This is a genomic window from Lujinxingia vulgaris (assembly GCF_007997005.1).
Classification (GTDB): Bacteria; Myxococcota_A; Bradymonadia; order Bradymonadales; family Bradymonadaceae; genus Lujinxingia.
In genome coordinates, this window is the sequence record NZ_VOSL01000039.1 from 1 (window position 1) to 53,558 (window position 53,558).

A 53,558-nucleotide genomic window follows, 5' to 3' on the forward strand; every position below is an offset into this window, starting at 1 on the left:
CGTCCAGCTGCCCTCCTGGTCAAGCTCCGCAAGCGTCAGCACGATCGACTCGCCACACCCCTCCAACTCCCACGGCTCGCCGCCCTCCAGGGTCAGGGTGCAGGCGCTGATCTCGCAGCCTGCCGGCGCGCAGCTGGCGGTGAACGCCGCGCTGCCCTCGGACTCGCCAAGCACGAAAGGCCCCTCGCCGCCCGTGAGCTCCAGGGTGAGCTCGGGCGGGGCGGTGTCGGTGTCTGGGCCGACGTCGTCGGTGTCACCTGCGTCCGGATCGCCGGTGTCGGTGTCGGTCGGCGAGGCGACATCTTCGGGACCACATCCCCAGGTTGCTAGCAAAAATACAGCAATAAATATCCGAACATACAGCATGGTATTGCCCTCCCGTTACCACGTTGGGTGAGTGTAAATGGTCAGTGTCTGTAAGATTTTCAAGTCAGGTTGGTGCGCCGGCTCTCGGGACGGGCACAAGACCCGCCCCTACGGATTGGAAAAACGCGAAAGGCCAGATTTTAGCGCGCAAACGCCCAGTCCACCTCGGCGGGTGTGGCGCCGCCCAACCCGCTGCGGCCGAGCTGGCCGACGAGATTGTATCCCCAGCAGTAGAGCGTGCCGCCGGCGATGCCGCAGGTGTGCTCATTGCCGGCAGAGATGGCGGTCCAGTCGGTATGGCCGCCGCTTACCGCGTTGGGGACGGTATTGGCTTCGTTGTGACCGAGCTTGCCGCGGTTGTCATCGCCCCAACAATACGCCACCCCATCGGCCACCGCGCAGGTGTGGTTGGTACCGGCGGAGATGTGCTGGGCGTCGGGGAGGTTGGAGACAGCGGCCACAAATGTTGAATCGGTATGGCCCAGCTGACCGGAGGTGCTGTTGCCCCAGCAGTAGGGTTTCATATCGCCGGAGACCTCGACGGTGGCGCAGGAGTGGGAGCCGCCAGCGGTGATGAGCAACGTCTCATAAATCGAAGTTGAAACGGGGTTGCCAACTTCAGACACACCACTTCCGCTTGCAGGAATACCATCCAACCGCCCATTGGCCGCATTGCCCCAACACCACCCATTGGCGTTTTCTTGAGTCACCGCACAGGTATGCGCCGCGCCGGCGTCCACGGCCACGAAAGCGTCGATGCCCCCATCCAGCGTGACCTGCACGCGCCCCTCGGAGGTGGGGCCGGGGCCGAGTTGGTCGGTCTCATCACGCCCCCAACAATCGAGCCCAAAAGCACTATCAATTGCGCAAGAGTGGGCGTCGCCTGCAGCGACCTGCGTCCAGTTGGCCTCATTGCCCACACGCTCGGGTGCCATAAACGAGCCCGAGCCGCTTATCTGCGGGGCGACCTGACCGGCGCCGTTGCTTCCCCAACACCACAAACTCCCATCCACCTGCACCCCGCAGGTATGCTGCCCGCCGGCGGCGACCCTCTGCCAGAGCGCGTCACCCACCCGCGTCGGCACGTTTCGCTGGTTGCTATCCCCCACGCCCAGCTCGCCGCTGCTATTATTTCCCCAGCACCACAACGAACCGTCGTCCAGAATCCCGCAGCTATGGTTCGCCCCGGCGCTCACCTCGACCCAGGTGGGAGGCTCATAGATAAAGGTGTAGCGCTGCTCTTCGAGGCAATGCTCCACGTTGGTGTCGGTGGCACATGCGCTCAACACGATCGTGACCTCGGCGGCGTCATCGGGAAGCTCCAGCTCGGTGCAATCCAACGCCGCACCCTCCTCATCTTCGCAGCGGTGCGTGACCTCACACGACTCGTCGCGCGAGCAAAAGCTCTGAAGCTCCGGCGGGTAGCTATACGCGACCGTCTCGCCAGCCTCGTAGCCCTGAAGCCCGGCCTCAAAGGCAAAAAGCACCTCAAAGGTGGCCGACGTGCTCTCCTGCTGATCGCCCAAAACGGCGTCGACGCTCAGCGTCCAGCTTCCCTCCCGATCCAGGACGTCGGTCCCCAGCACCATCGACTCGCCGCAATCATCGAGCGCTTGCGCTGCCTCGTCCTCAAACGCCAACGCACAGGTGAGCTCGCAGCCCTCGGGCGCGCATGACGCATCGAAGCTCAGCGTGTCGGTGGCCTCGTCGATGACAAAAGATTCCTCGCCGCCCGTGAGTTCCAGGGTGAGCTCGGGCGGGGTGGTGTCGGTGTCTGGGCCGACGTCGTCGGTGTCACCTACGTCCGGATCGCCGGTGTCGGTGTCGGTGTCGGGGAGGTCAGTGTCGCCCGCATCATCGCCTTCGACATCCGGCACACACTCTTCACAATAGGAGGTATCGACGGCAAAGATACAACCGCTCAAGTTGGCAGAAAAAAGCGCAAGAATTGCGACAAAACGTCGAGTCATGGCAGGGCCCTCCCGCGTACCACTTCAGGTTGATGTGAAGGCTCAATGATTAGCCGAGGAGGGCGCGGAATGCAACGCGCTAGATGTTGGGGGTTGTTGCGGGGGACCGCACGAGCCCGACTGCGGCGCCGTCCTAAAAGAGCGCCACCGGTTGGGCGAGGTCCCGAAGTCGTTGGACGTTTCACCTGAGAACTGGAGGTAAGGGGGCTGAGTTGGGGGACTCGGGCGCCGAGAGCGGCAGCTAAGGGGGCTGAGCCGCGGCTCTGGGTATCGAGAACGCCGGCTAAGGGGGCTGAGCTACGGGACTCGGGTGTCGAGATCGAGAGCTAAGCGCGCCGAGTTGTGGATCTGGGTGTCGAGAACGCCAGCTAAGGAGGCTGAGTGGTGGGTCTTGGGTGTCGAGAACGCCAGCTAAGGGGACTGAGCTGTGGGACTCGGGTGTCGAGAACGCCAGCTAAGGGTGCTGAGTTGCGGATCTGGGTGTCGAGATCGGCAGCTAAGGGGGCTGAGTTGCGGATCTGGGCGTCGAGATTGTGAGCGAAGGGCGCGGCGAGCTAAGGTCGGGCGTCCGTGGCGTCGCGGAGGTTCGCGGCGTTGACGCGAGCGTGACACGGCACGTTTCGATTCTTCGACGAGGTGACACCATGAGCGATCATTCGCCAGCCGAGCTTATTTTCTACGAGACGGCTGAAGGCAAGGTGCGCGTTGAGGTTTATCATGAGGATGAGACCTTCTGGCTCAGCATCAACCAGATGGCGGCTCTGTTCGGGGTCGATAAGTCCGGGATAAGCCGCCACTTAAAGAACATTTTTGAGGGCGGTGAGCTGACAAAAGAGGCAGTTGTTGCAAAATTTGCAACAACTGCCGACGACGGCAAAACCTACCAGGTAGATTACTACAACCTCGACGCGATCATCTCCGTCGGCTACCGCGTCAACAGCTCCCAGGCGACCCGTTTCCGTATCTGGGCGACGAACACGCTGCGGGAGTTTATCGTCAAGGGCTTTGTGCTCGATGATGAGCGTCTCAAGCTCAACCGGCGCTTTGGCAAGGACTACTTCGACGAGCTTCTGGAGCGGATTCGGGAGATCCGGGCCAGTGAGCGGCGTTTTTATCTAAAAATCACCGACATCTACGAGCAGTGCAGCGTCGACTACGATAAGAACGCGGCGATGACGAAGACCTTTTTCAAAACGGTGCAGAACAAGCTGCACTGGGCGGTCACCGGCAAGACAGCCGCCGAGATCATCGCTGAGCGCGCCGACGCCGACAAACCCTCGGTGGGGCTTACCACCTGGAAGAACGCGCCGGACGGGAAGGTCATCAAACGCGATGTGAGCGTCGCAAAAAACTACCTGATCGAGACCGAGATCAAAGAGCTGGAGCGCATCGTCTCCATGTACCTCGATTACGCCGAGAACCAGGCCGCTCGCCAGCGGCCGATGAAGATGGCCGACTGGATCAAAAAGCTCGACGCGTTTCTGGAGTTCAACGAGTACGAGGTTTTGACGAATGCCGGGAAGGTCTCTGCGAAAGTGGCAAAGGCGCTGGCCGAGGAGGAGTATTCGAAGTTCCGGGTTCGGCAGGATCGGGAGTTTGAGAGTGATTTTGAGCGGGAGGTGAAGCGGGTGCGGGGGAAGGGGGATTGAGTCGTGTGGCGAGGATGTAAAAGGGCTCGCTCATTCGACGGACCGCAGCGCTTCGAGGAGCTCCTCCTCACTTTCATCGCCCGGCCAGGTGCCAAAAAACGCGGACACGCCCGAGGACGCATCTTGCGGTGTCATCTGCATGACGGGCGCGTTTCGCAGCGCTACCGGTGTGGCTTCGAAGACGCTGTCACTGTCGCTCGCTGCAGTGATGAACTCGTCTTTCGCGCCGCCCATCAACCTCAGGTTGTGTTTGATCATAAATACCTCCTTGCCTGGCCGCCGCCTGCGTCACGCGTGCTCTGGCACGAACCCTTCGCCGGTCAACTAGAAACGCGCCTGGCGAGGTGACTATGCCACGGGATGGGGGCTGGCTGCACCTCGGCGAAGAACTCTCGCCAATGCTCGGTTGGGCTTCGGTGTTGTCCGGAATCGGACCGTTGCCCCATCGGGGCAACGCGTGCCTTTGAGACAACACGCCATTTACATTACACCGGTGAACACCACACCCTCTCCGCTATTTCTTCACCCCCTCTCTCTGTGCCTTCATACGTATTACCTGCACGCAGGCCTTTTGCGCTGAAGCACGTGCGGTGGTGTGTGTTGACGGGATAGAGGCGGGAAGTACCTTAGAGTGGTATCGGTTATACCAATACCTCAGGAGGACCGCCGTGTTGCCTCGCCCCACCATCGAAGCCTTTGATATCTGGCTTGCCGATCGTTCGCTGCGACTCGATGCGATTGTGATCGGTGGCTCTGCGTTGGCATTGCTGGGCGTAACGAACCGGCAGACGCGAGATTTTGATATTCTGCATCCGGAACTCCCGGAGGCGATCAACTCGGCTGCGCGTGAATTCGCGTCGCATCTTCGCCGCGAGGATGTGGAACTCTCCGATGACTGGCTCAATAACGGGCCGATGCAGCTCGCCGAAGTCTTACCAAATGGCTGGCGATAGCGTGTGCAGGTTGCATTCGAGGGAGAAGCACTCACCCTGACAACGCTCGGCCGTGCGGACCTTCTCAAAACCAAACTCTTCGAGCTGTGTGACCGTGGTACCGATCTGGCGGATTGCATCGCGCTGGCCCCGACCGCCGAGGAGTTGGATGAAGCGCAGCCCTGGCTCGAAGAGCAAGACGCCCATCCGCAGTGGTCTGACCACGTCCGTGCAACACTCCACGATCTTCGAGCGAGGCTCGACCATGGCATTTAGTCGAAGCACGATGCTCAGCGAACGTCCCGACGACGCTTCGCTGACCCGCGATATGGTGGGGATCGGCATGAACTTCGCCGGCGACGCCAACCCCGATGCGCCGATCGAAGAGACACTCGTGTTCGCCACCGAGGTCGGTATGGAAAACCACGACTTTCGCGTGCTGGCCGTGCTCACGACCTGGATTAATGTCCACCAGAAACACATCAACGTCGACCGCCTCGCGCGCTGCGTTGACGAACATCCCTCCCAGCGCGTGCTCGCCTACTGGGCGGCGGTCGCAATGTGGCTCAAAAAGGATCGGCGCTTTGCGCGATTTGCAAAACTCTATGAGGGCCCTGCGCTGGATCTCATGCCCGTTGGAACCGACTTCCAGATCGAACGCCGCGGAGAAGACGCGCGTTTTGAAAGTTCACCTTTACGCGTCCCTGCTGGAACCCTGCGCGACCGTGCCGCCGATGTGCTCTCCCCCGAGGCGCTGGTTCGTCAGCACGCCGGCTATCGAAACCGCGTGCGGATGGGCCCCTCCTGGCGCGCCGACGTGTGGACGGTGCTGGAGCACGACCCCGAGCTGAACGCCGCCGAGGCAGCGCGACGCGCGGGATGCTCCTTTGCGACGGCGTGGCGGGTGGTGGAGGATTTTCGGGTGTTGCAGAGTGGCGAGGTGAGGTTGGGGTAGGTGCGGTGGCGCGGAACGCGAGTGGTGACATAAACGAGAGCCCCATTCCCCCAAACAACCTGTTGATGCAAACGAGCGCTCGTGTGTTGTCCGATCGTGCCCTGTTGCACGACCGGGGCAACATGCCCCTTTGAGGCAACACGCCCACCCAATCCCCACCGCCCCCCAACTTCCCCACTGGGCAGCCTACCGCGTCTCTGGTAAAGAGTTGTATCTAAGTTCGGCGTTGTAGCCACCACACCATGCATGCCTGGGGAGTCGTCGTGCGGCGCCCCACGCGCTGCTGCCGCAACCTCGCGTGCCTTTCCGGGCGCGGCGAGTGGGTCTTGTGAGCGCGGGTGAGGGTTGACCGGAGGGATCATGACCAAACGCATTGAAGGCCGCGCCCGCACCGTCCGCGAGCTGCTCGACGGGGCGCGCTACACGATCGACTTCTACCAGCGCGAGTACGCCTGGCAGGAGCGTCAGGTGCGTGAACTTATCGACGACCTCAGCGGCAAGTTTCTGGACTTCTATCAGCCAGAACACGCTCGCCGCGCGGTGGCCGACTACGGGCATTATTTTCTGGGGTCGATCGTCATCAGCCATAAGCGCGGGCAGCGCTTTATTGTGGACGGGCAGCAGCGCCTGACCACGCTCTCGTTGTTGCTGATCTTTTTGAACCATCAGCAGCGCGGCATCGAGGGCGCGGTCGATGTCACGAAGCTCATTTATTCGGAGCGTTTTGGCACCAAAGACTTCAACCTGGCGGTGCCCGAGCGTGAAGGCGTGATGCAAACGCTGCTGGAGGGCGGCTCGCCCAACCTCCACGACGCGAGCGAGTCGGTGGTGACGATCGCGCGGCGCTACGAGAACATCGGCGACCATTTTCCCGAAGAGATCTCTGGCGAGGTGCTGCCCTATTTTGTGGACTGGCTCCTGGAGAACGTGCACCTCGTGGAGATCGAGGCGTACAAGGACGAAGACGCCTACACGATCTTTGAGACGATGAACGACCGCGGCCTCTCGCTAAGCCTTGCCGAGATGCTCAAGGGCTACGTGCTCGCCAATATCACCCATGAGGAGGACCAGCGGGCGGTCAACACCACCTGGAAGGCCCATATGCAGGCCTTTAAAGAGTTCGGTGACGACGAGGACATCGACTTCTTTAAAAACTGGCTGCGCGCCCGCTACGCCGAGACGATTCGCCCGGGCAAAAAGGGCGCCGAGAACAAAGACTATGAGCGCATCGGCTCGGAGTTTCATCGTTGGGTGCGCGACCAGCGGGAGCGCATGGGCCTGAAAGGCTCGGAGAGTTTTGTGCGCTTTGTGCAGCGTGACCTGAACTTCTACGGCAAATACGCGCTCGCCATCCGCAAGGCATCGACCACGGTCACCAAGGGCTGGGAGTCCATCTACTACAACGAAGACCGCGGCTTCACACTCCAACACCAGGCCCTACTCGCCGCACTTCACCCGAGCGATTCCGACGCGGTGGTACGCCAGAAGGTGCGCCTGGTCGCGGACTTCCTCGACATCTGGCTTGCGCGCCGCGTGTGGAACTTCCGCACAATTGCCTACTCCTCGGTCAAATACACGCTCTTCATGCTCACCCGCGAGCTGCGCCACCGAAACGTGCAGGAGCTCTCCGCCTTCTTACGCGAGCAGCTCGACGCCCAGGCCGAAACCTTCGTCACCCAGCCGCGCCTGCGCCTGCATAATCAAAACTACCGCCAGATCCGCCACATCCTCGCGCGCCTTACCCACTGGGTCGACGCCCAATGCGGCCTTGCCTGCCACTTCGAAGACCTCGTCTCCCAGGGCCGCGCGCGCCCCTTCGAAATCGAACATATCTGGGCCGACGATTACGACCGCTTCGCCGACGACTTTGCCCACCCCGCCGACTTCGACGTCGAGCGCAACCGCCTGGGCGGCCTGCTCCTCCTCCAACGCGGCCTCAACCAGAGCCTCGGCGACGCCACCTTTGAGGCCAAACGCGACGCCTACGTCACCCAGGGCGAGTCGATGCTGGCGAGGAGCCTGCACCCGGCGGCGTATGCGAAAAGCCCGGGTTTCCGCGCGCTGCGCGAGCACACCGGTCTGGCGTTTAAGCCCTACGAGAGCTTCGGCCCCGAGGCCCAGGCCGAGCGGCAGGAGTTGTATATAAGGATTGCGGAGTGGGTGTGGAATCCGAGTCGGTTGGAGGTGGATGGGGTGGAGAGGGCTCCGGTGCATGGGGAGATTGTCGACCTGGAGGCCAAAGGACGGGCATCGGACGCGGGCAGCCGTCCGGATAGCCCAAATGTGCGCTATAAGTTCTGGGAGGTGCTTCTGCCGGTTGCAAAGGCGCGGCACGACCTGCACCAGAACATCTCGCCTGGCCAGAATCACTGGCTCGGCGCGCGCCGCCACGGCCAGTGGTGGAACTACGTCGTGCTCACCGACGAAACACGCACGGAGCTTTACATCGACAGCCTGGACGCCGCCGACAACAAGGCGGTTTTCGACGCACTCTATGCCGAGCGCGAGGCGATCGAAGCGGCGTTTGGCGACAGCCTGTTATGGCAGCGTCTCGACGACAAACGCGCGTCGCGCATCAGCTACACCGTCCCTGGCGGATGGGCGGACGAAGCTCGGTGGGGCGAGGTGGCTGGGAGGGCGGTAGGGGCGATGGAGCGGTTGTATGGGGAGAGGGTTGGGGCGTTGGAGGGGCTGTGACGTAGGTTGTATATAAAGGTGAGCGGTTTGTATAGAATGATCGTTGTTCGAAAGTAGCACGTTCATGTTTTGAAGGGGAGTTCAGACAGTGTTGACTTTTCGACGTGTGTTCGTAGACTAGGGTATGTCTGTAAGTCAACGCTCAATCGAGAGGAAGAGTTGTGAAAGAAGCAAGGTTTAAGGCCGGAGATATTGTAGTTTTGAAGTCTGGTGGCCCAAAGATGACGATTCAAGAGGATTCTAATCGCCCACCTCACAGATACGAGTGTAAATGGTTTTCCGGAAGTAAAGTTCAAAGAGACTGGTTTGCTGAAGAGTCCCTTGCGTACCCTGGCGACGAGAAGCCTAAATGAAAATATGCGATGGAGATGTTGCGGCATGGATGGTCGAAAAACTTGCAGCGGACTCTGTATTGCACCAAGATGAAGCTGCTACGATAATAAAAGTTCGTTTTGGTGACGGTTTTGTATATATAAATGAAAATGGGAATTTAGGGATTTCAAAGTCTGTCCTTCGGGTGTTTCGCCGGCTGACCATGCCCGACGTAGTTTGGGATCGGGGAGAGCGTTATTGGCGTTATAAGCATGACTATGAAAAAAATAGCAATCGGTCGATGAAGTGAGTAAAGATGGGTGAGTTATATTAAAGTGTAGGGGAGGGTGAAGTTGCGTTTCAATTCTGTTGAGCGGTTGATTTTAACGTTTGTTAGATTGGTGGGATATTGATTTTTGTTGAGCGCGTTAAACTCTAAAAAACAAAGGGTATATTAAATTATGCCCGGGAGGAGTAATGGCTATAGGTCAAGTAGGTGCGCGAGTAGAAGGAGATGTTTATCAGGGATTGTTTTTTTGGAAACAGGCTGCTGATCTTTTGCGTCCAAATTCTTTGGTCGAGCGAGTTGTGCTTGAGCATGATGAAGCAGCTGGAGTTGATGATGTAGCAGTGTTTTTCCGCGATCCGGGCGTGAACGCTGGCGGTGTAATGATACGCGCCGACTATTATCAACTGAAATATCATGTCGATAATCGCAATTCGTATAGCTCCGACGTCCTCATAGAACCGGTGTCTGCTAAGGCCAAATCTTCATTGCTTCAGCGTTTTTATAAGGCCTATTCTGATTTAATTTCACATAATGCAAATTTTCGACTTCATCTCGCGTCAAATTGGAGTTGGAAGAATGATGACAAACTAGCCTGCCGACTTCGGGAAGATGGAGCATTACCCCAAAAGTTTTTTGACGACGGACCACGCGGGGATTTTGGAAAGATTCGGGAGAAGTGGCGGGCCCACCTTGAAATAGATGACGAGTCTTTTAGGTCCTTTGCCAAGACACTGCGATTTCAATTAAACCATTTTGGTCGCCGAGAATTTAAATCTTACGTTTATGCCACTCTCGAGGCGGCCGGCCTAAAAGTACCGAGCGCTGATCGAGCTGCTTGCCCTTACGAGAGTTTAATCCAACAGTTCCTGATGGACGGCCCTAATTCTTTCGATAGGTCGACTTTTAGAACTTTGTGCAAGCGTGAGGGCTTGTTGGTTGATGAGTCAAGTCACAAACCAACACTATATACGATCGGAGTCCGTAGTTTTGTGCGCTTTGCCGAGAGGCTTGAATCCGAGGTCAACGAGTTTGTATGTGTTTCGCATAACTTCGACGGCCGACTTTTGGCGTCCGACGGTACTTGGAGCGCCGGCGCATCAAGCATATCGACGTTTTTGGCTGACGCCGATCGCCGTGTGAGGCTTCGCGGCGTCCCATCGGTGATTTCTTTGGAGTGCCACGGGTCTTTTGCTTTGTTTTCTGGGTGGGAGCTGAGCCGGAACTCCGGTGTCGACATCGCACCGATCCAGAAGCCAAGTCTAGAGATCTGGCGATCCACCACAAACGTTATGCACGATGATTCATGGACAGTCGAGATCATCGAATGCGAGGATGATTACGCCGACGTCGCTGTCTGCCTTTCTGTTACTCACGATATAAGTTGCGCTGTTAAGGAGTTTTTGTTGACGGCAGAGGGGCCTGATGTAAATCGCATTGCATTTGTTAGCCCTCATAGCGGTCCGTCCCCACAGAGCATTGAAGGGGCTGGTCATGCTTATTGGTTGGCTAGTCAAATCCCGGCTATTCTCACTCGAATTCGTCCAACCCGAACAACTCGTGTTCACCTTTTCTTCGCGTGTCCCAATGCGTTAATGTTCTTTATCGGACAGCACCGCGATGCCCTGGGCCCGTTGGCATTATATGAGTTCGATTTCGGTATCGAACGAGATGGCACTTACCAATTCTCGTTCGCGCTACCATTAGCCTAAAGAGTTAATGTAAACTTCAGAGAGGGTTATGATGATTTTGAAGACTGATTTTGAAGCTTTCTTGAAAGACATTCGCCCGACTGCTTCGATGCGTGAAGACTTGATTAAAGGGCACAAGACATTCCGCGAACGGCTGAAGGGGGACGAAAGCCTCAAGCCAATACTCGTCAGTGACTTCCTACAGGGAAGCTACCGAAGGTATACCGCGGTGCGGCCTAAAGGCGACAAGCGTTCGGACGTAGACATTATCGTCGTAACGAATCTTGACGAAAATGAGTATACACCGAAGAAGGCGTTGGATCTCTTTGAGCCGTTCCTCGACAAGCACTACAAAGGAAAGTGGCGCCCGCAGGGAAGGTCGTTCGGTATCGAGCTTAGTTATGTGGAACTTGACATCGTGCTGACGTCCGCTCCAGCCGAGCAAGAGTACGGAATTCTGCAATCCGACTCAGTTATTTATAGCGGAGATATCTTAGAGCCTCGGGAGCTGCAAGAGTGGCGGCTGCACCGCGCTTGGCCGGCGCCTGAAAGGAGGTTTGTTTTGGGCAGACAGCTGACTGAGTTGCGTCTTAATCAGGCGGCTAGCGACAACGAGTGGCAGGCGCAACCCCTCCGTATCCCAGACCGCGATGCGAACGAGTGGGATGATACCCATCCTCTCGAGCAGATCCGATGGACGCGCGATAAAAATTCAAAATGCGACGGACACTTCGTCAACGTGGTGAAATGTATTAAGTGGTGGCGTCTCGAGAATTATACCGAGCCGAATCACCCCAAAGGCTTTCCATTAGAGCGCCTAATCGGTGAGCACTGCCCAAACGGCATCGTGTCGGTTGCCGAAGGTGTCGTGACAACACTGGAGGGGATCGTTGATAGCTACGCGGCTTTAGTACAAACAAAAAATAAGCCGCAACTTTCCGATTATGGTGTTCCGGCACACGACGTGTTCCATCGTATTTCTAGCGAGGATTTCGCGGCCTTTTACAACCAAGTGAAGAAAGGCGCGAATCTCGCACGTCAGGCTTTCGATTCTGAGGACCGGACGGAGAGCGGGAGCCTCTGGCGCGAGCTTTTCGGCTCAAAGTTTCCGAAACCGCCGAATAATGGGTCGGCGAAGACGGGGGGGTTTACACCACCCAGCAAACCTGCAACCCCCGGCTCGGGCCGCTTCGCGTGACGGAGGATGGTCAGTGAAAAAATTGCCAGAGCCGATTCAACGCGGTTTAAATCGCCTCGCGGGCGTGTCGGGAGCGACGGTTGTGTCTCTTCCTGAGTTCATGCCGACTGAAGGCGCGTGGGCGATCAAGTTATGTTTAAGTCAGACTTATTCGTCCGACTTCGTGCCGAAAGAGACGCTCTGGGTTCTTTTGGTTGATGACGTCTACCCACTTGGCCAGATCCACCTATATCCGGGGCTAAATAATAGTATCGTTCATACCTTTCCTCACCAGGATCGAAACATTAAACCGCATCGAGACGATAAAAAATGGCGAACCGGCAAGCCTTGTCTCGATAGCCCATCACAACGGCTTGGACGTATCGCAGGAGGCTCCGAGCCGACAAATGATTCAGAGGAGCGCCTACGGTGGCATGTGGAGCGCTGCTTGGCATGGCTGGATATGGCAGCAACTAAGCAATTGATGTTGGACTCCGAGCCCTTTGAGGTGCCTCAGTGCCCTTCGGAGCTTCTCAATAGCGGCATCAAGGTTGTCCATGATGAGGGGCCCGACACGTTTGACGTCTGGACTGAACGCATCGGTCGATTCGGAGAGGTTTCCTGGAACAAACTCCCTGGGTTCGAGAAGACGATCGTCGCTGAGGCATTTTTTGATACAAAAGGTGATGTGATTCGTACATGTCGGCGGGAGCTTGTAAAAACTAAAAAACGCTGGGTTGGATATTGGTGGTTATGGCCTGAGCCTGTGGTCATTCCCCCGTGGCACTCGCCGGGAACTTGGGCTGACCTCCGAAGAATTGGCGCGCGCCTCAATCTTAATGTTGATAAGTTCACTCGTTGGCTTGCGCGACGGTCCGTTGGAGAGAATACAATCATCCTCTTGATTGGATATCCCATCCCAACATCCTGGAATGGAACGGTGACTGAGATTCATTGGCAGTCAATTTTGCCACCGCCAATTCCTCAAAATGGTAAGATGCCGAAGAGAAGCCGAGGTAATTATCGGGGGCGAAGCGCGCGGATTCAGCGAAACATCTTTATTGGTAGTAGGCATCTCTCCTATCTTAATACTGAAAATTGGCACCCGGACCGATTGCAGGCGCGAGGGAAGTTGCCGAGAACGCTCCGAAAACTTCCGATCGCTATTATAGGCGCCGGTGCACTCGGATCAGCTGTTGCGGAGCTTCTGATTCGTGCGGGGAGTCTCGACATATTAATAGTTGATCATGATTCTCTTGAGGTTGGGAATCTTGTTCGGCATACACTCACCGGCGCGGAATTAAGACAAAATAAGGCCGCTGCGGTGGCCGCGAGACTGCGTGGGGCGGCTCCAATGGCTAACGTCTCATCTTTCGCGAAACAACTTCCCTCCCAGGGCACACTAAAAGACCTTCTCGATCGGTTTGATGTCATTATCGACTGTACTGGCGAGGACGAGGTTGTAAGTCGCTTAGGAGGAACGTGGTGGGGCGTGCCACGGCTCTTTCTTTCCGCCTCATTGGGATTCGCCGCCCGCCGACTCTTTCTTTACGAAGCCTGGGGGTGCTCCTTTCCGGAGGAACACTTCTTTGAGGAAATAGGCCCTTGGCTGGAAGGTGAGCGAGCCAGCTGGTCTGCAGTGGGCGAGACACTCGAAGGTGCTGGTTGTTGGTCCCCGTTGTTTCCTGCGCGAAGCGACGACGTCTGGCTCGCTGCGGTTGCAACCGTGAAACATCTGGAGCGAGCTACGAACGGTGAGTCGAAGTGTGGGCTCGATGTCCTTGAGCAATATGATGAGGGCGGCGTCGGATTTCGGCATATTGTGCAGGAGGAAGCTTGATTGTCCGCCAGCTGATCTTCGAGGATGCAGCGCAGGTGTTTCGGGTCGTGCTCGCTCAAGAAGTTATGGAAAGCATGTTCCGACTGTTCGACACCAACCCCTCACAGGAGACGGGCGGTATTTTGATTGGATCCTACTCACCTGATTATACAACTGCGACGATCGTCGAGGCGACTCCTCCTCCGACGGACTCCACGTTCGGCCGCGATTGGTTTCACCGAGGAACCGATGGGCTTGAGGAGATTCTTTTGGCGAGGTGGGATAGTGTGCCGCAAACCCATTATCTCGGCGAGTGGCACGTGCACACCGCCAACGTGCCATGGCCCTCGCCACAAGACAAAAACCAAATGAAGAGGATGGCCCGAGATCGCCGTTATCAATGCGCTCAGCCGCTGTTAATCATCTTATATCCAAAACCTGAAGGGAAATGGGGCGTCTCCTGCAGCATTTTTTCAAACGGGAAGTCTCCAGCAGATCTTCAAATTGTTGATGATGCTGAGTTTGAAGTGACTGAGTTTAGCGATGCAAAACGTTCTGGAGAAGAATAGCGAGTAACTTAATCTCAGAGTGTGGCGCTGTCTTTTGCCTCCCCACCCCACACGCCCTCTCGCCACTCCCCTTGCCACCCCCACCTCCCCCGTGGCACAACCATCTCATTCACAAACACCACGTCTCCCCCGGGGGGAGACACCGCTGCTGGTAATCCAGAACGCATCACCTGATCGCCTGTAATGGTACGGGCGAGGGCAGTCGTTCTGGGGGATGGGCGGGCACTTCCGAAAAAGGAGTGTTCTGATGTCTGAGGCCAAGTTTGATGTGACGTTGAAGGCGTGGATGGAGCGTAGCGCGGACCGGCTCAAGACGGTGGCGCCGAAGACCGAGGATCCGCATGGTCGGCGCGCGTTGGAGCTGGCGGTGGATCTGCTGGAGGGTCGTCTGGTGCCCTACAGCCAGGCGGTGCGTGAGGCGCTGGCGGAGGGCGAGGAGGCGGTTCGGGCGAGTGAGGACGTGGCGCGGGCGGAGGTGGAGGTGGAGGTGGCGTATGAGCGCCTCTACGCCACGGCGCAGGCCACGTACTACCTGGCGGTGGCGGATGCGTCGGTGGACGCGGAGCTTTTGAAGGAGCGCCTGGACCGGGGGATGCCGCTGCCGCCCTCGGCTTTTCGGGCGTTGGGAGTCGACCGGACGGGGTCGGTGATGGGCACCGCGCTGGGCTATGCCGAAGAGGCGTTGGGCGCGGAGCACCCCGTCGTGGTCGAGGCTCAGGGCGCGCAGGAGGCGTTCTCCCAGGCGCTGAAAGTCGCCGATGCCGAGAACGCCGATGCCGTCAAAGCCATGCAGAAGCTCTTTGCCGCGCGCGCCCAGGCTCGCCGCGCCTATGTGGCGGCGCGTCAGTTCGTCGATGCGGCGCTCTCGCTCGATGCCGATGCGAGCATTCGCCAGCTCATGCCGGCCATCACCACCATGTACGATTCTCGTACCGCGGCCGACCCGGTACTCGCCGACCCCACGGCGCCCGTGGCGGGTGATGTGGTGGTGAACGACGGGCCTTCGGCCGACCCGGTGCCGGTGGTGGAGCCTGTCGATGCGTGATGGGTGAGTGGTGAGAACGCGTAAGCAGGTGTGAGCGAGAAAACCCTCCGGTGAGGCCGGAGGGTTTTTTTGTGGGTGGGTTGGGCTGCTAAGCGCGCCTGGTCGGGGCGCTCGGTGTCGACGTGGAGGCGTTAAGCCTGCTTAGTCGCGGGACGTGTGACCCGAGAAGGGCCGGTAAGGACGCTAAGTTGCGGGACTGGGGACCCAGAAGCGGAGGTAAGGGTGCTGAGTCGCGGATCTGGGTGTCCAGGTCGGGGAGTTGAGCGGGCTGAGTTGGGGATCTGGGTGTCGAGGTCCGGCGCTAAGGAGGCTGAGTTGGGGATCTGGGTAGCGAGAACCGGAGCTAAGGGGGCTGAGTTGGGGGACTCGGGTGCTGAGTGGGGCGGGTAAGGGGGCGGGTAAGGGGGCGGGTGTCGAGCGTGGGAGGTAAGGGGGCGGGGTTGGGAATCCGGTTTTGTGAGTGGATGAGGCGCAGTTCCAACGCGCGGATGGTGATCCTGGGGAGGTGTTCTTCAGGCGATCGCGCTTCAGTTCCTGGCGTGTTTGTAGAGAAACCAGAGAAAGGTGGTGATTCACGATTTTACGTGTGAGAAGATGCGCTCCCTGCAAAACGAACCCTCGTCCAGGTCAAGTCTGCTTGAATGTATGAACATTATGGAGATGCAATGATTTTTGCTTATAAAAGGACCAAAGCTTTCTGTTTATTAGTGGCGTGCATGGGCTTGTCTCTATCCCACGCCGCGGGCTGCGGATCGGTTGATTCGTCCTCCAACTACGACATTTGCGATGGCAGCTCGGATCTTCGCCTTGTTTATAGAAGTATAGGCTCTGGTCTATTGTCGTCCGAAGGGCGACTGATGAGTGAACATGGTCATGATTTTTTAATGATTGATGGTGAGTGTAATTACTGGAGCTATGAGGCGTCCGGGTATATGGCGCCTGTTGTTTCTGGCTCGTTGACTGCGGAGCAGGCCGCGGCGATTTCGGCAGATCTATCGGTTGGTGACTGGGACGATTATGATGATGGCCATTACCAACAGCCGGAACATACCCATGCGTCGCGAAGTTCGTTCTGGAGCCCCGATTCCTCATTCTCCTGCAGCGGCGATTGCACGCGTCGGTTTGGCAATCAGGACGCCACCGAGATTCGCGAGAACGCTCGACATTGGATGCAGGAGTTAAATGAGAATGGCGAGTCGAATCCGCAGGCTTTTCGACTCATAGTCATCGAAGCAATTCGTGACTTCCATATTGACGTGCCACCAGCTCCTGCAGGTTTTGATCCGCAGTTGTATCTGTTTGGCGAAGACGAGTACGCGCGGTACTGTGAAGGGGACTCTCGTTATGTAACTGGCGAGGCCGTGGTGGAGCTTGCTCGTCTTCGCGAGGACTTCATGAATGGCGTGTACGGCTCCGGATTCCCCGGGATGGCGCTGGAAGGGGAGGATGGAAAGATTTTCGAGGTGTTTCTGCGTGATGCGTTGCCGCAGGAGGGAGAGGACGGATTGATTCGGGCTTTGAATGAGGATGATGACCATTGTCCGTAGTGAGGGGGTAAGGCGAAGTGCGAGGGGAGTAAGCGCGCCGAGTTTGAGCATTGAGTGGTGGGAACGCGAGGTCGGCCGCAGGTGTCGCCAAAGCGTCAAACGCCTCACCCCAATCGCAACAAACTCAACTCATCCTTCTCCACCCCGATCCCGTGCTCCACGAGCAGCTTCACAAGCTGCGTCCCGTCCATCAGACCGACCGGCGTGGCGTCGGGGCGTTCGGCCTGTTGGCGGCAGCCGTCAATGCGGTGTGATTCCGAGCTTTACGGAACACGCTCACATCCACGCTACGAACGCCTCATGATGGTTGATGGTCAACTCTCTTCCCCAAGTTCGGTCCCCGCCCGCAACCGGTCGAGATATGCCTGGTACGCATAGACCCGATCGCGCTTCTTGCCGGTGGTTTCGACAAGCACCCCGGCGGCCTCCAACACCTCAATGGCGCGCGCCGCGGTGGGATGGCTGGTGGAGAGTGCGTCCACGACCCAGGGGGCGGTGATGATCGGGTGACCCGGGAGACGCTCGAAGATCTGGACGGCCAGCAGGTTGACGCTCTCATAATGGATAAGGCGCTGGCGGTCGGCCGTGACCATGTTGAAAAGTTCGCGGGAGGTTGCGACGGCTTCGTCAGCGATGGTCGCGATCCCGTCGAGAAAGAAGTCCAGCCAGCCTTCCCAGTCGCCGTCGCTTCGCACGGCGTTGAGTCGACGGTAGTACTCCTGGCGGTGGCGTTTAAAAAAGAGGCTCAAGTAAAGCAAGGGGCGGGTGAGCAGGCCATCATGTTCGAGCAAGAGTGTGACGAGCAGGCGGCCGATGCGCCCGTTGCCATCGAGGTAGGGATGGATGGTTTCGAACTGAACGTGAAGGAGGCCTGCGCGAATCAGGGGCGGCAGCCCGTTGTCGGCGTGAATGTAGTGTTCGAAGGCCGAGAGAACCTCCGGCAACGCGTTGGGAGGCGGCGGGATATAGACCGCGTTCCCGGGCCTGCTGCCGCCAATCCAGTTCTGGCTGCGCCTCACGCTTCCGGGTTCTTTGGTCTTGCCGCGACTCCCTCGAAGCAGCAGCCGATGCGTCTCGTTGAGCAGACGCATCGAGAGCGGCAGGCCAGAAGGGTCGGCGAGTTGGCTGCGGGCGAAGGTCAACGCATCGAGGTAGTTGCAGACCTCCTCGACGTCAGCATTCGGAGGGGGGGCGTCGCTCATCGCCTCGAAATTGAGCAGGTCCAACAGCGTCGCCTGCGTGCCTTCGATCTGGGATGAGAGCACCGCCTCTTTGCGCACGAACGCATAAATAAACCAGTCCAGGGAAGGCACCATCTCGCCGGCCAATTCAAGCCTTATAAGGGCCTGTTCCGCAGCCTGCAGGCGTTCGGCAAGGTCGCCTTCGACCTGAAGAGGAGGGGCGACCGGTGGCAAAGGGTGGGGGATGAAGGCCTGCACCTGTTCGCCACCTGCGGAGGTGCTTTCGTATCGGCCCGTTTCGCGCTTCGTCATGGTCGTGCCGCTATTAAAGGATTCGTTTTTAGTGCGGAGAGCTATTAACGAATGCTTTAATAGTGGCCGGGGCTAGTCAAGGAAACGTTAATAGCGATGCGATGGTGAAGTCGTCTTCGGCAAAGCCCTCAGGGGCACATTCATCGCCCTACGCAGCCCTCCCTTGTTGTTCAGGTGCCCACCGGAGGATGTCCGGCTCAAGCGTGTTGGCGATGTCGACAAGTTCTTCGATCGTCCCCGGATGCGCCCCCTCCGTCAGACGCAGCGCCTCGGAGATGCGAGCCATCTGGCGCCACTCTTCCCGATCGAAGCTCGCGGATCCGATGACCATGGGCATCGCGCCGCCGCTATCGCGCAGGTTCCACTTCGCCCGGTCGCGCTCAAGCCCGGTCCCTCGAAGCAGCATCAGCGGAAAAACCTTAATGACCGGCACATGGCGCTCCAGGCACCACTCTACGCTCTCCATAAATGACGCGAGCGTCTGCTCAGGCAGCCCGAAGATCAGCGAGACCTCGAAGTCGATGCCTCGCTGCAGCGTCTGCGCGAACGCCTCGTCAACTTTGGGCATATGGTTGTTGCGGCGGATCGCCGTCATCTCGGCGCTGTGAATAGTCTGCAGGCCGAACTCCAGGCGCACGTCGAGCTCCGACGCCGCATCGATGAAGTTCTCATCCATCAACTCCGCGCGGCATTGCAGGGAGAGGCGGCCGGTGTAACTCAGGGCCTTGAAGCGCTGCAGGATAGCGGTGGCGTGCGGCGAGGCGTTGAAGATGGGGTCGAGCACGGCGATGTCGCGAACATCGGACTTGCAGAAAAGCTCAATCTCGGCCTCAATACGGGGCAAGTCTAACTCACGTCGTTTCAAACGCGCGCCGGCCTCTCGGTGCTGACAGAAGGCGCAGCGAAACTGGCACCCGCGCTGCGTTTCCCAGCGAATAAACTTTTGATCTTTCAGGGGGATGGTTCCCGTAAGCCAGGGCGATGGAAGCGACCCCAGGTCGATGTTGGCCTGCTGCACAAGGTCCAGGGGCCCGGCCCAATGCACCCCCGTGATCGCCCGCCGCTCGGAGGTACGCGCAAGCTGCACCATCGCCTCTTCGCCATACCCTCGCACGAAGGCGTCGGCGTGCGGGTAGATCGCCTCCAGACCGCCCTGACTGTACGAAATCTGCGGGCCACCCAGGATGATGCGCCCCTCAAACCCCGCCGCACGCACACGGCGCAGCACTTCCTGCAGTAGCTCCTCGCCCCACACGTACGCCCCGAACGCCAGATCAACATCCGAGGGGGGGATCCCCTGAACCGCATCGAGGATCGATTGAACCACCTGCCCCACATCGAGCTGGCCGTCGTTCACCGCCACGACGATGGAGCGCACGTCGAGGTTTTGTGTGCGCATCGCCGTGAGGATCGATGCGTGCCCCAGGGGGATGCGGGGGTCTTTGTCGCGGGTCCAGTAGAAGTCGACAAGAAGGGTTGTGCGGCTCATGGGGGCTCCTCGGTTTGGGTGGTCACTACCCATGAGACGAACCCGAGGGGGCGATGCGGACCGACAAAATTGAAAAAACACCGCGCAAAAAGTCTGTCCGCATTGGCTGGCGGCGCGCGTCGTAGAATCAACCCACTTGCTTAAGGAGCAGTTATGGAAACCTTTGAAGATCTTTTGGCGCGACTCGATGAAACCGATGCCAGCGGCTGGGAAGATGAGTATGCGCGTGTTCCCGTGGAGATGAATCGGGACCAGGCCGGCGACGTTGTGATGTCTGATCGAGTGTACGCGGAGTGGTTCTTGTTTCGATTCGACGCGGGGCCTCCCGGTGTCGCGCTTCCGACTTTCGAGGATGCATATGAGGCCGTCCTTGCACGAGGCGACGGCTCACCCCTTGACGCATATCGTATCATTTTCGAGTCCAACCCTGTCCTTGATTACAAAGAGGCTAGTGGCCGACTGGATCTCTTGCGCAATTCGGCAGGGTGCGCCCTGAGGGGGGGGACCACGTGGTTTGCGATGTGGTTGGCAGCTCGGGCCGGGGTGGCAGCCATCGCGTTTGATGAGCCGGAGCTTGCATGGGCGTTTCTTGATGGCTTGGCGGTAGACGGCATCAGGCATCCGCATATGAGGCAGCTCGAGATTTTTGAGCCCTTGCGAAAAAGTGAGAAGGCTCTGCGCAGTCCGTGGGTAAAGACAGTCATCGGCTGGATGTGGTCGAATCTGGGCGTGCCTGTGATGCCTGTATTGCCGATGTCCAGACCGTCAGAGGATGGCGCGAGTCTCCATGAAATTCGAGAGGAGTTGACCCGCATTGGCGCGACGAAGGTGCTAGCGCTTCTTGACGCATATTTGCAGGAGGACGACCGCTCGCTTGTCCATGAGCACGAGGCGCATCCGCTGGTGCGCGAGCTTCGCACTCGCATGATGTCCGACGACCTGACGGTGCCAGCTGTCGACGACTTGCCGGACTGGTTTGGCGATTGGGCGCGGGCACTTCTACGCTCTGGCGAGTTTGTGCTGGCTCGGCTTGCAGGCCTTGTTTTGTATCAGCAGGGAGAACGCCAGCTAGCAGCGGTGCTAGCGCTTCCGGCTGCTCATGCGTCCGATCTGGAGGTATTGACCGGGGCGATGGATGAGCCCGCATGGCAGACGCTCTGTGCGGAGTTGCTGGCTGCACGCGAAGTTCTGACGGAGGAGGCTGCAAACGCATTGGTGGCGCTGGCGTTGCCTCATCACATCTATCGTAATGATGCTGTCATTGGTCTCGCGACCAACATGCATTTTTTGGAGGGGTTGCAATTTGATCCGAAGGGCGTGGTCGCGCAGGTGGTCGCAACGTTGCAGGCTGTGAACGAGGAGATGATGAGCACCCGCGCGACGATTCAGCCACAGGTCGATGCGATGCTACGCGACGTGAGGCGACAAGCCGGTCAGTTGGAATCGCGCGGTCTACAACTCACCAGGCATGACATTGTAAGGGGGGCCGAGAACGTTTCAGTTCCTGATGTCTCAACAGCGTTGCTGGACCTCGCCAGCGAAGCCGTCGCCGCTCGGTCGCCGCTCGAGCGGTTGTTGATGGCGACGGCGTTGATGAACGCCGTGGATGCGACCGAGCACGGTGAACGATGGAAGGGGATGCTGGCGCCAATGGCGGCGGATGCGCTCTACGAACTTGATGAACGGGAGCTCTTTCCGTGGCGTCTTCGTCTTCTGAATGACGCGATTAAGGGCGCTGAGAGCCTGGAGTCGCGCGCCGATCTTCTCTTCAAGCGGGCCAACACGCGGCGCGCCATTTGTCGCGAAAAACTGGACGAGCTTGAGCTGGTTCTTCAGGACCTGAAAAGCAGCATGAGTGACGCGCGGAGGGCAGGTTGGGCGAGCTTATATGCGGCTGCCACAGCGCAATGGGTGAAAGTGAGCGTGCGGGTCGCACTCACGCGGGGCGAACTGAGCGATGAATGTGTTGAGCAGTGCGACGCGGCCATCAAGGACGCGCTTGAGTTCGCGCAGGAACCTCTAGACCGGGCCATTTTGCATCAGGCCCGCGCGCATCTGCTGCGTGCCATGCGCTCGCCGGATGCGGTGAAGGCGTTTGAGGAGGCGTTGTCGCTCCTGAGCCCCGATGTCCGTCTTTGGGTTGAGGTCGCCGCGGAGTTGGTCGCGGAGTTGGGGCGCGTTGGCCGCGTGGACGACGCGTTGCAATGTGGTCGCGACTTCCTACAACAGACCCCCGCGAACGCTCCGCCGATCGAACAGGGGATGCTGAACCTCACCCTGGGCGAAGCTTTCATGAAAGCGCAGCAAGGGGACGAGGCACGCCGGCATCTTGAAACAGGACTGAGCCTTGTGCGTGGCCGCGACATCTTTACGGAGATGTTGGCGCGGATGAGCCTCGCACGCCTCGGCCTCGCTACCGATGACAGCAGCCTCTGGGAAGAACATCTTCGAGTATTACGCGACCATCGCGATGAACTGGATGATATGACCCGTCGCGATCTTGATCAGGTGGAGGCGGTGGTCGCGGAGAAACATGGTAGCTCGGACGAGCATCGAGCGAAGTTGGTTGAGGCGCTCGCAGCGGCGAATCTGCCGCACGAAATAGCCGGGTTGCGCCTTGAGCTCGCACGGCTGGATTTGGCTGCCGGGAGCGATGTCGAGGACCTGGATGGTGTCTTGACCGCGGCAATCAACGCGGACGTTGACGCCTATTACAGCGACATTCTGGTCGACGTGCTCTGCAATTATGGAGTGGCCTGGAGCGAGGCGACGCGCCAGGTGGTGATGCGTTGGGCTCGCGATAAGCGGCGGTCAAATGAGCATGAGCGCAAACACCATCATCGGGGTGCCCAAATTGAACAGTCCGTATCTCAAGTATCAACCAGTGAGGTTGAGAGCATAGTGGGGATGCTCTTCCACCCCGCAGGCCGTGCTTTTATGGAAGTCCGCAAACGTTTGGTCTCGACCTCCGAATTCGACACGGCTGCGTTTGGGATCTTGGAGCAGTTCGGCCCGAGCATGAAGAACGCCATGCAGGCGGATATGGAAGAGCATTCTCTCATCGGGAAACCCAATGAGGTCGAGGCGCTTCTTGCCTCTCTAAACCCGGCTCACGATGACGAAGCGCGGCCCGGAATCCTCGCCGCGCGAGTTCTTGCACTTGCGTATCTGGCACGGAACGGGCGATGCGAGGTGAGCGAAGTCCGTGAGGCCACCGACGCGGCGATGGCATCGCTCGGTGATGTGGATGAACGTTTTGTCCGCGCGACGCTGCTCAGAGCGCTGGCAGAGATATGGTCTCCCAACGATCATGTCGACGACCCGGTCTGCGATTTCGCCTATGCGGCGGACCTGTTGCAACGCTGCGTTGAACTGGAAGGCGGTGAGTCTGAGGCTACGACCGATACTCTGGGGTTACTCGCCCGCGCGCGGCGATATTCACCCGCAGGCGACCAGAACGAGAACCTCCGAGAAACGCGGCGCTTGTATGAGTTGTTGCTCGACCGAGGCGAAAACGCGAATTGGCCCGACGTGCATGCCAACATTCGGCGCAACCTTGCAGAAGTGAAAAGTCAGCTAGGGATGGGGAGTCGTCTTGGGCGCTATTATGCATCCGAGGCAGAACTCAAAGAGGCGCTCTCGAAGGCGCAATCTTCACGGCAGAAGGCTGAACTCAGGGCCCAGCTGGCGTGGGAGCAGACCCAGATTGGAACGATGCTAGGAGGGGCAGATGGTCGCCGCTACCTTGAGTCTGCGCTCGCTCACTTCGATCAGGTGGACCGCACTGCGGTAGACGCGTCTGTTCTCAAAAACATCATGCTGAACCGTCAGGTATGCAGGGCTGGGCTTGCTAGTTTTGACGGTGGACGCGCCGGATATGTTGCGTCGTGGCGAGCGTTTTTGACGACGCTTGATGAGGCCGAAGCGCCTTACGTCTTTGCGACGGCGAAGTATAACCTGGCGGACGGGCTGTTGTCCGGCGGTGAGATGACGCCCGAGGAGTTCGAGGAGGGGATTCGCTTAGCCCGTGAAGCCGCCGAAGTACGCACGCTGGAGAAAAACCCGCGGCATTACTGGGAGAGCGCGTACCGAATTGGCCGATCACTCCTCCATGCGCTGGGGGCCGCGCGTTTTGACTTGCTGCCGATGGCGCCAGAGTCCGTATTTGATGTGGCGAGAGACTGGTTGCTTAAGGCGCTCGAAGCGGCGCGAAAGTTGGGGCCGGGTGAAGAGCTGGTGCAGACCGCGCTTTCGCTCTGCGAGTTGGCTACCGGAGAGCCCAGACCGGCAGACCTGGTTAAACACGCGGAGGATGCCTGGTCCTACGTGCAGCAGTCGTCCGCGAACCTTTTGCTCAACGCTGACAATCGAGAACGTGAAGCAGGAACGGCGACTGTGACAGCGCTCATGCTTGCGAATCGCCTGGCGCAGGAGATGTCGCTTATCGCTCCTCAGAGCGAGCTGGCGTTCGTTCTTCAGGGGGAGCGGGCTAAAAGCGTGGAGCGCTGGATGGTGCGTGGTCAACTCCCCGCGATGCGACTGCTGCGTGCTAGATTGACACGACCTGAAGGCGTCTCAGCTGCGGCGTGGGATGAGTTGCAGCGTGCGCTTAAGGAACGCAACGAGGGGGTGATGGTCGATGCGCTGGAGACGTTGAGGGAGACCGCCCAAGACTTCCTGATTGAAGACCATGCGAATGAGGTGACGTGGCAGTGGCTTCAGGCGCGTCCTGGCAGCATCGCGGTGTCGCTAATCTTGGGCTACCCAACCCCGCTTGCGCTGGTGATGCAGGTCGATGAGCGCGGCGAACGTAAACGCTGGGTGTTGGGGTTGCGGATATCACCGCCGCCGATCCCCCTGGACACCCTCCCTGATGTTGTACGTAAGTCAGGAGTTGAGGGACGCGACACTAACGAAACGCTGGATACGCTGGCGGCATGGCTCGGGGAGGGCGTGGTTGGCCCAATCGTGCGGTTTGTGGGCGAGAAGCCAAGTGCAGTGTTGTGGAGCCCGGGCCCCGGTCTTCGCACGATCTCGCCACGTGCGTTATGGGGTGAGATCCCGGTTGCGATGACAACGTCACTCGTGCTGCCGGATCTTACGAATGCTCCCCGGCGTCCGCGCTCCACTCTGGTGGCGATGGCGGATCCGGGCGAAGGTCAGTTGAGCTTGAAAGGGATGGGCACCGAAGTGGTTGCGTCTCTCGCTGATATCGCGGGTTCGCGGGGGCCTGTCCGCGTCATGGGGAGTCAGGGCAACAGGTTTGGACGTGAGCTGTTTGGCGAGACGCATGCGGTCCGCGAAAGCGCAGCGAGCAGCAGCGATGTTTTGTCTGAAGTGGCCGGGCATGAGGTGGTGGTGTTCCTGGGGCACGGTGATGTGCCCACGCTCGAAGAGGCGGCGCTCGTGTGTGTCAACGCGCAGGGACAAATTGACCCGCTGGACGTCGCGACGCTCGCTCAGTCGCCCGATGCGCTTGCCGGAGCGACCGTCGTGTTGCTCTCGTGTGATAGTGGGCGTGTGGGCGACCGTCTTGCGGAGCCCGGGGGGCTTGCGGGCACGCTATTATCGGCGGGAGCGCGATGTGTGATCGCGCCCTTATGGCCCGTAAGGCTGGATGTCGCGGAAACCGTTGGCGCGGCCATCCTTGAAGGCCTCGCTGCTGGCGAAGAGCCCTGGTCTGTTCTCGCTAATCTTGAGAATGAGGGGCCGTCGGACACTCCCTGGCTTGGGCCAGGGAGTTTGGCCTCGGAGCAAATCGTGGAAAAAAGTTTTCAGCGACGGTCGTTTGTTGCCTGGGTGGGCTGAATCACGCGGGTACGGATCACAACATCGTCGCGCGACGCTGCCTCATCGAGGAGGGTATTGAGACTCTTCTCTTTAAGCGGAGCGTCCGCGACGATGAGGATGATTAGCGCCTCACTTTCGGGCTCTTCGAGTTCCCAAATGAAACCTTCGGAGGGGGTGAAGTGGTTTGTTACATCTTCACCTTCCGGATACTCATCATCGACCACGAACATCTTATACGTGGGGGCGTTGGGCAGCGGTGTGCCGCGAACTTCCCACGTTTCGCGTTCCGTAACATTGCCGCTCATCATGGGCATCGGCTCCTGGATGGCGATGGCCTCTAGACTTTTCTCAATCCAATCTTTCACCGTTTCCGATGCTTGTGACGTCACCTCAGCGATACGTGTACTCCACCGGGCGAATCGAGAAGGTTTAGGAAAGAGCGCGTCGACGAGCGTCGCCGCAGGACGCACTGCGGGCTCCGATTCGCGAACGACAGCAGCAAGCGCCGCGTCTTCCACGACCTCCCACATGCGTAGCACAGGGCTCTCGGAGCCTGCGTATATGGCGGCGCGCGCATGAGCGGATTCGGCGAGGTGCGACCACTCCGAGGGGACCCAGGCAACGAGGATTTCCAACTCTTCGAAGAACGCGTTTGTCTCTTCTTCGGCCCCAACAGCATCACCGATCGCCAGAAGTTCGGCGGAGGATGCGAGCGCGGCCTCCAGATCCTCTGGTCGGGGTTCCTGCAGAGATTCTGCGAGCTCATCCAGGACGCCCTCCCAGTCGAGGGTGTCTTTGAACTCTTCTATCAAGTCAGCAGGTGCAGCTTGTAAGAGCGACTCGGCCTCTTGAAGGGCGTTCTGGACCTCATTGTGGCTTCGTACAAGTCGACCATCGCCGATGGCAGATGTGAGCCACCAGAGATCTTTCACAGTCTTTGGAGGGTGGGTTGAGGCTTCCTGCAGGTTTTGGGCAGCGAAGCTCGCGAAATCGTCGACCGTCATTGAGGTCTCCTTCTTAAAGTACTTTATACCGTGGCGTCGTAACGCGGTCTCGTCCCATTTGACGTTCTTAGACGGCTCATGCGGACGGAAGGCAGTGACAACGACGCTTTTTGATTTGTTGAGCTCAATGACAAGAAATATTGAATTAGGCGTGAGCGCGCGATGGCGCCACCGACTGTCCATCTTTGGAGTCCAGATGGTCTCGGGTTGGGCCATTTCTTCCATATAAACGGGGGCATAGAAATCATCATGATGTTGGGCGATGAGTTCGAGTGCCTGGCTGCGATTAACACTCTTTAACCTTGGGAGTTTACGCTCACGCGCGCGTTGAGTTCCAACAAGCGACTCGGCTTGAGCGCGTAGGGTGTCAATCTCCACATCGCAGAGACGTTCCCAATGTTGCTTCGTGTCGTAGAAGTGCTTCCACGCTTTTCGAGGGCGGAGATGATTTGGCAGAGGGGTCACCAATCCATAAGGGGTACGTTTGCTGTCTGTCATTGGGTGACCTCCTTGATCATCGCTTGCAGGGTCTCACGAGCGCGGGCTCTGCGCTTTCGGAAACGCTCCATCCGTTTTCGGCGCAGTTGAAGATCGTCAGGGTCATCATCGCCAGGATCGTAGATGCGAGTGAGCGCGTGGGTGTCTCTGGCAGCGCTGATCGCCTCCCACAGTGCAGGGAGAGCAAGACCGGATCGATTGGATAACCAGTCCATTTCTTCGTTATTCAGCCAGTTCGGGGCGGACTCGAGCTTGACCGCGACTCGGTCTGCGATGTTGAGCTGGGCGAGGACTGCCAGGTAGTGACTAACGCGCTCTTTTTGGAGTGCGACGCGTGCTGGCGAGGACGAGTAAGGGGCGTTGGTCTCTGAGTCAGTCTCCGGCTCCAGCGCTTCGTCTGCGTCGAGTGACACCTCCTGCTTCCGCTTCTCGGCCCGCTGTATGGAGATGCACCGATTCCGGAGTATGCGCGCGATATAACTGCGGGGATCGGAGACAGAATCAGGGAGCGGCTTCTGGCTAAGCTGTATCAGAACTTTTTGAAGAGCATCATCAATAGCGCTCTCGGACCATTTCCGACGAACAATGTTTGGAAGCATTGCGCGTAGCTCTTCTTCGAGGAAGCGAAACAAGGCGTTGCCATGCGCTGGGTCTTGGGTGGCGTGCCATCGAGTTAGTGCGTCGAGGACCAGGTCCCACGACATCTTCTGTTCAACCATAAAGAGCCTCGCACGGCTTGAGGTTCGAGAAAAAAATGGTGCTAGAGTTAGGGCGCGTTTCACCGTCCTACATGGAATGGCGCGTTCGGGGCGACGCGATACGTGGGGGGGAGCGTCGCCATCGATAAACAGTATGTCGCACGACCAACCAGGCACACCGCATCACGCGGAGCTGACGGGAAGAGGCGAGTCGTCATGTTCCCCCGAGGGGAGTGGTTGGATTTCTAGACAGCGTGATAGCAGTGGAGGGCCAGGGGGGGCAACATGTGTTGTAGATTTTGTAACGTGGACGGAGCGACGACGGTCACACCCGTGCTGATCCTCGTTGCTACCCCGCACCGATCATCCCACCCCCCGGACCTTATATGGCCCCCACCCACACCTGGACCTTCCGCCCCCGCTTTCGCCGCAACGCCTTCGGCTGGCGCTCCCAGCCCGCGATGCAACGCATCGAAGAGGCGGTCGCTGAGATCAAAGACGTGGCTGCCCACGACCCCGCGCTCGCTGCCGAGGGGGCGGTCATCTTCCTCGAAAAGCTCTCGCCGGCGATTGCGCAGGTGGACAGCTCCTCGGGGGCCATCGGCGGGACGGTGAACCGGGCGATCGCCGAGCTCGCAAAGATCATCGGGGCGGCGCCGGCTTCGGAGACACAGCGGGAGACGTGGTTGCAGCGTCTGTGGGATGCGTTTTTGGCCGATGATATCCCTTACCTGGAGGCGCTGGGTGACCACTGGGGCGCGGCGTGCGGGAGCGTGGAGGTGGCGTCGGAGCAGGCCGACCGGCTGCTGGTGGGGTTGCGGGATGCGTGGGAGGGGCCGAAGAAAGGGCCGCGTTCATTCACGGGCGAGTCGCATTGCCTGAGCGCGCTTCTGGCGGCGGAGCGCTACGAGGAGGTTTTGGCGTGGGTGGAGAAGTCGCCTTACACGATGTGGAGCTATGTGAAATTCGGGGTGAAGGCGCTGGTGGCGATGGGGCGGCCCGAGGAGGCGGTGGCCTACGCCGAGGCCCGGAGTGAGGGGCGTCGCTCGCCGGCGGTGGCGTATGCCTGTGAGACGATTCTGCGCGACGCGGGGATGGAGGAGGAGGCGTATGCGAACTACGCGTTCGTGGTGCACCAGCACGGGAGCTATTTGAGCTGGTTTCGGGGTGTGGCGAAGGCGTATCCGGCGATTCCGAAGGCGCGGGTGCTGGCCGACCTGGTGGCGCATACGCCGGGCAAGGAGGGAAAATGGTTTGCGGCGGCGCGCTCGGCCAAACTCTACGATGAGGCGATTCGGCTGGTGCAGCTAAGCCCCTGCGAGCCCAAGACGTTGATGAAGGCGGCGAAGGCGGAGACCTCAAAGCGGCCGAAGTTTGCGGTGCAGGCAGGGCTGGCGGCGCTGCGCTGGCAGGTGGAGGGGCACGGGTATAAGGCCGTGGCCAACGACGCGCGCGACGCCTTTGCGATCACGATGCGGGCCGCCGAGGCCGCCGGGGAGGTGGAGGCGGTGCGGGCGCAGGTGCGGGCGTGGGTGGAGACTCCGCCGCAGGGGGAGAATAAGATGGTGCGGAAGTTGAGGGAGTGTCTGGGGGAGGAGCGCTGATGGCTCGGAAGTCGCGAGACTCGATGGTGGATGCAGTGCTCGAAGCGTTGGACGCGGCGCAGCTTCGAGAGCTCATTTACGAACGTCTCCCCCGGCTTCATGATAGGGTTCGGCCTCGGACCGATGCCTGAACATGGCGCAGCAGAGGATCTCGTGCCAATAGACCAGAACATGCCAAATCAGCTCGCCGCACCCGGCACGTTGCTGGGCCAACTGCAACGAGGTCATGGGCGCGGCTATGTGAATGCCTTGCGGGATACTGAGGCGCCCGAGCTGCTTCTTCATTGTGTCGAGCATGACCCTCGGTGGGATCAGCAACTGGAGCACCGCGCAGCGTATTACGCGCGTTTGGCGATGGCGCTTCAGGTGGAACCTGCGGCGATCGTCTCAATCTATGAGAAGCAAAGTTCACGAGACGACGGTGAGAAGCGACCGCTCGCTGCAAAGGTGCTTGCGGAGCTGGCAGTTCGCGGGAACCTCGAAGCTCACGCACAGATCTCCCGGTTGATGATGGGGCCTCATTGGGAAGGGGTGTTTAACGAGCTGAGCTTCCGTGAAGGGTTTTATAAGCGGCCCGTGCTGACGGGCGATGAGGTACTAAGGCTGGTTCGCCGCATCGACGACGAAGCGTTGATGTCGGTGGTTGAGTTTGATGGGAGCGAGCGCTTTCAGGCGTGGCCGGACGTGATCCAACGTATTCATCGTATCCGGCGAGATAGGTATGCGGATGAAGGTCTGAGGCGGCGAGTTGAACCTTATATTATGCCGAAAACGTCGATGAGCACGGAGACGTTGCTGCGGCAGGTGACGAGACAGACGGCGCCCAAAACCGTAAAAATCTTAGCGGCCCGGCGGGATCCAGCGAGCGTTGCGTTGGTCGAGCAGGCGGCGCAGAGCGAGGATGTGGAGTTAGCGATTGCAGCGCTTCAAATTTTGGGGCGGCAGGGCAACACAGCGGCTCTTCAATGTGTATGCGAGGCGCTCGAAAACGATCCGGGGACACCTGACAGGCCGGGGGCACGGAGGCGGATCGCCAATCTTCGTTATCTGGAAGCGCTTCCTTCCGAAGTGACTTTAGCGCTCGCCAGAGAGTGGTTGCGTCGGGGGGGAGCTCGGAGCATTGCAGCTGAGAAGTTGATAGGCATGCACGCAACCTGCGCTGAGCGAGAAATGGTCGAGGAGGCGTTGGATGCGGCGCTGGAAGAGGGGGCCGTGTACCGCGCATACAACATGATTGAGGCGCTGGGGGTGATTGCCGCTCCGGACTCGGAGGAGCTCTTGCGACGTGCCTTTTACGAGTTGCCTTATAGCCGTGCGCGCAGCGAGGTGCTCAAGTCGCTCAAGGCCAGCGGGAGTGTCGTCGGCACATTGTTGGCAGAAGAGTCATTGTGGGATTCGGAGGATGAGGCCCGCAGGCTAGCTATTACGATGGTAAGGGGTGATGAGCCTGGAATGGTGGCGCGGATACGCGAGATGGCGCATGACCCTTTTGAGGAGGATAGGATTTGTGAGGGGGCGTCGAGGTGGGTGCGGGATTTTGATGGTGAGGTGAGTTAGACGGCTGCCATTGAAGACTCTGCTTCGAGGTGTATGCAGCCGGGCTTGTGGTGCGCTGCGCCCGGGTCGAGAGCTCGCCGGAGGCCGACGCTTGGATGCGGGGAATCATGGAAAAATATCGGCGTTTCTCGTCGTTGAAGAAGGCGTTTCGGGAGGCCGGGGCGTGAGGTCGCGCAGCAGCGCGCGTGGAGTCATAGATGTCGAAAAAAGAGCCCGTCATGCATGAGAACGCAAGTCACCCCTGGGAGTTTCAACAGCGTCTTTTGCCCGGTTCCTACGGGAGAGATTCCCGGCTGGCGGCCAGCGATGTGAAGGCGGCGGTCGCGGAAATCAAGAAGGTAGCGCGTAAGGAAGCTCGGCTCGGCGCTGCGGGGGCGCTGCTCTTTCTGGAAGTCGTGTCCCCGGCGATTGCGAGTGTGAACGGCTCCTCGGGGGCCATCGGTTCGGCGGTGAAAAAGGCGGTGGGAACGCTGGTGGAACTCATTGCGCAGGCGCCGGTTGCGGAGGAGGTCCGCGAGGCGTGGCTGGAGCGGATCTGGGTCGCCTACCTTAACGATACCGTCCCCTACATCGAGTCGTTGGCGGACTACTGGGGTGAGCTGTGCAAAAGCAAAGCGCTTGCGTCGACGTGGGCGGACCGGCTGCTGGAGGAGTCTCGGGATGCCTGGGGGCCGGACCCTGCGACGTATCGCTTTTTCAGGGGCACCAAAGTGTGTTTGAGCGCGCTGGAACACGCGGAGCGCTACGAGGACATTCTGGACCTGCTTGGCCGCGCACCCTTCTCGATGTGGTATTTTAGCCAGCACGGGGTGCGGGCGCTCGCAGCGCTGGGTCGCGTCAACGAGGCCTTGCGATTTGCCGAGGAGCATCAGGGGAGCACCGGTGATCCGGTCGATATTGCGCGTACCTGCGAGGAGGTGCTGCTTAACGCGGGCCGGGTCGATGAGGCCTATGAGCGTTTCGGACTTGAGGCTCATAAGGCGCATACGAACCTGGCGTGGTTCAAGGCCGTCGTGAAGACGTATCCGCATAAAGCACAGGCCGAGGTGCTGGCGGATCTCGTGGCGTTGACCCCCGGTCGGGAGGGCTCGTGGTTTGCGGCGGCCTGTTCGGCAGGGTTCTATGACGAGGCGCTTCAATTGGCCCGCCAGAGCCCGTGTGCGCCGCAGACGTTGACGCGTGCGGCGCGCGACATGGAGGTAAAACGCCCCGAGTTTGCCAGGGAGGCGGGCATGGCCGCGCTGCACGGGCTGGTGGAGGGGGCGTACTATTCCGTCACCGGTGAGGATGTGAAAGCGGCCTACACCCATACGATGAACGCCGCGGAGCATCTTGGAGAGGCCGAGTCGACCCGGGAGCGCATTCGCGAGCTTGTGGCCGGGGAAAGCACCGAGGATCGTTTCATCACCAGAGTGCTGGGGCGAGCGTTGGGTTTGCGCTGAGTCGCGGCGCTCGTTGCCCGAGAAGGGCCGCTAAGGGTGCTGGGTTGCGGATCTGGAGACCCAGAAGCGCAGCTAAGGGCGCTGAGTCGCGGCGCTCGTTGCCCGAGAAGGGCCGGTACGGGTGCTGAGTTGCGGATCTGGAGACCCAGAAGCGCAGGTAAGCCCGCTGAGTCGCGGATCTGGGTACCCAGAACGGGGAGTCGAGCGGGCTGAGTTGGGGATCCGGGTGTCGAGAGTCGGAGCTAAGGGGGCTGAGCTGGCGATCTGGGTCCCGAGAGCGGGAGGTAAGGGGGCTGAGTTGGGGAACTCGGGTGCGGAGTGGGGCAGGTAAGGGGGCCGAGTTGGGGATCTGGGTGTCGAGAGAGGGAGGTAAGGGGGGAGTCGGGGATCTGGCCGGGGGAATGGAGAGCTCAGGCGCATGAACACAGGTCGATGTCCGTCTCTCGGACAGTGGGTATCAACCGACCTCGAGGACGTCTGGTGGGTTGAACGATCTCGCACCTCCTCGCCAGACCGTTTCGGGTGTGCTCGCGTGGGGGGTGATGGTAGGGTGTCGGCTCTTTCAATCACTTCGCTCGAGCCAGGGGAAGAACGCCATGAACGCTCCGACATCCTTAAAAGAAGCCATTGATGCCAATGACGCGACCCGGGTCGCCGCGGAGGTCAACGCCCTCGGCGGCGATATCGATGCGTATAAGATCGCGTCGATTCCGGTGGTGCTGCGGGCCGCCGCCCAGAGCTCTGATGAGGCGCTGCGGGCGCTCCTGGACGCGGGCTCGAACCCGGCGCACTTTCCCGATGCGCTGCACCGGGTGATCTTTCAGGGCTGCATGATGAGCGGGTGGGAGGAGGCCAGAGATATGACCTGCCTGAAGCTACTGATCGACGCCGGGTGTGACCCCAACGGGCTCGATGAGCGTGGGGACAGCGCGCTGGCAAGCTGTCTGATGGCCGCCGTGCACCCGGAGCGCGCCGGGGCCGCGGCGCGCCTTCTGATCGCGGAGGGGGCCGACCCGCTGCGGCCCGAGAACGAAGGGCTTTTGCACCGCGCGGTGAAGACGCCGGCCTCCGGGGTGGTGGAGGCACTCCTGGAGGGGGGCGTTAATGCGAACGCGGAGGATGGGGGCGTGGTTCCGGCGCTCTCGTGCGCCATTGAGCTCGCTCAGGCCTTTAGTCGCAGCCGGGAGAATCCGGAGGATAACAGCGCGGAGGTCGCCGCGGAGTTTTGTGAGGACAACTTCCGGCTGCTTATTAAACACGGTGCCGATATGAGCATTCGCACCAGCGAGGGGAACCACCCGCTGCAGATCGTATTCACGATTCAGGATTGCCCGGAGTCGATCAAAATGATGCTGCTGGATGCCGGCGCGCCGGGCCACGATACGATCGGGGCGGCGGGCGAAGATGTCGATTTTCTGGCGATCAGCATGGCGGAGGGGCATTCGGGGGAGATGGCCTGCCGTCTTTATGACGCGGGCTGTCCGCTCGATGTTCCTTACGAGCTCTTCGGCGGGGGAAGCTACGTGCGGCTGGCGGCGCAGTACGCTCCGCAGCAGGTGTTGGCGCTCTGCCAGCATAGTGATGCGGCGCGCCAGACCTTTCTGGAGTATCGGAGTGAGAAGGGGTTTAGCCCGCTGGCCAACGCCATCGCCGGCAAATATGTGGAGCTGATTACGTACTTTCTCAACGCGGGGCTCTCGGCGGATGAGAAGAACGCCGAGGGCGTCTCCATTCGCGCGTATCTGGCCGAGGGTGAGGAGGCGGAGGCAAGGATGGCAGCGCTGGCGGCTGGCGAGGCGGCGTTGACCGCGTAAGACGCGTCAATGCGGGGGGCTACGACGTCGATGAGGGGTGATTGTGCGATGAGGCGCATAACTACGGGCTGATGTCCGTCTCTCGGGCGGTTGGCATCACGCGCCCCATCGCCGCCCGCTCAACGTACCCAGGCTTCGCTGCGCTCCCACAGCTCTCTGGCGAGCTCTTCATCTCTGGCGAGCCGGGAGGGTGTTTTCACCTTACTTTTGTCCCAATACAGCCCCGTCGTCTCACCGGCCTCTGCCGAAAGCGCGCAATGCAACGTGGTCTGAGCGCCTTGCTCCGGGGTGATCATGAACATCTTGATCAGAGGCCGAAAGAGGCCGGGGACGCGTCGCCAGATGTCGGTGGCGACCACGCCCGGGTGCAGCGCATAGGTTTTGATGTTGGTGCCCTTCAGGCGCCTGGCGAGCTCGGCGGAGAAGAGTACGTTGGCGAGCTTGGAGTTGGCGTACTCCGGGAGGCCGGTGCGACCGGGGGTGGGGCCTTCGACGGCCTTAAAGTCGATGCGGCCCTTATAATGCGCCTCGCTGGAGACGGTAATAATGCGGGCCTCGTCGGCTTCTTTGATGCGGTCGAGGAGGAGGTTCGTCAGCAGAAAATGGCCCAGGTGGTTGATGCCAAAATGGATCTCAAACCCATCTTTGGTCTGGCCGCGGGCGCCGCCCAGGCCGGCGTTGTTGATGAGGAGATCAATGGGGTTGCCGGTGGCCAGGATCTCGGCGGCGGCGTTTCGCACCGACTCCAGCGAGCCCAGGTCCAGCGCCACGAAGCTCACGGCGTCGGGGCCAAAACGCTCGGCGATTTCGTCGAGCACCGGCTGGGTGCGCTCTAAGCTTCGGGCGGCGATGGTGACGTGGGCGCCGGCTTCAGCGAGCCCCAGGGCGGTGTGGCGGCCGATGCCGGTGTTGGCGCCGGTGATTACGGCGTATTTGCCTTCGAGTGATGGTGTCGCCATGGGTTCATCCTCATTTCAACATAACGTTCTCAACGAAAGTCGCGCGTGGCCCGAGACGGTATTAGCGCAGATGGTGCGCGCTCAACCTTCCAACTCCGCCAGCAACCCGCCCAGGCTCAGCGGCTTTGTGAACATCGTCAGGTTGCCCTCTTCATCGGTGGGCCACTCCTCCCTGGGGCGGTCCCAGTAGAGTTCGATGCCGTTGCCGTCGGGGTCGCGCAGGTAAAGCGCTTCGCTGACGCCGTGGTCGCTGGCGCCGTCGAGGGTGACGCCGGCGTCGCGAAGACGTTTGAGCGCCACGGCCAGGGCGCGGCGAGTGGGGTAGAGGATGGCGGTGTGGAAGAGGCCGGTGTGGTGGGCCGGGGCGGGGGTGCCGCCTTTGCTATGCCAGGTGTTGAGGCCGATATGATGGTGGTAGCCGCCGGCGGACAAAAAGGCGGCCTGATCGCCGTAGCGCGTGGTCACCTCAAAGCCAAGCACGTCGCGGTAGAAGGCCACCGCTCGCTCCAGATCTGCGACTTTCAAATGGACGTGGCCGATGCGAGCGCCGGGGTCGATCGCGTCAAATTCGCTCATGGTGTGCTCCGTTGGGTCGAGGGTTTTGAAGATCCTATCCTGGTCTCCATGAGAGTCTCCGGGCGCCTTTTGAGTTTCAAAAGGGGCGTTCTTCGTGTGCCCCGTCGCCGATGAGCACCATGTGTTTCCGCGTCTCTTGAAGGACGCTCTGGCATCGCGCTCGACGATGTGCGCGTTGCGGTCATGACGTGGGTGGCGGCGGTCGCGGGGAGCACAGGATGAGCGGAAAGCTGGCGAGCAACCTCCGAGCGACGATCCTGCGCAGCCTGAAAGCTCCTGAAAAACGGCATTGTGCCTCCAGGAAGGCATGGTTTCGGCACCGAGTTCGCCCTACGCTCGACCCGGGACATCACGCGTTGCATCACACCTCCCTAAAAAAAGCTCGGCAGGCTAACGCGGGTTTATGTGGTCCCGGTGCTGGCCAGGCGCAGAGGAGGTGGGGGGCGACGTTTAGCACTTCTACGGATTGGATTAGGGCAAAGAGATGATGAATCACCATGGGAAGAAGAAGGTGTGGGGGACGGCTCTGATTGGCATCGTGGCGGCCGGTTGCGCGTCGGTGTTGGAGCCGGTTGACGCGTCGTTGGGCGTCGAGATCGTCTCGGGGCCGCAAGCGCTCACCAGCGCGACGAGCGCGACCTTCGAGATGGTCTGCGAGAATGAGGGGGCGTGCGAGTTGGAGTGCGCGCTCGACGGCGCGCGTTTTCAGAGCTGCGAATCGACGGTGACCTATGAGGCGCTCGACGTGGGTCCGCATATCTTCGAGGCGCAGGCGGTCGATACGTCGGGGCGAGTCTCGGAGGTCGTGGCCTGGGAGTGGACCATCGAGGAGACTGGCGATACCTCGCCAACCCTGCAGATCTCTGGCCCGGACACCATGGCCGAGGGGGTGGCTACGGCGGAGCTGACCTTTGAGTTCAGCGAGAGCGTCGCCGTCTTCGGGATCGAGGACATCGACGTCAGTCCGGAGGTTCATACGCTCAGCGATTTTGAGTCCGTTGATGATACGACCTTCACCGCGACGCTACATCGCAGCGGAAATGAGGCGGGCACCATCCTCATCTCGGTGGGGGGCGACGCTTCCCAGGGGGGCGGGTTGGGCGCGGGCGCCAGTCATACGATTGAGTTGCTTGGCGAGGTGGACATCACCGAGCCCTGCGAGGTGCCGGACCATGTGGAGATGAGCAGTTCTCCGGCGGTGACGCGTTTTGGCGAGAGCACGGGTGCGATCGAGTTTACGATGCCTCCTCTTCCCACGGTCCTTTCTCATCCCTTCACCACCACCGACAATCCTGAAATGGGGGGGCAGGTCAATATGGTGGGTACGTCTCAGACGGGGTTTCATCGGCGGAAAATGTGGATTTCGGAGTGTCCCGGCGGCGAGGCGCTTTCGACGCGGTGTAGCGCCTCGGGCATTGAGATCACGATACGCTGGCGACAGGAGGAGGCGCGGGTATCTTGTACGTTGGAGACGGACAAAACGTATTATTTTAACGTCTCCTATGGCGGATCCACGGACTGTGACGACGCGGAGGGTTGTCCGGCGATTATTCAGCATCTAGGGGGTTGGGACTAGGAGCCTGTAGTGCGATCCCCGGTAACGCTCAGATTTCCGCGTCCACCGAACCAGGATCCTCAGAAAACCCGCGTGTCTGGAGCTTTAAGTAAGCTCAGTGCGCGGGTTTTCTGCGCTTTAAGCGCCTTCGGAGCGTGTGGCACGATCGTTGCTCACTACTTCCGCTATGAAACGAGAACTCACCATCATGCTTACGTTAAGCGCCCTCTGGATGGCGTGCGGTGAGCTGGCGCAGACGCCGGAGCCGGAGCCGGAGGTCGATCCCGGCGATACGCTGGCGTGGATGGAGGCCTATCAGGATCGCTATCTCGGCGATCGGGCGTGGCGTCGGGCCCAGCTTGAGGCGACGCTCTGGAGTCCGGAGCTGCCTTATGCGCGAAAGCGGCTCAAGAGCTATGCGCTCTCCGAAGGGGGCTGGGATTTGCTGCCGGAGCTGCTGGCGCGCAGCGGGCCTGTCTTCCCGGGCCAGGCGGTTCCGGAGGAGCTGGAAGAGGCGCTGCCCACCGTGTTTCCCACGCAAGCACCGACCACGCGTGAGGAGTGGCTGGCGCTTGGCGAGCAGGTGTTCTGGCAGATGCCGATGCGGCGAGACAATTACCTGGAGTGGATCGCCAGCCGGCCCGAGCTTCTTGAGGAGACGGGGTTTGAGCGAAACGCCGACGGTTCGTTGCGGGGCCTGGTGCGTTTTAAAGACGTGCGCGGCCAGATGCGCGTGGGCGTGACCTGCGGGCTCTGTCACGGGGGCGGCGGGGTGGCCGGGCGCACGAACACCGCGCTCGATCTGGGGCGGGCGCGCCAGATGTTCAATGAATCCTACGGGATCGATGGATCGCGCTTTGCGTCGTGGGGGCCGGGGCGCGTCGATATTACCGATGACCTGGCCGACGACCCGCTGCGAGTGCCCGATCTGTGGGGCACGCGCCACCAGTCCTACCTCAACGCCAGCGGGATTGTGCGCGTGGCCAACCCGGCCTCGGTCGCGATTCGTTTTGAGACGCAGTACATCCCCGGCCACGGCTTAGAAGCCCGGCCCAACCGGGTGCTCTCCTGGGCGTTGGCGATGTACGTGCTCTCGTTGGAGCCGCCGACAAGCCCCGAGGTGTCGCCGGAGCATCCGGGCCGGGCGGTCTTCGAGCTTCAATGTGCCAGCTGCCATAACCCCGACCGGGGCTTTAGTGGCGATCTGATCCACAGCTGGCTTCTGACGGGGGGCGTCTCTGCGGCTGAGAGTCCGATGCGCGGGACGGGGATGATGAAAGTCCCTTCGCTCGTCGGCATTGGCCAGGGAGGCCCTTTTATGCACGACGGACGTCACGCTGAGTTGAGCGATGTCCTGGAGGCGCGCCACCCCACCGGGGCGGTGCTGAGCGATGAGGAACGCGACGATCTGTTGAGTTACCTGCAATCCCTTTAACTGTGTTTTTCACATGAGGTCACACCATGCGTATGCCACTTCACCTGTTGTTCGTCTTCGTCTGCTCGCTTCTTCTGCTCGGCACGGGCTGCCCGGAGCTGACGGGCGACCCTGAGCTCAAAGGCACGTTCATCTCGGGGCATCTGGGGAACTACGAGTCGTGTCCGGAGGATGGCTACAGCGATGACGCTTCGGGCGATGAGCCTGCGGGCGCGCCGGCCGCCGAGTTTGCGGCCGATTGCGCGGAGGACTCCGAGGATTGTGGCGGGATCGCGTTGAACTGCGAGGATGCCCAGGTGACCCTGCGCCTGATCAACACGGGCGATGAGCCGGCGGTGGGTGTGCAGGTCACGCGCATTGAGCTCTTTGACACCAACGGCGTCTCGAAGGCGGTGCTGCCGCTGATGGCGGTCGAAGATGTGAGCATCAACGGGCAGTCCTCGCCCTTTGACGGCCTGATTCCCCTCGGTGCGGAGCGTGCGCTGCGCGTGGACTTCCAGGGGCCGCAGTCGCCCTGGGAGCTGCTGGCGACCGAGGGTGAGGACAGCGGTCGCTACGCGAACCACGGGGGCATCATCGAGATCACCTTCACGGCGGAGAATCGCCGCGGCGAGGTCGTGATTCGCGGTGAGGTTTCGGCGCTGCCTTCGATGGCCACCTGAGCGCTGGGAGCGCCAATTCATCCCATGTCGAGGTGAAGACGCCCTGCGCGCGCGCAGGGCGTCTTTGTGATAGTTGGGGGGGAGCTCAGCTCGGGGCAGTATGCATCTGGGAATTGAGGTGGGGTGGTGGAAGCTATCACGGATTCTGGAGGTGGAGATGATCGAAGAGGCACGCATCGAATCGCTGCGGGTGGGGATGCCCCGGGAGCTGGGGCGCGCGGGGGCGGAGCAGCCGATGGAGCGGCCCTGGCGCACGGGGTTTGTGAAGGAGGAGGTGCGCGGGGCGCTGTGGCTGGACTGGGAAAATTTTGAGGGGGACGGTCAGGCCGATCGCAAGCACCACGGCGGGGTGGAGAAGGCGGTGTGCGTGTATCCCACGGCCCATCTGGCGTACTGGTCAAAGCGGCTGGGGAGGAGGCTTACGCCGGGGGCATTTGGCGAGAACCTGAGCGTGTCGGGGCGTGTTGAAGAAGATGTGTGTGTGGGGGATGTCTATCGGGTGGGCGGCGCGCGTCTTCGCGTCACCCAGCCGCGCTCGCCATGCTGGAAGCTCGCGCGGGTACATGGTGAGAGGGCGTTCGCGCTCTGGGTGCAGCAGACGGGCTACTGCGGCTGGTATTTTGGCGTGGTGGAGCGCGGGTATGTCGAGGCGGGTCAGACCTTGGAGCTCGTAGAGCGCCCCTTTCCGCAGTGGAGCGTCGCCGAGGTGCACGCCGTGCGCTACCACCGCCCTGAGGATCTTGAAGCAGCCACGTTGCTCGCCGGGTGCCCGGCGTTGAGTCGGACCTGGCGGGAGGCCCTGGAGAAGCGTTTGGCGCGGGGGGAGGAGGGCGATGAGGCGAGGCGGCTGATCGGCCCAAACGGGGGTTGATGTGAGGTGAACCCGCGGCCGGTCGCGGGGGAGGAGACGTGGCGATCAGGCGCTAGTAGCAAGGACCTTGTCTGTCTCTCGGACAGACGTGTTGACGGTTTTCCACAGGTTGTTCACAGGCGTGTGGGTTGGTGCGCCGAGGTCACGTCTGAGCAGCAAAGGGCGCCGGGCAGGGAAGACGATGGGGCGAGCTTCTGAAAGAGGCTGAAAAACGCGCGACCTGGCTCGGATGAGATGGAAGATGGCGATACCCTCAGGCGCGTGGCTGTCCAGACGTGCGAGCAAGGGAACGCTCTGGCGGGGGCGTATGTTGCGTCTCGGCTTTTGCTTAAGTCCGTTATCAGGCCCCCGTACGTCGCAGCATGAGTCCAGGGTCGAAAAAGACCGTCGTAGATCAAGGCGCAGGGAGTGTGATGACGATGAATGAAGGCCTAAAACGACAGGGGTTGCACGCCGCGGTGGCCGCGTTGCTGGTGCTGGCAGCGGGGTGTGTCTCGGAGCTGGAGCAACATGCCGGGCCTGACGCCGGGCATGATTCCGGAGATCACACGGAGGTCCCGGGCGTGGAGATTGTTACGGGGCCGGAGGCAACCACCACCGAGAGGAGCGCCCGGCTGGAGATGGCGTGTGTGGGGGACGCGGAATGCGAGATCGAGTGCGCGCTCGACGAGGCCCGTTTTGAGCCCTGCGAGGCCGTTGTCACCTATGAGGATCTGGAGGTGGGGGACCATCTTTTTGAGGCGCGGGCGGTCGACGCATCCGGTCGGCGTTCGGCGATTGCGGCCTGGGCCTGGACGGTTGCAAACGGGGAGCAGGCGGCGCCGACGCTGACGATCCAGGGTCCGCCAACGCTGGCAGCAGATGCGCAGAGCGCGACGCTGACCTTTGCGTTCAGCGAGGAGGTCTCGGGCTTCGAGGTGGGGGATATCGCGGTGGACCCGGCGGAGCACACCCTGGAGGACTTTAGCTCGGTGGATGCGAGCACCTATCAGGCCACGTTGCGGCGCAGCGGCAATGAAGAGGGCACGGTCATCATCTCGGTGGCGGCCGGGGCGTATCAGAGCGCTGCTGGCGAGGCGGGGCGTGCGGCGAGTGTGACGATCGTGCTGGAAGGCGAGGAGGTGGTCAGTGAGACGTGCGATGAGACCCCGCATGTGGCGATGAGCACCATCGAGGCGGTGACGGCGTTTGGCACGGATACAGCGTTGATCGAGTTTCGGATGCCTCCTCTTCCAACGGTGCTCTCGCATCCTTTTACGACCGGGGAGGATGCGTTTGTATCGGGGCAGGTTGACCTGGGAGGCGCGTCGGAGACGAGCCTGCATATGCGTCGGATGTGGATCTCGACGTGTCCCGGTGGCGAGGCGATCGGGCAGAGGTGTGAGGCGGAGGGGAACTTGCTGACGATGCGCTGGGCCCAGGGGGAGTCGCGGGTCGCGTGTGAACTGCAGCCGGATACGACGTACTATTTTAACCTATCGCAAGGCACGGGTTCGCCCTGTGAGAGGTCGGATGGGTGCCGGGCGATCATTCAGCATCGGGGGTAAGTGGGGGGGCCTTAGGTCTCGGGGGGGCGGTCCATGAGCACGGTGTAGTGGATGGTCATCGCGCGGATTTTTCCCTCTTCGATGAGGTAGGAGTCGGCGCCGTCTTCGACGCGGGCGCCGTTTTCGCCCACCCCGCTCCACTCCAGAAAGCCCAGGTGCCGCTCTACCATGATGTTGTGGTAGGTCCACACGCCGCCGGGGAGCTGTTCCTGGAGCAGGCGAACCTTCTGGCGCAGGCCCTCTACACCGCGAAAGATGCCGTAGGTGGTCATCAGGACAATGTCGGGATCGAAGTTGCGCTCCAGGTCCGTCTCAAAGTCCCAGCTTTTCGCAAGGTCGAGGTGGTCTTTTAGGACCTCGCGGGCGGAGCGTCTGGCGAGGGCGTGGTGGTCCATGGGAGGGCTCCGGGTCGGTGGTGTTTCGATCAGGGCAGCGCTTCCAAACGCGCTGTAGATCGAAGGTCGACGCCGGGTGGTCACCACCAAGCGATCGCCGGAAGGTGGCGTCGTTGCGGGAGGATGTCCGTCTCTCGGACGGTAGGGTGTGCCAGGGATACGAAGGCGTACACCGCGGGGTTTTGTGGTTTCATTTGAGGCGCACGTGGGCCAGTCGTGGTGGTTGCTGGGGACCTGATTCTGGCCTAGGGTCATCTTACGACAGGGGCGCTTGTGCAGGGGCACAGGCTGAGAAGCACCCTTTGAACCTGACCCGGGTAATACCGGCGGAGGGAGTCGCATGAAGCGCCGGCGCCGTTCTGGTGGGGTGACTTTATGCGTTCCTTCCACATCAAGAGGAAGGATTCGATGAGCAAGAAACTGGCAGAACAGGTGGTGATCGTTTCGGGTGCGGGCCGTGGTCTGGGGGCGGCGATGGCGCGAGCCTTTGCCCGGGAAGGGGCGGCGGTCGTGGTGAACTGGCGCAGGAGCGAGGCCCAGGCGGTGGCGCTGGCCGAGGAGTTGGGGCCGCGCGCACGAGCCATCCAGGCCGATGTCACCGATCGGGCGGCGGTGGCCAGGTTGGTGGCCGAGACCACCGAGACGCTCGGGGCCCCGACGACGCTCGTGCACAACGCGTTGGCCGATTATAGCTTTAATGGGGAGGGGCGAGAGAAGGCGGACTCGCTGGCCTGGGAGCAGATCGCCACGCAGACCGAGACTTCGGTGGGAGGGGCGCTGAACTTGATTCAGGCCTGTCTTCCGGCGATGAGCGAGGCCGGTTTTGGGCGCGTGATCACCATTGGGACGAACCTTTTTCAGAACCCGGTGGTGCCTTACCACGATTATACGGCGGCCAAGGGCGCGCTGCTGGGGCTGACGCGCACGATGTCGCGGGAGCTTGGGTCGCAGGGGATCACGGTCAATATGATCTCGGGGGGCCTGTTGCGGGTAACCGACGCCAGCCGGGCCACGCCGGACGAGGTCTTTGAGTTGATCGCGGCCAACACGCCTCTGGGGCGGGTGACGACGCCGGAGGAGGTGGCGGATGTGGCGCTCTTCTTTGCCAGCCCCTGGGCCCGAGGAATCACCGGGCAGAACCTGGTGGTCGACGGGGGGCTGGTATGTGATTGAGGCGTTTTTTCGGAGCTCGGCCTGCGCGGGTGATGTGCAGGTTGAGCGCCGGATTTCGGCGTGGTTGCAGGGGGGGGGCTGTCTCTCGGACGGTTGCAGTCGGGATCGTGTAGGGAGGAGGCATGCGCTGCCGGAGAGCGACGTTTCAGCGACGATAAATCATCTACGATCGTCATCTGCAATCGTGGCATTCCTGCGCGACGGCGGGGATTTGATGTTGAAGTAGAACATCCCATCACAATCCATGTGTGTCTCTCGGACGATCAGGCCTACTCGTTGATTGAGGCAAGTGTGGGAGCGTCGATCTGGCCGTGATCGTTGGCGCCCCAGCAGGTGATCTCGCCGCCGGTGGTGATCGCGCAGCTGAAGTCTTCGCCGGCGGCCACATCGATAAAGGTGCCGGCGGGGGAGGTGCCCTGCCCCTGGCTGTCGGAACCCCAGCAGATGATGTTGTCGTTATCGCGGATGCCGCAGCCGTGCAGGCGGCCCAGGGCCAGATCTTTCATGGCGACCGCCGGAGGTTCGGTGGCGCCGGTCTCGGTGGCGCCCCAGCAGGAGGGGATGCCGGCCTCGTTGAGCACGCAGGCGAAGAGGTCGCCGCCGTAGAGGGCCTCGAAACTTATGTTGGAGCCCGGCGAGGTGTTGCTCATGATGGCGCCTCCCCAGCAGCGGATGTGGCGATCGTCGAGCGTGAGCAGGCAGGAGTAGAGGTCGCCGGCGACGACGGCCGAGGCGGTGGAGGCGCCATTGGGCAGTGAAGTCTGGCTGTCGTCGTCGCGGCCGTAGCAGAGGAGCTCGTCGTCGGGGGTGATGCCGCAGGTATGCCAGGAGCCGGTGGCGAAGCGCTCAAAGAGCTGTCCAGAGGGGGGAAACTGGCCGTAGGTGTTGTCGCCCCAGCAGCGCACGAGGTTGTCGGTGCGAAGCCCGCAGGTGTGGCGCCAGCCGGGCATCAGGGCGATGAAGGGTTCGTCCGGGGCGTTGGTCTGGCCGGTGCTGTTGTTGCCCCAGCAGAGGGTGTCGCCCGCAGAGGTCAGCGCGCAGGCGTGTTCGCCGGCGGCGGCGACATGGGTGAAGGTGACGGCGTAGTCGTCGGCGTCTTCTTCGGCGTCGGCGTCCTCTTCGGCGTCGGGGGTGGGGTCGACGTCCTGGTTCGCGTCGCCGGTGTCGCCGGCGTCTTCTTCGGCATCGGGTTCTTCGGTGTCGGGGGTGTCGTGTGCGTCAGAGCCACTGTCTTCGGCATCTTCGGGGGGCAGGCAGACGCCGGCGACGCATTGCTCTCCGGTGAAGCAGTCCAGCGGGGTGGTGCAGGGCTGGGCGTCGGGGGAGCAGGCGCCGATGAGCGTGGCTGCGACCAGGAGGATAAGAGAGAGGGGGCGGCGCGTGGTGGAGGACATCGGGGGATCCATCAAAAAGGGCGGAAGTCGGCTCGCGGTTGGGGCAGTTTAACGAATTTTTGCGCTCCGCGCAGGCCACGCGCATCGGTCCGAGGGGGGGAGCGGACGTACGGATCGACCGCATGCCTCGTGGAGCGCGTCCGTCTCTCGGTCAGAGCCGGCAGGTCGGAACCGGTATCATCGATCAGGTATAGATCTCGTCGAGTAGGTCGTCGTCGAGGAAGTAGTATGCCATGAGCGCGAGGGTGATGCCTGCAGCGCTGAGTGTGTCGGCGCTTTGGACAGACTCCCACTCAAAGCTCTCGTGGCTGACAAAGGCCAGGGCGGGCTCCTGGAGAGCGTTCTGGCGGAGGGGATCAAAGAAGAGCCAGTTCTGACCGCATCCGTAGGCTTCTTGCAGCTCGTCGAGGCTTTTTCCGTGGGCGTTCATCTCGTTGATAAACTCCGGCCAGTCCCCCTCTTCGATGTAGTCGAGATCGAAGCCATAAAGGCCCGGGGTTTCCCCCAGGTCGGTGAGTCCGAAGAACCCCATGGGGCCTCCGCCGATGGATTCCCAGGTGATGCCGTTATGATGTCGGGCCAGTTCGCCGTAGCTCTGCGGGGTTGCCTCATGCATCTCACCGGTGAAGGGAGGAGCGCAGTCGATGGTCTCGTTTCCGATGCTAAAGGTCACCGCGCCATCGTCGTGACGTTCAAAGGACGTGACCTTTCGGGCCATGGCTTCAAGGCGTTTCTTGTCGTCCTCGGAGTTGCAGAGAAAGGTGAAATGGTCGGCAACGATGGCAGCGAGTGTCGTGTCGGACATGGCGTATCCTCCGAGAGGGGGGCGAGGCGGCAGGTTCGCTGCGTCGCGGAGTGAACGTGCTTTAGAGCTCATTGCGATAGTGGATGTTCACCGAACCTGGCAAGTCTTCTCGGATGACGTGGTGCATGTCTGGAATTCCCTTCGCGCATCAGGTGGCGACGGGAGAGCTTGCCCGGTACGTGGGTGCCCCTTGCTCCCGTGCCGATGCTGACGTACCAGAGGACCAGCGGTTGCGGCCCGGCGAATGGGCGCGATGAGACGATGTGGTGGAGCCGAGTGTGAGGAGTGGGAGCGTGACGAGTTACCCCAGAGTGATGTTTGTGCATGGGCTGGAGAGCGGCCCGTCTGGCGAGAAGGTTCAGCAGCTGCGGGCGATGGGCGTGGGGGTGAGCGCGGCGGATATGCGGATGTCGCTCAAGCGTCTGGATCGCCATCATTCGGTGATGCGTAACATCCTGCGTGCGCCGGAGGTGCAGGTGGCCGCCGCTGGCGCGGCGGCGATGGTGGGCGCCGGGTTTCTGCGCAAGAAGATGTGGCCGGCAGCGCTGGCCGGGGTGGGCATCGGGGCGTGGTGGACGGCGCGCGGCGATGAGGTGACGCGCCAGGCGGTGTGCACCAGCTACGAGCAGTGTGTGGAGGTGCAGCGGCGCGCGCTTGAGACCTTTAAGCCCGATGTGCTGCTGGGGTCGAGCTGGGGCGGGGCGATCACCCTGGAGCTGATGTTGCGTGGTCACTGGAGGGGGCCTGCGGTGCTGCTGGCGCCGGCCTTTCATGCGGCGCACCGGCGGATGGGGCTCGACGCGGCCGCGCGTCTGGAGGGCTTTGATGGGGCTTCGCGCACGTTGATCTTTCATGATCCCACCGACGACACCGTGCCGCTGGCCGACAGTGAGCGCTTAAGCGCGCAAACGGGCACCGAGCTCCGCGCGGTCTCGGCCGGCGGCCACCGGCTTATGGGCCTGTTGACCGACGGTCAGCTCACCGGTGCGCTCAAGCAGGTTGGCGAGCTTGCGCAGGTGGCCGGCTGATGTCTGACGCGGCTTCAACCCCGGGTGCGCCGCTGCGTTGCCTGGAGCTCTTCTGCGGCATCGGCGGCTTTGCCGCCGCCGTGCAGGGGCACGCCAGCGTGGTGGGCGCGCTCGATCTTTCGGGCCACGCCATCGAGGTGTACCGCCACAACTTTAGCGATCACGGTGCGCGCCAGGCCCACCTGGAGCACCTCGATGAGGCGGAGATTTTTGGCTATGAGGCCGAGCTGTGGTGGATGTCGCCTCCCTGCCAGCCCTACACCACACGCGGGGCGCAGCGGGATCTCGAGGATCATCGAGCGCGCAGCCTGGTGCGTCTCATGGAGCTCATCGGGCGGCACGGGCCCAGGCATGTGGCGATGGAGAACGTGCCCGGGTTTCGGGGCTCGGATGCCCACGCCCTGGTGCTCTCCACGCTGAACGAGGCCGGCTACGCGGTGGCCGAGCGCCTGCTCTGCCCCACCGAACTCGGCGTTCCGGCGCAGCGCGAGCGCTACTATCTGGTGGCGAGCCGCGACGGGCTTCTGCCCTGGCGAGCGCTCCCGACGCCTGTGATGCGCCCGCTGGCCGACTTTTTGATCAAACCCACCGACGAGGAGCTCCTCGATGTGGTCGTGCCCGCCGAGGTGATCGCAAAGCACGGTCCGGGCATGCGCATCTTCGATCTGCGGGAGGAGCCGGGGCGCATCGCCAACACCTTCACCGGTGCCTACGGCAAGACCTGGCAGGCCGCCGGCGCATATCTGCGCATGGCCGACGGGCGCGTGCGCCGCTTTACGCCCCGGGAGATGCTGGGGCTGATGGGGTTTGGGGCGGACTTCGGGTTTCCGGCGCATGTGAGCCTGCGCCAGCGCTACAAACTCATTGGCAACAGCCTCTCGGTCTGGGCGATGCGGGAGGTGCTCAGCGCGCTGATTCCCTCGATGTCTGGCGCGAAGACGCCGCTCGGTTTGTGCTCCCATGAGACGCTGACCGCGCAGTGAGGGTTGACGGCGAGCCCCGGGCTCGCTTAGCTGGCGGGCATCCCGAAGCGAGACGTGAGGCCGACGCGCGGCGGCTGGCCAATGGCCCTCCATGAGGCTTGAGAGCAGCGATGAAGTGCAAGAAGTGTGACGAGAAAAACCCGCCGGGCACCAACAACTGCCTCTATTGCCTGGAGCCTTTGCCCGAGGTCGATGAGGCGCGTGGCGAGAAGGCCTTTGGCGGGATGATCGTGCTGGGGCTCTTCGTGGTGGCGCTGGGCTATCTGGCGTGGTGGGGCTGGGGGTGGTGGCAGCTGGAGAGCGAACGCCAGAAGGCACAGGCCGAGGGGCTGACCGAGTACGTCGTGCACCAGATCTGCTTTGGCGAGGAGAGCCCGATTCGCGACAACGACTACCGCGGGCGCGGCTACCATTATCAGGCTGTGCGGGCGACGGGTGGCGGGCTGCTCGGCGGCGGGGAGGGGATGCGCCACTGCTACCGCAAGGAGCTCGGTCCGGCTGCCGGGCTTAAGGAGCTGCCCGAGAAGGGGGAGCTTGAGCGGGTGTTTCGTTGAGTGATTCGGAGCGCGAGACGCGGCGGGGCGTGAGGGTGGGGGTGCCCGCGATCGTGCGCGGGATTCTAAAACGTCTGGGCGCAGACGATGTCGATGAGCGGGCGCGCTCACGAGGCTCGCAGGCGCTCTTTATGTTGCTCAACGGGGGCTTAAGCATCGGGCTTCTGGCGGCGATGGCGCATCTGGCGCGCTCGCCATTGATTTTCCCCTCGCTGGGGCCCACGGCCTTTTTGCTCTTCTTTCGACCGCTGGCGGCGGCCTCGTCGCCGCGCCACACCGTGCTCGGGCATCTGGTGGGCGTGGTGGTGGGGCTCTTTTGTTTGTGGGTGTTCGGGCTGCTGGGGGTGCCGGCCAACTTAAGCGAGGGGGTGGGTCTTGCGCGGGTCGGCGCCGCAGCGCTCTCGCTGGGAGGGACGGGGGCGTTGATGGTCTATTTTGGCGTGGCGCACCCGCCGGCCGGGGCCACCACGCTGATCGTCTCGCTGGGGCTGATGCCGCATCTGTGGCAGGCGCCGGTGTTGATGGGGGCGGTGTGTTTGATGGCCCTGCAGGGGCTTGTGATCAACCGCCTGGCGGGCATCCCTTATCCGCTGTGGCGCCCCTCGAAACAGCGCGCCGAGCAGGCCGCGAGGTTGCAGGCGGAGCTGGACGACTCGCCACCTGAGCCTGGCGCATAAGCCCGGCGACAAAATGAGTAGAAAACTCAGGCTGGCATCGGGTGCAGGGTGCGCGCCGGGATGTGTGAGGCCCGCGCCGGGGCTTCTTCCAGACGATGCAGGGTCGATGGCCCCAGGCCTTCGATGACGATGGAGGATGCGGCGCTGGCCTGGCGGGCGGCGTCGAGCGGGTCGGCGCCCAGCATCAGGTGGTGGGTGAAGGTGGCGGCGAAGACGTCGCCGGCGCCGGTGGGGTCGACGGCCTCGGTGGGGAAGATGCCGACCTCGAGGGTGCGGCCTTTTTGGAAGATGCGGCTCCCGCGGGTGCCCAGGGTCAGCGCGACGGTGGGCACGACGCTTAAGAGGCGATCGAGAAGATCGCCCTGGCCGATCAGATCTTCTTCGCTCAGGCAGGCGATGTCGACGCCTCGAAAGGCTTCGGCGTCGACCTCCCAGGGTTTTTGCACGACCTGCAGGGCGCCCGGGGCGACGCCGCGCGCGTGCAGGGATTCGAGCGCGCTGGGGTCGTCGACGGGCGCGCCGCCTACCTTGATCCAGCCCTGAATGTTGATGGCGACAAGGCCGCGCTTTGCGACCTCGCGGCGCGCCTTGAGCCAGTCCGAGAGACGGACTTCGCCAAGCACGGGCGCCAGATGCACGAGGTCGGCGTCGAGCCACTCCGCGGGGCAAAGCTCCGGGGAGACGTCCGGGGCGATGGCCTCCAGAAGTTGCACCCGCGGCGCGTCGTCGGGGTAGTAGTTGGCAAAGACGGTGGTCTGTCCTCGCTGCGCTCTGGTGTGCGCGATGTCGGTGAGCGCCGCGTCGCACTCAAAGTCTTCGCCGACCACGCTCAAGAGGTGAGTGCGGCCCTGGAGGCGGCGATGCACCTCGGCGCCGTAATAGGCGCAGCCGCCGGCCTTAAAGCCGCCCGGGTAGCGGTCGTGGGTGACGTGACCGACCACGAGCGTGCGGTGAGTGCTGCCAGGGTTTTGTGCCGACGGGGTCAATTGAAAAACTCGCCATTGCTCACGTTGTAGCTCTGCCCGGTGATGGCGCTGGCCGCGTCGCTTGCCAGAAAGGCGATGAGCTCGGCGACCTCCTCGGGGGCGACCATGCGCCCGAGCGGAATCGCGGCGATGGCCTTTTTGCGGAAGTCGTCGACCTCTTCGCCCCGGGCTTGAGCGGAGTAGGCGGAGTCGGCCCGCGCCATGGGCGTATCGACCCAGCCGGGGCAGACGGCGTTGACGCGAATCTGGCGTGGGGCAAGCTCCAGGGCCACGCATTTGGTCAGGCCCAGCACGGCGTGTTTGCTGGCCGTATAGGCCTCGTAGCCGGCGCGCGCATTTTTACCCAGCCCCGACGAGACGGTGACGATGCGGCCGCCCTCGGGCATCGAGGCGGCGGCGGCTTTGACGCAGTAATAGGCGCCGTGCACGTTCACATCGAAGGTGGTCTGCCAGACCCGGTCACTGTGGTCGTCGTCGAGGCGCGCCTGCAGGCAGACGCCGGCGTTGGCAACCAGCGTGTGAATGGGGCCGATTTTTTCAAAAAGGGTCTCGACGGCGGCCTGGTCGGTGACGTCGAGCGTGTAGGTCTCGATCGTTGCCCCGGCGCTCCGAGCGGCCTCAGCGAGGGATTCCGCGGCCGCGGCCAGCTTTGCCCCGTTTCGCGCGCAGAGCACCACGCGGTGCTCCGGCTTCAAAAAGTGGCGCGCGCTCGCCAGGCCGATGCCGCTGGAGCCGCCTGTAATCACGATCGTTTTCTTCATGACGTCGTCTCACTATTACGCCGTGAGCTATTGTTGACGCCGCGTCTGCTGCGTTGAGAGCATCTCGGGCGGCGTTGCAAAGCCTCGACGATGCTAAAGCATCGCCTGCGTTTCGCGCCTTGCCCGAGAAGCTCTCAACCTCGCAGCCATCAACGTCAACTTCTGCTCACGGCGTAGTACCTTGCAAAATCACCTGAAAGAACCCACTCGCCGCCAGACGAAATGATTAAAAGGACTGGCGGATTGCCTCAACGAGGACTTCGGTGGGGACGGGGATGGCGTAGTCGTCTTCGACCTGCCAGAGGCTGCCCGGGCCGTCGAGCAGCGCCATGCGGGTGCCCTCGGTGAGGTAGCGCTTGTTGTAGCGCATCGACGCCAGGATATCGTCGACTTTGAGGTGGGCGGGGATGCGGGTGGGGAGCTCGAACTTCTCGATGACCTGGCGGTGCAGGTCGATCATCGCGTCGTCGCAGGCGCCCATCAGACGCGCCACGCGGGCGGCGACCATCATGCCGATGGCCACCGACTGGCCGTGGTTCAAGTCATAGCCCGAGAGGTACTCGACGGGGTGGCCGACCTCGTGGCCGTACTGCAGCACCATGCCCTCGCGATGCTCTTTGGGATCGATGGCCACGAGCTCGCATTTCAGCTCAATGTTCTTGCGCACGACCGTCTCCAGAAAGTCCGGATCGTCGATCGTGCCCTCGTAGCCGAGCAGGTAGTCGAGGTAGTCGCGGTCCTGGCCGAGGGCGTGTTTGATGACTTCGCTCAAGCCGTCGGGGATCAGCCAGTCTTCGAGGGTGGCGAGCACCTCCACGTCGACGGCGATGGCGATGGGCGAGTAGTAGGAGCCGACGAGGTTCTTGCCTCGCGCCCCGTTGATGCCCTGCTTATGGCTGATCGAGGCGTCGCACTGGGCCATCAGGGTGGTGGGCACGTGCACAAGGCCGATGCCGCGGTAGAGGGTCGAGGCGATAAAACCACACACGTTGGCCACCGCGCCGCCCCCGAGCGAGACGAGCACGGAGCGCTCGTCGATGCCCTCGGCCAGGATCTGGTCGACCAGCTTGACGTAGTTGGCCATCGATTTGGATTCTTCGCCGTCCTTCATCACGATGCGGCGCACGTCGTAGCCCATGCGGTCGAGGCCGCCGACAAAATCATCGCCGTAGATGCTGTTCACCGTGGTGTCGGTGAAGACGTAGATTGGCGAGGACGCGCTCTCGTCGGGGATGAGCTGCAGGCGCTCGGGGTTGCGCACAAAGCCGCGCTGCACGTGGATCTCGGTCTTGACCGGGGCGCCGGCGATGAAGTCGTAGCTATGCGTGGTGCGACCCTGCTCGATCTTGAACTCGGGGCGGTGCACCGCCGCCTTACGGATGCCGGCGCGGTGCGCCATCTCGGCACGCACCAGCGACTGCGGGGTATCAATATCATGCCAGGCGCGCTCACCGGTGGTGATCACACGCACCTGGCCGCGCTCACCAAGGAGCGCCAGCGCGTCGGTGAGGCTGGCCGGCTCCTTCACCTTACGCGTCTCTTCCAGCGCTTCAAAAAGCGCCGGGGTGAAGGCGAAAAGCCCGGCGTCGACCGCGTCGGGATTCTTCAGGGTGCGGGAGGCCGTGGTGAGGCGATCGCCCTCCAGGGTCACCTTGACGGCATCTTCCAGCTCAAAGACCTCCGTGACGTCGGTGTCGACCAGCGCCACGCCCACATCGTCGCCAGGCTCGGTGGCCACCATCGCGTCGACGAGTTTCTGGTCAAAGACGTGGTCGGCCATCGCGATCACGAAGTTCTCGTCGATCAATCCCTTCGCCGCCAGCAGCGTGCTCGCCAGGCCCTGCTGCCACTCGGCGTGTTCGACAAACTCCACCTTCAGCGAAAGATCGGGGTGGTTGGTCAGCTCGCGCACCACGCGTTCGGAGCCGAAGCCGGTGACGACCACCGCGCGCTCCACACCGGCCTTCTCCAGACGCTGGAGAAGCGAGAGCAACAACGGCTTTCCGCCCACGTGCACCAGGGGCTTGGGCGTGTTGGGACGATCGAGGCGCGCGCCGCGGCCGGCGGCGGGAATCAAGGCGGTGGTGGGCATGGGTACGTCCGGGGTGGGGATGGGTGGAAAATCGGGGGTATGTCGGGGGGTAACCTAGTGCGGCCTTTATGGAATATCAACATCGGGGTTTGCTGTGGGTTGGGGGGGACGCTTTGTGGTTGGGTGGTTGGGTGGTTGAGGGGCGCCGGGGTTTGCGGAGTTGGTCGATTCGTGAGGGCGTTGGCAGGTTCGCGTTGTGGTTGGGTGGTTGGGTGGTTGTGTGGTTGAGGGGCTTGGGAGGGGCGCGGGGTTGGTCGATTCGTGAGGGCGTTGGCAGGTTCGCGTTGTGGTTGGGTGGTTGGGTGGTTGGGTGGTTGAGGGGCATGGGAGGGGCGCGGGGTGGGTCGATTCGTGAGGGCGGCCGGGGTTCGCGGTTCGAGATCGAGATCGAGATCGAGCACGAGTACCCGGACGAGTACGAGTACGAGGACCAGTACGAGTACGAGTACCCGGATGAGTACGAGGACCAGTACGAGTACGAGGACCAGTACGAGTACGAGTACCAGTACCCGGACGAGTACGAGTACGAGCCCGACTCAGGGATTTGGGGCGTGCGAGGGTGCTCCAGAGCCTTCAAATCTGAGCTTCCCCCGATTTCCCGTACACGTTCTTCAGGCAGCTTTTGCCACCTGAGCTTCAAACGCCACCGGGCTCATATACCCAATCGCCGAGTGGCTTCGCGCTCGGTTATAAAACACCTC

General features: G+C 61.5%; 43 protein-coding genes, 1 pseudogene and 1 riboswitch. Of the genes and pseudogenes, 29 read left to right on the top strand and 15 right to left on the bottom strand.

All coding sequences use genetic code 11. The annotated features are described in order from the left end of the window. A pseudogene (locus FRC96_RS08020) lies at nt 1-366 on the bottom strand (hypothetical protein); the annotation flags it as partial. Nucleotides 367-506: 140 nt separating this feature from the next. After that, nucleotides 507-2,336 carry an RCC1 domain-containing protein gene (locus FRC96_RS08025; RefSeq protein WP_146973986.1) on the bottom strand — a complete coding sequence of 610 codons (1,830 nt, stop codon included), beginning with the start codon at nt 2,334-2,336 and terminating at the stop codon, nt 507-509. Nucleotides 2,337-2,980: 644 nt separating this feature from the next. Here FRC96_RS08025 and FRC96_RS08030 point away from each other — a divergent pair. Further along, nucleotides 2,981-3,985, top strand: a complete 1,005-nt coding sequence (locus FRC96_RS08030; RefSeq protein WP_146973987.1) for a virulence RhuM family protein — start codon at nt 2,981-2,983, stop codon at nt 3,983-3,985. A gap of 30 nt (nt 3,986-4,015) precedes the next feature. On the opposite strand, the gene FRC96_RS08035 is transcribed toward FRC96_RS08030, so the two are convergent. Continuing rightward, the gene (locus FRC96_RS08035) at nt 4,016-4,243 is read right to left on the bottom strand and encodes a hypothetical protein (RefSeq protein WP_146973988.1); all 228 of its coding nucleotides are present in this window, start codon (nt 4,241-4,243) and stop codon (nt 4,016-4,018) included. A gap of 410 nt (nt 4,244-4,653) precedes the next feature. On the opposite strand from FRC96_RS08035, the gene FRC96_RS08040 reads away from it, so the two are divergent. The 12 genes from FRC96_RS08040 (at nt 4,654) to FRC96_RS08095 (ending at nt 17,015) form a co-directional block, all read left to right on the top strand. Then, nucleotides 4,654-4,938, top strand: a complete 285-nt coding sequence (locus tag FRC96_RS08040) for a DUF6036 family nucleotidyltransferase (RefSeq protein ID WP_146973989.1) — start codon at nt 4,654-4,656, stop codon at nt 4,936-4,938. Nucleotides 4,939-4,941: 3 nt separating this feature from the next. After that, on the top strand, nt 4,942-5,193 hold the full coding sequence (locus FRC96_RS08045; protein WP_146973990.1) for a hypothetical protein: 252 nt from the start codon (nt 4,942-4,944) through the stop codon (nt 5,191-5,193). After that, nucleotides 5,183-5,872 carry a hypothetical protein gene (locus FRC96_RS08050; protein WP_146973991.1) on the top strand — a complete coding sequence of 230 codons (690 nt, stop codon included), beginning with the start codon at nt 5,183-5,185 and terminating at the stop codon, nt 5,870-5,872. Before FRC96_RS08045 ends, FRC96_RS08050 begins: the two co-directional genes overlap by 11 nt. A gap of 360 nt (nt 5,873-6,232) precedes the next feature. Then, nucleotides 6,233-8,569 (top strand): DUF4268 domain-containing protein, encoded by a 2,337-nt coding sequence (locus tag FRC96_RS08055; RefSeq protein ID WP_230470005.1) that lies wholly within the window; start codon nt 6,233-6,235, stop codon nt 8,567-8,569. 161 nt (nt 8,570-8,730) lie between these two features. Beyond that, the gene (locus FRC96_RS22735; RefSeq protein ID WP_146973992.1) at nt 8,731-8,922 is read left to right on the top strand and encodes a YodC family protein; all 192 of its coding nucleotides are present in this window, start codon (nt 8,731-8,733) and stop codon (nt 8,920-8,922) included. Beyond that, nucleotides 8,919-9,191, top strand: a complete 273-nt coding sequence (locus FRC96_RS08065; protein ID WP_146973993.1) for a DUF6953 family protein — start codon at nt 8,919-8,921, stop codon at nt 9,189-9,191. The genes FRC96_RS22735 and FRC96_RS08065 overlap by 4 nt, the downstream gene beginning before the upstream one ends. Nucleotides 9,192-9,358: 167 nt before the next feature. Then, the gene (locus FRC96_RS08070; protein ID WP_146973994.1) at nt 9,359-10,879 is read left to right on the top strand and encodes an SAVED domain-containing protein; all 1,521 of its coding nucleotides are present in this window, start codon (nt 9,359-9,361) and stop codon (nt 10,877-10,879) included. A 31-nt stretch (nt 10,880-10,910) separates the two neighbouring features. Further along, a complete protein-coding gene (locus FRC96_RS08075) occupies nt 10,911-12,056 on the top strand; it encodes an SMODS domain-containing nucleotidyltransferase (RefSeq protein WP_146974022.1) in 1,146 nt (381 codons plus the stop codon). Nucleotides 12,057-12,069: 13 nt separating this feature from the next. Next, nucleotides 12,070-13,875 (top strand): HesA/MoeB/ThiF family protein, encoded by a 1,806-nt coding sequence (locus tag FRC96_RS08080; RefSeq protein WP_230470007.1) that lies wholly within the window; start codon nt 12,070-12,072, stop codon nt 13,873-13,875. Next, nucleotides 13,872-14,423, top strand: a complete 552-nt coding sequence (locus FRC96_RS08085) for a Mov34/MPN/PAD-1 family protein (RefSeq protein ID WP_146973996.1) — start codon at nt 13,872-13,874, stop codon at nt 14,421-14,423. The genes FRC96_RS08080 and FRC96_RS08085 overlap by 4 nt, the downstream gene beginning before the upstream one ends. A gap of 247 nt (nt 14,424-14,670) precedes the next feature. Continuing rightward, nucleotides 14,671-15,468, top strand: coding sequence for a hypothetical protein (locus tag FRC96_RS21930; RefSeq protein ID WP_230470008.1), 798 nt, complete (start codon nt 14,671-14,673; stop codon nt 15,466-15,468). A gap of 665 nt (nt 15,469-16,133) precedes the next feature. Further along, nucleotides 16,134-17,015, top strand: a complete 882-nt coding sequence (locus FRC96_RS08095) for a hypothetical protein (protein WP_146973997.1) — start codon at nt 16,134-16,136, stop codon at nt 17,013-17,015. Between the two features lie 314 nt (nt 17,016-17,329). Here the strand turns inward: FRC96_RS08095 and FRC96_RS08100 are convergent, their stop codons facing one another. Both FRC96_RS08100 and FRC96_RS08105 read right to left on the bottom strand, forming a co-directional pair. After that, complete coding sequence (locus FRC96_RS08100; protein ID WP_146973998.1) at nt 17,330-18,508, bottom strand: Fic family protein; 1,179 nt, start codon at nt 18,506-18,508, stop codon at nt 17,330-17,332. Nucleotides 18,509-18,656: 148 nt separating this feature from the next. Further along, on the bottom strand, nt 18,657-19,997 hold the full coding sequence (locus FRC96_RS08105) for a B12-binding domain-containing radical SAM protein (protein ID WP_230470009.1): 1,341 nt from the start codon (nt 19,995-19,997) through the stop codon (nt 18,657-18,659). 153 nt (nt 19,998-20,150) lie between these two features. Between FRC96_RS08105 and FRC96_RS08110 the strand changes: the two genes are divergently transcribed. Then, a complete protein-coding gene (locus FRC96_RS08110; protein ID WP_146974000.1) occupies nt 20,151-25,805 on the top strand; it encodes a CHAT domain-containing protein in 5,655 nt (1,884 codons plus the stop codon). On the opposite strand, the gene FRC96_RS08115 is transcribed toward FRC96_RS08110, so the two are convergent. Beyond that, nucleotides 25,772-27,289 carry a hypothetical protein gene (locus FRC96_RS08115; RefSeq protein ID WP_146974001.1) on the bottom strand — a complete coding sequence of 506 codons (1,518 nt, stop codon included), beginning with the start codon at nt 27,287-27,289 and terminating at the stop codon, nt 25,772-25,774. The genes FRC96_RS08110 and FRC96_RS08115 overlap by 34 nt on opposite strands. Continuing rightward, nucleotides 27,286-28,008, bottom strand: coding sequence for an RNA polymerase sigma factor (locus tag FRC96_RS08120; protein WP_146974002.1), 723 nt, complete (start codon nt 28,006-28,008; stop codon nt 27,286-27,288). Before FRC96_RS08120 ends, FRC96_RS08115 begins: the two co-directional genes overlap by 4 nt. Nucleotides 28,009-28,373: 365 nt before the next feature. On the opposite strand from FRC96_RS08120, the gene FRC96_RS08125 reads away from it, so the two are divergent. The 4 genes from FRC96_RS08125 to FRC96_RS08140 all read left to right on the top strand — a co-directional run bounded on the left by FRC96_RS08125 (nt 28,374) and on the right by FRC96_RS08140 (nt 34,404). Then, nucleotides 28,374-29,591 carry a hypothetical protein gene (locus FRC96_RS08125; RefSeq protein WP_146974003.1) on the top strand — a complete coding sequence of 406 codons (1,218 nt, stop codon included), beginning with the start codon at nt 28,374-28,376 and terminating at the stop codon, nt 29,589-29,591. 30 nt (nt 29,592-29,621) lie between these two features. Next, nucleotides 29,622-31,148 carry a HEAT repeat domain-containing protein gene (locus FRC96_RS08130; protein WP_146974004.1) on the top strand — a complete coding sequence of 509 codons (1,527 nt, stop codon included), beginning with the start codon at nt 29,622-29,624 and terminating at the stop codon, nt 31,146-31,148. A 218-nt stretch (nt 31,149-31,366) separates the two neighbouring features. Continuing rightward, entirely contained in the window at nt 31,367-32,590 is a 1,224-nt protein-coding gene (locus tag FRC96_RS08135) for a hypothetical protein (RefSeq protein ID WP_230470010.1), read from the top strand. 596 nt (nt 32,591-33,186) lie between these two features. Next, on the top strand, nt 33,187-34,404 hold the full coding sequence (locus FRC96_RS08140) for an ankyrin repeat domain-containing protein (RefSeq protein WP_146974005.1): 1,218 nt from the start codon (nt 33,187-33,189) through the stop codon (nt 34,402-34,404). A gap of 119 nt (nt 34,405-34,523) precedes the next feature. On the opposite strand, the gene FRC96_RS08145 is transcribed toward FRC96_RS08140, so the two are convergent. Both FRC96_RS08145 and FRC96_RS08150 read right to left on the bottom strand, forming a co-directional pair. Beyond that, entirely contained in the window at nt 34,524-35,363 is an 840-nt protein-coding gene (locus tag FRC96_RS08145) for an SDR family oxidoreductase (protein WP_146974006.1), read from the bottom strand. Between the two features lie 81 nt (nt 35,364-35,444). After that, nucleotides 35,445-35,939: a VOC family protein gene (locus FRC96_RS08150; protein ID WP_146974007.1), complete on the bottom strand. Its 495-nt coding sequence runs from the start codon at nt 35,937-35,939 to the stop codon at nt 35,445-35,447. 484 nt (nt 35,940-36,423) lie between these two features. Here FRC96_RS08150 and FRC96_RS08155 point away from each other — a divergent pair, with 484 nt between their 5' ends. From FRC96_RS08155 to FRC96_RS08175, 5 genes are all read left to right on the top strand, one after another. Further along, complete coding sequence (locus FRC96_RS08155; RefSeq protein ID WP_230470011.1) at nt 36,424-37,515, top strand: Ig-like domain-containing protein; 1,092 nt, start codon at nt 36,424-36,426, stop codon at nt 37,513-37,515. Between the two features lie 187 nt (nt 37,516-37,702). After that, the gene (locus FRC96_RS08160; protein WP_146974009.1) at nt 37,703-38,929 is read left to right on the top strand and encodes a c-type cytochrome; all 1,227 of its coding nucleotides are present in this window, start codon (nt 37,703-37,705) and stop codon (nt 38,927-38,929) included. 26 nt (nt 38,930-38,955) lie between these two features. Continuing rightward, nucleotides 38,956-39,591: a hypothetical protein gene (locus FRC96_RS08165; RefSeq protein ID WP_146974010.1), complete on the top strand. Its 636-nt coding sequence runs from the start codon at nt 38,956-38,958 to the stop codon at nt 39,589-39,591. A gap of 100 nt (nt 39,592-39,691) precedes the next feature. After that, a complete protein-coding gene (locus tag FRC96_RS08170; protein ID WP_230470012.1) occupies nt 39,692-40,462 on the top strand; it encodes an MOSC domain-containing protein in 771 nt (256 codons plus the stop codon). Nucleotides 40,463-40,875: 413 nt separating this feature from the next. Then, on the top strand, nt 40,876-42,009 hold the full coding sequence (locus tag FRC96_RS08175; protein WP_146974011.1) for an Ig-like domain-containing protein: 1,134 nt from the start codon (nt 40,876-40,878) through the stop codon (nt 42,007-42,009). 11 nt (nt 42,010-42,020) lie between these two features. On the opposite strand, the gene FRC96_RS21935 is transcribed toward FRC96_RS08175, so the two are convergent. Next, nucleotides 42,021-42,404 (bottom strand): nuclear transport factor 2 family protein, encoded by a 384-nt coding sequence (locus FRC96_RS21935; RefSeq protein ID WP_230470013.1) that lies wholly within the window; start codon nt 42,402-42,404, stop codon nt 42,021-42,023. 253 nt (nt 42,405-42,657) lie between these two features. After that, a riboswitch (TPP riboswitch) is annotated at nt 42,658-42,756 on the top strand. Nucleotides 42,757-42,812: 56 nt separating this feature from the next. Here FRC96_RS21935 and FRC96_RS08185 point away from each other — a divergent pair. Beyond that, nucleotides 42,813-43,577 (top strand): 3-oxoacyl-ACP reductase, encoded by a 765-nt coding sequence (locus FRC96_RS08185; RefSeq protein ID WP_146974013.1) that lies wholly within the window; start codon nt 42,813-42,815, stop codon nt 43,575-43,577. A 269-nt stretch (nt 43,578-43,846) separates the two neighbouring features. Here FRC96_RS08185 and FRC96_RS08190 read toward each other — a convergent pair whose 3' ends face one another. Together FRC96_RS08190 and FRC96_RS08195 are read right to left on the bottom strand one after the other, a co-directional pair. Next, nucleotides 43,847-44,971 carry an RCC1 domain-containing protein gene (locus FRC96_RS08190; RefSeq protein WP_230470014.1) on the bottom strand — a complete coding sequence of 375 codons (1,125 nt, stop codon included), beginning with the start codon at nt 44,969-44,971 and terminating at the stop codon, nt 43,847-43,849. A 184-nt stretch (nt 44,972-45,155) separates the two neighbouring features. Further along, on the bottom strand, nt 45,156-45,776 hold the full coding sequence (locus tag FRC96_RS08195) for a hypothetical protein (RefSeq protein ID WP_146974015.1): 621 nt from the start codon (nt 45,774-45,776) through the stop codon (nt 45,156-45,158). Nucleotides 45,777-46,069: 293 nt separating this feature from the next. On the opposite strand from FRC96_RS08195, the gene FRC96_RS08200 reads away from it, so the two are divergent. From FRC96_RS08200 to FRC96_RS08215, 4 genes are all read left to right on the top strand, one after another. Beyond that, nucleotides 46,070-46,804: a hypothetical protein gene (locus FRC96_RS08200; protein ID WP_146974016.1), complete on the top strand. Its 735-nt coding sequence runs from the start codon at nt 46,070-46,072 to the stop codon at nt 46,802-46,804. Continuing rightward, nucleotides 46,804-47,787 (top strand): DNA cytosine methyltransferase, encoded by a 984-nt coding sequence (locus FRC96_RS08205; RefSeq protein ID WP_146974017.1) that lies wholly within the window; start codon nt 46,804-46,806, stop codon nt 47,785-47,787. Before FRC96_RS08200 ends, FRC96_RS08205 begins: the two co-directional genes overlap by 1 nt. A 110-nt stretch (nt 47,788-47,897) precedes the next feature. Beyond that, the gene (locus FRC96_RS08210; protein WP_146974018.1) at nt 47,898-48,341 is read left to right on the top strand and encodes a tetratricopeptide repeat protein; all 444 of its coding nucleotides are present in this window, start codon (nt 47,898-47,900) and stop codon (nt 48,339-48,341) included. Further along, nucleotides 48,338-49,018: an HPP family protein gene (locus FRC96_RS08215; protein WP_230470015.1), complete on the top strand. Its 681-nt coding sequence runs from the start codon at nt 48,338-48,340 to the stop codon at nt 49,016-49,018. The genes FRC96_RS08210 and FRC96_RS08215 overlap by 4 nt, the downstream gene beginning before the upstream one ends. A 26-nt stretch (nt 49,019-49,044) precedes the next feature. Here the strand turns inward: FRC96_RS08215 and FRC96_RS08220 are convergent, their stop codons facing one another. The 3 genes from FRC96_RS08220 to FRC96_RS08230 form a co-directional block, all read right to left on the bottom strand. Then, nucleotides 49,045-50,004, bottom strand: coding sequence for a carbohydrate kinase family protein (locus tag FRC96_RS08220; protein ID WP_146974019.1), 960 nt, complete (start codon nt 50,002-50,004; stop codon nt 49,045-49,047). Next, nucleotides 50,001-50,765 carry an SDR family NAD(P)-dependent oxidoreductase gene (locus FRC96_RS08225; protein ID WP_146974020.1) on the bottom strand — a complete coding sequence of 255 codons (765 nt, stop codon included), beginning with the start codon at nt 50,763-50,765 and terminating at the stop codon, nt 50,001-50,003. The genes FRC96_RS08220 and FRC96_RS08225 overlap by 4 nt, the downstream gene beginning before the upstream one ends. 226 nt (nt 50,766-50,991) lie before the next feature. Beyond that, on the bottom strand, nt 50,992-52,857 hold the full coding sequence (locus FRC96_RS08230) for an iron-containing alcohol dehydrogenase (RefSeq protein ID WP_146974021.1): 1,866 nt from the start codon (nt 52,855-52,857) through the stop codon (nt 50,992-50,994). Between the two features lie 323 nt (nt 52,858-53,180). Here FRC96_RS08230 and FRC96_RS21940 point away from each other — a divergent pair. Then, nucleotides 53,181-53,558 (top strand): hypothetical protein (locus FRC96_RS21940; RefSeq protein WP_230470016.1); only part of this gene is annotated, 378 nt, incomplete at its 3' end.

Bases quoted from the DNA above. Each gene is read 5' to 3' on its own strand.
- FRC96_RS08145 (WP_146974006.1), bottom strand. From the start codon at position 35,363: ATGGCGACACCATCACTCGAAGGCAAATACGCCGTAATCACCGGCGCC.
- FRC96_RS08195 (WP_146974015.1), bottom strand. From the start codon at position 45,776: ATGTCCGACACGACACTCGCTGCCATCGTTGCCGACCATTTCACCTTT.
- FRC96_RS08125 (WP_146974003.1), top strand. From the start codon at position 28,374: ATGGCCCCCACCCACACCTGGACCTTCCGCCCCCGCTTTCGCCGCAAC.
- FRC96_RS08105 (WP_230470009.1), bottom strand. From the start codon at position 19,997: ATGAGCCGCACAACCCTTCTTGTCGACTTCTACTGGACCCGCGACAAA.
- FRC96_RS08165 (WP_146974010.1), top strand. From the start codon at position 38,956: ATGCGTATGCCACTTCACCTGTTGTTCGTCTTCGTCTGCTCGCTTCTT.
- FRC96_RS21930 (WP_230470008.1), top strand. From the start codon at position 14,671: ATGTCTGAGGCCAAGTTTGATGTGACGTTGAAGGCGTGGATGGAGCGT.
- FRC96_RS08050 (WP_146973991.1), top strand. From the start codon at position 5,183: ATGGCATTTAGTCGAAGCACGATGCTCAGCGAACGTCCCGACGACGCT.
- FRC96_RS08100 (WP_146973998.1), bottom strand. From the start codon at position 18,508: ATGACGAAGCGCGAAACGGGCCGATACGAAAGCACCTCCGCAGGTGGC.
- FRC96_RS08225 (WP_146974020.1), bottom strand. From the start codon at position 50,765: ATGAAGAAAACGATCGTGATTACAGGCGGCTCCAGCGGCATCGGCCTG.
- FRC96_RS08065 (WP_146973993.1), top strand. From the start codon at position 8,919: ATGAAAATATGCGATGGAGATGTTGCGGCATGGATGGTCGAAAAACTT.
- FRC96_RS08190 (WP_230470014.1), bottom strand. From the start codon at position 44,971: ATGTCCTCCACCACGCGCCGCCCCCTCTCTCTTATCCTCCTGGTCGCA.
- FRC96_RS08135 (WP_230470010.1), top strand. From the start codon at position 31,367: ATGCATGAGAACGCAAGTCACCCCTGGGAGTTTCAACAGCGTCTTTTG.
- FRC96_RS08110 (WP_146974000.1), top strand. From the start codon at position 20,151: ATGGAAACCTTTGAAGATCTTTTGGCGCGACTCGATGAAACCGATGCC.
- FRC96_RS08095 (WP_146973997.1), top strand. From the start codon at position 16,134: ATGATTTTTGCTTATAAAAGGACCAAAGCTTTCTGTTTATTAGTGGCG.
- FRC96_RS08030 (WP_146973987.1), top strand. From the start codon at position 2,981: ATGAGCGATCATTCGCCAGCCGAGCTTATTTTCTACGAGACGGCTGAA.
- FRC96_RS08170 (WP_230470012.1), top strand. From the start codon at position 39,692: ATGCATCTGGGAATTGAGGTGGGGTGGTGGAAGCTATCACGGATTCTG.
- FRC96_RS08150 (WP_146974007.1), bottom strand. From the start codon at position 35,939: ATGAGCGAATTTGACGCGATCGACCCCGGCGCTCGCATCGGCCACGTC.
- FRC96_RS08070 (WP_146973994.1), top strand. From the start codon at position 9,359: ATGGCTATAGGTCAAGTAGGTGCGCGAGTAGAAGGAGATGTTTATCAG.
- FRC96_RS08130 (WP_146974004.1), top strand. From the start codon at position 29,622: ATGCAGTGCTCGAAGCGTTGGACGCGGCGCAGCTTCGAGAGCTCATTT.
- FRC96_RS08175 (WP_146974011.1), top strand. From the start codon at position 40,876: ATGACGATGAATGAAGGCCTAAAACGACAGGGGTTGCACGCCGCGGTG.
- FRC96_RS08205 (WP_146974017.1), top strand. From the start codon at position 46,804: ATGTCTGACGCGGCTTCAACCCCGGGTGCGCCGCTGCGTTGCCTGGAG.
- FRC96_RS08210 (WP_146974018.1), top strand. From the start codon at position 47,898: ATGAAGTGCAAGAAGTGTGACGAGAAAAACCCGCCGGGCACCAACAAC.
- FRC96_RS08120 (WP_146974002.1), bottom strand. From the start codon at position 28,008: ATGGTTGAACAGAAGATGTCGTGGGACCTGGTCCTCGACGCACTAACT.
- FRC96_RS08140 (WP_146974005.1), top strand. From the start codon at position 33,187: ATGAACGCTCCGACATCCTTAAAAGAAGCCATTGATGCCAATGACGCG.
- FRC96_RS08155 (WP_230470011.1), top strand. From the start codon at position 36,424: ATGATGAATCACCATGGGAAGAAGAAGGTGTGGGGGACGGCTCTGATT.
- FRC96_RS08035 (WP_146973988.1), bottom strand. From the start codon at position 4,243: ATGATCAAACACAACCTGAGGTTGATGGGCGGCGCGAAAGACGAGTTC.
- FRC96_RS08230 (WP_146974021.1), bottom strand. From the start codon at position 52,857: ATGCCCACCACCGCCTTGATTCCCGCCGCCGGCCGCGGCGCGCGCCTC.
- FRC96_RS21935 (WP_230470013.1), bottom strand. From the start codon at position 42,404: ATGGACCACCACGCCCTCGCCAGACGCTCCGCCCGCGAGGTCCTAAAA.
- FRC96_RS08185 (WP_146974013.1), top strand. From the start codon at position 42,813: ATGAGCAAGAAACTGGCAGAACAGGTGGTGATCGTTTCGGGTGCGGGC.
- FRC96_RS08160 (WP_146974009.1), top strand. From the start codon at position 37,703: ATGCTTACGTTAAGCGCCCTCTGGATGGCGTGCGGTGAGCTGGCGCAG.
- FRC96_RS08075 (WP_146974022.1), top strand. From the start codon at position 10,911: ATGATTTTGAAGACTGATTTTGAAGCTTTCTTGAAAGACATTCGCCCG.
- FRC96_RS08115 (WP_146974001.1), bottom strand. From the start codon at position 27,289: ATGACAGACAGCAAACGTACCCCTTATGGATTGGTGACCCCTCTGCCA.
- FRC96_RS08025 (WP_146973986.1), bottom strand. From the start codon at position 2,336: ATGACTCGACGTTTTGTCGCAATTCTTGCGCTTTTTTCTGCCAACTTG.
- FRC96_RS08055 (WP_230470005.1), top strand. From the start codon at position 6,233: ATGACCAAACGCATTGAAGGCCGCGCCCGCACCGTCCGCGAGCTGCTC.